Origin of the sequence: Cryobacterium melibiosiphilum (genome assembly GCF_003602235.1) — a bacterium.
GTDB classification, from domain to species: domain Bacteria; phylum Actinomycetota; class Actinomycetes; order Actinomycetales; family Microbacteriaceae; genus Cryobacterium; species Cryobacterium melibiosiphilum.
Genome location: NZ_QZVS01000087.1, coordinates 57,672 through 115,342 on the forward strand (window position 1 = coordinate 57,672; position 57,671 = coordinate 115,342).

49 protein-coding genes (2 of these 49 cut by a window edge) are annotated in these 57,671 nt (G+C 67.7%); 29 read left to right on the forward strand and 20 right to left on the reverse strand.

Going from position 1 to position 57,671, the window contains the following annotated elements; translation table 11 throughout:
- Positions 1 to 450 carry the 3' portion of a glucose-1-phosphate thymidylyltransferase RfbA gene (gene rfbA / locus D6T64_RS13090; RefSeq protein ID WP_119975128.1) on the forward strand. The gene continues 414 nt to the left of window position 1, outside the view, so only the last 450 of its 864 coding nucleotides appear in the window; its start codon lies beyond the left edge, outside the window; it ends in the stop codon at positions 448 to 450.
- A 20-nt stretch (positions 451 to 470) separates the two neighbouring features.
- On the opposite strand, the gene D6T64_RS13095 is transcribed toward rfbA, so the two are convergent.
- Positions 471 to 1,343, reverse strand: coding sequence for a glycosyltransferase family 2 protein (locus D6T64_RS13095; RefSeq protein ID WP_119975129.1), 873 nt, complete (start codon positions 1,341 to 1,343; stop codon positions 471 to 473).
- A 163-nt stretch (positions 1,344 to 1,506) separates the two neighbouring features.
- Here D6T64_RS13095 and D6T64_RS13100 point away from each other — a divergent pair, with 163 nt between their 5' ends.
- From D6T64_RS13100 to D6T64_RS13110, 3 genes are read left to right on the forward strand one after another with little or no spacing between them, the layout of a single operon-like run.
- Positions 1,507 to 2,802, forward strand: coding sequence for a rhamnosyltransferase WsaF family glycosyltransferase (locus tag D6T64_RS13100; protein ID WP_147364557.1), 1,296 nt, complete (start codon positions 1,507 to 1,509; stop codon positions 2,800 to 2,802).
- Positions 2,795 to 3,724, forward strand: coding sequence for an NAD-dependent epimerase/dehydratase family protein (locus tag D6T64_RS13105; protein WP_119975131.1), 930 nt, complete (start codon positions 2,795 to 2,797; stop codon positions 3,722 to 3,724). The genes D6T64_RS13100 and D6T64_RS13105 overlap by 8 nt, the downstream gene beginning before the upstream one ends.
- The gene (locus tag D6T64_RS13110) at positions 3,717 to 4,694 is read left to right on the forward strand and encodes a glycosyltransferase (RefSeq protein WP_119975132.1); all 978 of its coding nucleotides are present in this window, start codon (positions 3,717 to 3,719) and stop codon (positions 4,692 to 4,694) included. Before D6T64_RS13105 ends, D6T64_RS13110 begins: the two co-directional genes overlap by 8 nt.
- Here the strand turns inward: D6T64_RS13110 and D6T64_RS13115 are convergent.
- The 3 genes from D6T64_RS13115 to D6T64_RS13125 are packed head-to-tail and all read right to left on the reverse strand — an operon-like array spanning position 4,659 to position 8,074.
- Positions 4,659 to 5,909, reverse strand: a complete 1,251-nt coding sequence (locus D6T64_RS13115; protein WP_119975133.1) for a polysaccharide pyruvyl transferase family protein — start codon at positions 5,907 to 5,909, stop codon at positions 4,659 to 4,661. The two genes, D6T64_RS13110 and D6T64_RS13115, sit on opposite strands and share 36 nt — an antisense overlap.
- A gap of 8 nt (positions 5,910 to 5,917) precedes the next feature.
- Entirely contained in the window at positions 5,918 to 7,147 is a 1,230-nt protein-coding gene (locus tag D6T64_RS13120; RefSeq protein ID WP_119975134.1) for an ABC transporter ATP-binding protein, read from the reverse strand.
- Between the two features lie 6 nt (positions 7,148 to 7,153).
- A complete protein-coding gene (locus tag D6T64_RS13125) occupies positions 7,154 to 8,074 on the reverse strand; it encodes an ABC transporter permease (protein ID WP_119975135.1) in 921 nt (306 codons plus the stop codon).
- A 224-nt stretch (positions 8,075 to 8,298) separates the two neighbouring features.
- Between D6T64_RS13125 and D6T64_RS13130 the strand changes: the two genes are divergently transcribed.
- Together D6T64_RS13130 and D6T64_RS13135 are read left to right on the forward strand one after the other, a co-directional pair.
- Positions 8,299 to 8,661, forward strand: a complete 363-nt coding sequence (locus D6T64_RS13130; RefSeq protein ID WP_119975136.1) for a hypothetical protein — start codon at positions 8,299 to 8,301, stop codon at positions 8,659 to 8,661.
- The gene (locus D6T64_RS13135) at positions 8,658 to 10,958 is read left to right on the forward strand and encodes a hypothetical protein (RefSeq protein ID WP_119975137.1); all 2,301 of its coding nucleotides are present in this window, start codon (positions 8,658 to 8,660) and stop codon (positions 10,956 to 10,958) included. Before D6T64_RS13130 ends, D6T64_RS13135 begins: the two co-directional genes overlap by 4 nt.
- Before the next feature lie 210 nt (positions 10,959 to 11,168).
- On the opposite strand, the gene D6T64_RS13140 is transcribed toward D6T64_RS13135, so the two are convergent.
- Positions 11,169 to 12,452 (reverse strand): hypothetical protein, encoded by a 1,284-nt coding sequence (locus D6T64_RS13140; protein ID WP_119975138.1) that lies wholly within the window; start codon positions 12,450 to 12,452, stop codon positions 11,169 to 11,171.
- A 327-nt stretch (positions 12,453 to 12,779) separates the two neighbouring features.
- On the opposite strand from D6T64_RS13140, the gene D6T64_RS13145 reads away from it, so the two are divergent.
- From D6T64_RS13145 to D6T64_RS13175, 7 genes are read left to right on the forward strand one after another with little or no spacing between them, the layout of a single operon-like run.
- The gene (locus D6T64_RS13145; protein ID WP_119975139.1) at positions 12,780 to 13,682 is read left to right on the forward strand and encodes a glycosyltransferase; all 903 of its coding nucleotides are present in this window, start codon (positions 12,780 to 12,782) and stop codon (positions 13,680 to 13,682) included.
- A gap of 43 nt (positions 13,683 to 13,725) precedes the next feature.
- Positions 13,726 to 14,415 (forward strand): glycosyltransferase family 2 protein, encoded by a 690-nt coding sequence (locus D6T64_RS13150; RefSeq protein ID WP_233551162.1) that lies wholly within the window; start codon positions 13,726 to 13,728, stop codon positions 14,413 to 14,415.
- Positions 14,416 to 14,439: 24 nt separating this feature from the next.
- On the forward strand, positions 14,440 to 14,823 hold the full coding sequence (locus D6T64_RS13155) for a DUF2304 domain-containing protein (protein WP_119975141.1): 384 nt from the start codon (positions 14,440 to 14,442) through the stop codon (positions 14,821 to 14,823).
- Positions 14,824 to 14,868: 45 nt separating this feature from the next.
- Positions 14,869 to 16,164 (forward strand): hypothetical protein, encoded by a 1,296-nt coding sequence (locus tag D6T64_RS13160; protein WP_119975142.1) that lies wholly within the window; start codon positions 14,869 to 14,871, stop codon positions 16,162 to 16,164.
- A 9-nt stretch (positions 16,165 to 16,173) separates the two neighbouring features.
- Positions 16,174 to 17,145 (forward strand): UDP-glucose 4-epimerase GalE, encoded by a 972-nt coding sequence (gene galE / locus D6T64_RS13165; protein ID WP_119975143.1) that lies wholly within the window; start codon positions 16,174 to 16,176, stop codon positions 17,143 to 17,145.
- Entirely contained in the window at positions 17,142 to 18,815 is a 1,674-nt protein-coding gene (locus D6T64_RS13170) for a DUF2142 domain-containing protein (protein ID WP_119975144.1), read from the forward strand. Before galE (D6T64_RS13165) ends, D6T64_RS13170 begins: the two co-directional genes overlap by 4 nt.
- Positions 18,808 to 19,968, forward strand: a complete 1,161-nt coding sequence (locus tag D6T64_RS13175; protein ID WP_119975145.1) for a glycosyltransferase family 4 protein — start codon at positions 18,808 to 18,810, stop codon at positions 19,966 to 19,968. The genes D6T64_RS13170 and D6T64_RS13175 overlap by 8 nt, the downstream gene beginning before the upstream one ends.
- On the opposite strand, the gene D6T64_RS13180 is transcribed toward D6T64_RS13175, so the two are convergent.
- On the reverse strand, positions 19,944 to 21,050 hold the full coding sequence (locus D6T64_RS13180; protein ID WP_119975146.1) for a glycosyltransferase family 4 protein: 1,107 nt from the start codon (positions 21,048 to 21,050) through the stop codon (positions 19,944 to 19,946). The two genes, D6T64_RS13175 and D6T64_RS13180, sit on opposite strands and share 25 nt — an antisense overlap.
- Positions 21,051 to 21,188: 138 nt before the next feature.
- Between D6T64_RS13180 and D6T64_RS13185 the strand changes: the two genes are divergently transcribed.
- Together D6T64_RS13185 and D6T64_RS13190 are read left to right on the forward strand one after the other, a co-directional pair.
- Positions 21,189 to 22,361: a glycosyltransferase family 2 protein gene (locus D6T64_RS13185; RefSeq protein ID WP_119975147.1), complete on the forward strand. Its 1,173-nt coding sequence runs from the start codon at positions 21,189 to 21,191 to the stop codon at positions 22,359 to 22,361.
- 4 nt (positions 22,362 to 22,365) lie between these two features.
- A complete protein-coding gene (locus D6T64_RS13190; RefSeq protein ID WP_119975148.1) occupies positions 22,366 to 23,370 on the forward strand; it encodes a glycosyltransferase family 2 protein in 1,005 nt (334 codons plus the stop codon).
- On the opposite strand, the gene D6T64_RS13195 is transcribed toward D6T64_RS13190, so the two are convergent.
- Complete coding sequence (locus D6T64_RS13195; protein ID WP_119975149.1) at positions 23,367 to 24,515, reverse strand: hypothetical protein; 1,149 nt, start codon at positions 24,513 to 24,515, stop codon at positions 23,367 to 23,369. The two genes, D6T64_RS13190 and D6T64_RS13195, sit on opposite strands and share 4 nt — an antisense overlap.
- 15 nt (positions 24,516 to 24,530) lie before the next feature.
- The gene (locus D6T64_RS13200) at positions 24,531 to 25,535 is read right to left on the reverse strand and encodes a glycosyltransferase family 2 protein (RefSeq protein ID WP_119975150.1); all 1,005 of its coding nucleotides are present in this window, start codon (positions 25,533 to 25,535) and stop codon (positions 24,531 to 24,533) included.
- A 299-nt stretch (positions 25,536 to 25,834) separates the two neighbouring features.
- On the opposite strand from D6T64_RS13200, the gene D6T64_RS13205 reads away from it, so the two are divergent.
- Positions 25,835 to 26,926 carry a hypothetical protein gene (locus tag D6T64_RS13205; RefSeq protein ID WP_147364559.1) on the forward strand — a complete coding sequence of 364 codons (1,092 nt, stop codon included), beginning with the start codon at positions 25,835 to 25,837 and terminating at the stop codon, positions 26,924 to 26,926.
- 41 nt (positions 26,927 to 26,967) lie between these two features.
- Here D6T64_RS13205 and D6T64_RS13210 read toward each other — a convergent pair whose 3' ends face one another.
- From D6T64_RS13210 to D6T64_RS13230, 5 genes are all read right to left on the reverse strand, one after another.
- Complete coding sequence (locus D6T64_RS13210; protein WP_119975152.1) at positions 26,968 to 28,257, reverse strand: O-antigen ligase family protein; 1,290 nt, start codon at positions 28,255 to 28,257, stop codon at positions 26,968 to 26,970.
- A 24-nt stretch (positions 28,258 to 28,281) separates the two neighbouring features.
- Positions 28,282 to 29,595: an O-antigen ligase family protein gene (locus D6T64_RS13215; RefSeq protein ID WP_119975153.1), complete on the reverse strand. Its 1,314-nt coding sequence runs from the start codon at positions 29,593 to 29,595 to the stop codon at positions 28,282 to 28,284.
- A gap of 249 nt (positions 29,596 to 29,844) precedes the next feature.
- Positions 29,845 to 30,285: an SRPBCC family protein gene (locus D6T64_RS13220; protein ID WP_119975154.1), complete on the reverse strand. Its 441-nt coding sequence runs from the start codon at positions 30,283 to 30,285 to the stop codon at positions 29,845 to 29,847.
- A 105-nt stretch (positions 30,286 to 30,390) separates the two neighbouring features.
- Positions 30,391 to 31,869 carry a phytoene desaturase family protein gene (locus D6T64_RS13225; RefSeq protein WP_119975155.1) on the reverse strand — a complete coding sequence of 493 codons (1,479 nt, stop codon included), beginning with the start codon at positions 31,867 to 31,869 and terminating at the stop codon, positions 30,391 to 30,393.
- Between the two features lie 485 nt (positions 31,870 to 32,354).
- On the reverse strand, positions 32,355 to 33,587 hold the full coding sequence (locus tag D6T64_RS13230; protein WP_119975183.1) for an acyl-CoA dehydrogenase family protein: 1,233 nt from the start codon (positions 33,585 to 33,587) through the stop codon (positions 32,355 to 32,357).
- 151 nt (positions 33,588 to 33,738) lie between these two features.
- On the opposite strand from D6T64_RS13230, the gene manA reads away from it, so the two are divergent.
- From manA to D6T64_RS13265, 7 genes are all read left to right on the forward strand, one after another.
- On the forward strand, positions 33,739 to 35,106 hold the full coding sequence (gene manA, locus D6T64_RS13235; RefSeq protein WP_119975156.1) for a mannose-6-phosphate isomerase, class I: 1,368 nt from the start codon (positions 33,739 to 33,741) through the stop codon (positions 35,104 to 35,106).
- A 398-nt stretch (positions 35,107 to 35,504) separates the two neighbouring features.
- Positions 35,505 to 36,473 (forward strand): UDP-glucose 4-epimerase GalE, encoded by a 969-nt coding sequence (gene galE / locus D6T64_RS13240; protein WP_119975157.1) that lies wholly within the window; start codon positions 35,505 to 35,507, stop codon positions 36,471 to 36,473.
- Positions 36,474 to 36,680: 207 nt separating this feature from the next.
- Positions 36,681 to 37,025, forward strand: a complete 345-nt coding sequence (locus D6T64_RS13245) for a WhiB family transcriptional regulator (protein ID WP_119975158.1) — start codon at positions 36,681 to 36,683, stop codon at positions 37,023 to 37,025.
- Positions 37,026 to 37,145: 120 nt separating this feature from the next.
- On the forward strand, positions 37,146 to 40,340 hold the full coding sequence (locus D6T64_RS23450; protein WP_119975159.1) for a glycosyltransferase family 2 protein: 3,195 nt from the start codon (positions 37,146 to 37,148) through the stop codon (positions 40,338 to 40,340).
- Positions 40,330 to 41,781 (forward strand): DUF5719 family protein, encoded by a 1,452-nt coding sequence (locus tag D6T64_RS13255; protein ID WP_119975160.1) that lies wholly within the window; start codon positions 40,330 to 40,332, stop codon positions 41,779 to 41,781. Before D6T64_RS23450 ends, D6T64_RS13255 begins: the two co-directional genes overlap by 11 nt.
- Positions 41,782 to 41,908: 127 nt before the next feature.
- A complete protein-coding gene (locus tag D6T64_RS13260) occupies positions 41,909 to 42,856 on the forward strand; it encodes an MTAP family purine nucleoside phosphorylase (protein WP_233551164.1) in 948 nt (315 codons plus the stop codon).
- Positions 42,853 to 43,920 (forward strand): NAD-dependent epimerase/dehydratase family protein, encoded by a 1,068-nt coding sequence (locus D6T64_RS13265; RefSeq protein ID WP_119975162.1) that lies wholly within the window; start codon positions 42,853 to 42,855, stop codon positions 43,918 to 43,920. The genes D6T64_RS13260 and D6T64_RS13265 overlap by 4 nt, the downstream gene beginning before the upstream one ends.
- Before the next feature lie 620 nt (positions 43,921 to 44,540).
- Here the strand turns inward: D6T64_RS13265 and D6T64_RS13270 are convergent.
- Positions 44,541 to 45,689: a sensor histidine kinase gene (locus tag D6T64_RS13270; RefSeq protein ID WP_233551165.1), complete on the reverse strand. Its 1,149-nt coding sequence runs from the start codon at positions 45,687 to 45,689 to the stop codon at positions 44,541 to 44,543.
- Positions 45,686 to 46,627: a response regulator transcription factor gene (locus D6T64_RS13275; protein WP_325049799.1), complete on the reverse strand. Its 942-nt coding sequence runs from the start codon at positions 46,625 to 46,627 to the stop codon at positions 45,686 to 45,688. The genes D6T64_RS13270 and D6T64_RS13275 overlap by 4 nt, the downstream gene beginning before the upstream one ends.
- A 109-nt stretch (positions 46,628 to 46,736) precedes the next feature.
- Here D6T64_RS13275 and D6T64_RS13280 point away from each other — a divergent pair, with 109 nt between their 5' ends.
- The 3 genes from D6T64_RS13280 to D6T64_RS13290 are packed head-to-tail and all read left to right on the forward strand — an operon-like array spanning position 46,737 to position 48,843.
- Positions 46,737 to 47,411: a glycosyltransferase family 2 protein gene (locus D6T64_RS13280; RefSeq protein ID WP_119975163.1), complete on the forward strand. Its 675-nt coding sequence runs from the start codon at positions 46,737 to 46,739 to the stop codon at positions 47,409 to 47,411.
- Complete coding sequence (locus D6T64_RS13285; RefSeq protein WP_119975164.1) at positions 47,408 to 48,145, forward strand: TIGR04282 family arsenosugar biosynthesis glycosyltransferase; 738 nt, start codon at positions 47,408 to 47,410, stop codon at positions 48,143 to 48,145. The genes D6T64_RS13280 and D6T64_RS13285 overlap by 4 nt, the downstream gene beginning before the upstream one ends.
- A complete protein-coding gene (locus D6T64_RS13290; RefSeq protein ID WP_119975165.1) occupies positions 48,142 to 48,843 on the forward strand; it encodes a class I SAM-dependent methyltransferase in 702 nt (233 codons plus the stop codon). Before D6T64_RS13285 ends, D6T64_RS13290 begins: the two co-directional genes overlap by 4 nt.
- Here D6T64_RS13290 and D6T64_RS13295 read toward each other — a convergent pair.
- Positions 48,792 to 49,325, reverse strand: a complete 534-nt coding sequence (locus D6T64_RS13295; protein ID WP_119975166.1) for a hypothetical protein — start codon at positions 49,323 to 49,325, stop codon at positions 48,792 to 48,794. The two genes, D6T64_RS13290 and D6T64_RS13295, sit on opposite strands and share 52 nt — an antisense overlap.
- Positions 49,322 to 50,659: a molybdopterin-dependent oxidoreductase gene (locus D6T64_RS13300; RefSeq protein ID WP_119975167.1), complete on the reverse strand. Its 1,338-nt coding sequence runs from the start codon at positions 50,657 to 50,659 to the stop codon at positions 49,322 to 49,324. Before D6T64_RS13300 ends, D6T64_RS13295 begins: the two co-directional genes overlap by 4 nt.
- Positions 50,660 to 51,352: 693 nt before the next feature.
- Here D6T64_RS13300 and D6T64_RS13305 point away from each other — a divergent pair.
- The gene (locus D6T64_RS13305) at positions 51,353 to 52,735 is read left to right on the forward strand and encodes a glycosyltransferase family 87 protein (RefSeq protein WP_119975168.1); all 1,383 of its coding nucleotides are present in this window, start codon (positions 51,353 to 51,355) and stop codon (positions 52,733 to 52,735) included.
- Here D6T64_RS13305 and D6T64_RS22670 read toward each other — a convergent pair.
- The 3 genes from D6T64_RS22670 to D6T64_RS13320 form a co-directional block, all read right to left on the reverse strand.
- A complete protein-coding gene (locus D6T64_RS22670; protein ID WP_233551166.1) occupies positions 52,701 to 54,383 on the reverse strand; it encodes a glycosyltransferase family 39 protein in 1,683 nt (560 codons plus the stop codon). The genes D6T64_RS13305 and D6T64_RS22670 overlap by 35 nt on opposite strands.
- A gap of 281 nt (positions 54,384 to 54,664) precedes the next feature.
- Positions 54,665 to 55,348, reverse strand: a complete 684-nt coding sequence (locus D6T64_RS13315; RefSeq protein WP_119975169.1) for a hypothetical protein — start codon at positions 55,346 to 55,348, stop codon at positions 54,665 to 54,667.
- Between the two features lie 239 nt (positions 55,349 to 55,587).
- On the reverse strand, positions 55,588 to 56,040 hold the full coding sequence (locus tag D6T64_RS13320) for a metallopeptidase family protein (protein WP_119975170.1): 453 nt from the start codon (positions 56,038 to 56,040) through the stop codon (positions 55,588 to 55,590).
- Positions 56,041 to 56,113: 73 nt separating this feature from the next.
- Here D6T64_RS13320 and D6T64_RS13325 point away from each other — a divergent pair, with 73 nt between their 5' ends.
- The gene (locus tag D6T64_RS13325) at positions 56,114 to 56,335 is read left to right on the forward strand and encodes a DUF3499 family protein (protein WP_119975171.1); all 222 of its coding nucleotides are present in this window, start codon (positions 56,114 to 56,116) and stop codon (positions 56,333 to 56,335) included.
- Positions 56,336 to 56,389: 54 nt separating this feature from the next.
- On the forward strand, positions 56,390 to 57,671 hold the 5' portion of the coding sequence (gene manB, locus D6T64_RS13330; RefSeq protein WP_119975172.1) for a phosphohexomutase domain-containing protein. It continues 173 nt past the right edge of the window; 1,282 of the gene's 1,455 nt are visible here — the first part of the coding sequence; its start codon is at positions 56,390 to 56,392; the stop codon falls past the right edge of the window.

Consider the following 57,671-nt stretch of genomic DNA (forward strand, 5'->3'; position numbering starts at 1 on the left):
CCCACGTCTTACGGTGTGGTCGAGTTCGACGAGTCCGGAACGGCGATCTCCATCGAGGAGAAGCCGGCCACGCCCAAGAGCAACTACGCGGTTCCCGGACTGTATTTCTATGACAACGCCGTCGTCGAAATCGCCAAGACCATCGAGCCGAGTGCCCGCGGCGAGCTGGAGATCAGCACCATCAACGAGCGTTACCTCGAGGCCGGAACGCTGCACGTGCAGGTGCTCGACCGCGGTACCGCCTGGCTCGACACCGGCACGTTCGAGTCGATGATGCAGGCCTCCGAATACGTGCGCGTGATCGAAGACCGCCAGGGCTTCAAGGTCGGCTGCATCGAAGAGATCGCCTGGCGAGCCGGCTGGATCACCGACGAGCAGCTGGCTGTCCTGGCCGCGCCGCTGATCAAGAGTGGCTACGGCAAGTATCTGGCCGGCCTCGTCGCCGCATAGGGATGGATGAACGACCGACGCTACCGGCGTCGGTCGTTCATCATGAAGACGCGCGCGCGCACGGACAGTGCCACGCGCAGCGCCCAGCGAATCGGCGCGAGGTGGGCGGCCGAGTACTTCTTTTCGAGAAATCTGAGCGCACTCTCGTGGTGCACCCGAATCATCTTCTCGGATTCAGCACTGGTGGACACCGCGCCGGTGTGGGTCACGGCCGCACGGGGGAAGTAGACGTTGGACCAGCCTGCCTTTCCGAGGCGATAGCCGAGATCAACGTCTTCGAAGTACATGAAGAAGCCTTCATCGAATCCGGAGAGCTGCTCGAAGGCCTCACGCCGCACCAGCAGGCAGGAACCCGACAACCAGCCGACCGATCGACGCACGTCCGCGCCCTCGTGTTCCGCTCGGTAGGCCCGGGTCCACGGGTTGCCGGGCCACAGGTGGGCGAAGAGCGCGTGCCCGATCCCCGTACGCAGGGACGGCAATTTGCGCGCCGACGGATAGGTCGTGCCGTCCACGTTGAGAACCCGCGGGCCGATGGCTCCGATGCGGGGGTCCCCGGCGAGTTCATCAAGCAGAAGGCTGATCGCGCCCGCGCCGACTTCGACGTCGGGGTTCGAGATCAGAATGTATTCGATCGGCGATGGCAGGGTCGCGACGGCAGCGTTGATGGCCCCGCCGTAACCGCGATTGTCGGGGAGCTCCAGCACGCGGGCCCCGCGGGCCGCGGCGATACTCCGGGTTCGGTCAAGGTCGCCCGAACGATTGTCGGCGATGACGATCGAGACAGGGTCGGCCTCGCTGCCGGCCACGGAATCGAGGAAGACCGCCAGTTGAGCGCTGGAATTGTAGGAGACGGTCACGACGACGGTGGACTCGAGTAAGGGGCTAGACATCACAGATAAGCATAGTCACGCGCTCCCGCGCGGAACCCGGACCGAGGGGTGCCGCCGCTCGGTCCCGGAAACCACATTGCTAGACTGGCGATGCTATGCGGACATTTAATCCCGACGTTCAGTCTGATCCCGACGTTCAGTCGGCGCACAAGAAGGAGAACTCGTGAGAGTGCTCGGCAGGAGTGTCCGCGTCCTCCGCGAACACGGTCCCAAGGTCTTTTTCCAACGGGCGGCGCAGGCCGCGCTGCGCCCGATTCGGGTCCATCGAGCAGAAGGTACGCGCGCCTTCGCCGCACGTAGCTTCGCGAAGGCGAGTTCGATCCTGGTGCCGCACACCCCCACGATGCTCGTGGCGAACCGCGATGCGGAACGCCTCGACTGGACCCAGCCGGCACCGTGGCAGTCAGACCCGATCACCGTCGAGAACGGCTCGGTCGATATCGCCTGGATCATGTCGCCCCCCGGACTGGAAAGCGGGGGACACCAGAACCTGTTCCGCTTCATCGACATCGCCGAAAAAGCCGGCCACCGCTGCTCGATCTACCTCTATACGACGAGCACCACGCCGGTCAGCTTCACTGACATTCGCGGCATGCTGCGCACCGCTGCCGCCTACCCCGAGGTCTCTGCGAGCATCGAGATGTACGACCCCGAAAAGGGCGTGAAAACCGGCACGCAGGCCATCTTCGCGACCGGCTGGGAAACGGCGTACCCCGCGTACCTCGACGCTTCCCTGGCCAAGCGGTTCTACTTCGTGCAGGACTACGAGGCCAGCTTCTACCCCCTGGGCACGGAATCATTGCTCGCCGAGAACACATATCACTTCGGCTTCCACGCCATCACGGCCGGCGGATGGCTCGCCCACAAACTCTCCACCGAGTTCGGCATGCAGACCGACCATTTCGATTTTGCCGCGGACAAGACCCACTACAGCGTGACCAACCTGGAACGCCGCAACGAGGTCTTCTTCTACGCCCGGCCGGTCACGCCACGGCGTGCTTTCGAGTTCGGCTTGCTCGTGCTGGCAGAATTCGCTCGCATCAAGCCCGACGTCAAGATCAACTTCGCCGGCTGGGACGTCTCCAACTGGGCGATCCCGTTCAAGCACACGAACCTGGCGAGCCTCGACATCTCAGAGCTGAACGCTGTTTACAACCGCTGTGCCGCAGGTCTCGTGCTTTCACTCTCCAACATGTCTCTGCTCCCTCTGGAGCTGCTCTCCAGCGGGGTGACGCCCATCGTCAACGACGGACCCAACAACCGCATGGTGTCGGACAATCCGTTCATCGAATACGTGCCGGCATCGCCGCTTGCGATCGCCCGCAAGATGGCCGAGGTCTTCGACCACCCCGATGCCGTCGAACGATCCGTCGCCATGTCGGATTCCGTGGCCGCTGTGAACTGGACGGATTCCGGCAAGCAGTTCATCTCAGCCTTTGAGAAGGCCATGCGTGGCTAAAACACTCGTCATCGGGGGGAACGGATTCATCGGCTCACACCTCGTTGACGCCCTCACCGAGGCCGGACACGACGTGGCAGCCTTCGACCGCTTCCGCTCCTCCGAACCGACTTTCAAGACGCCGTCCGCGACGGTCCTGCAGGGAGAATTCCTCAGCCGGTCCGACCTCGAGGCTGCGATCCAGGGCCAGGAATACGTCTTTCACTTCCTGTCGACGACGACTCCGGCCACGGCCGAGAGCGACCCGACCCTCGACATCCGCACCAACGTGGCACAGACGGTCGAGTTGCTGGAGTCCTGCGTCGAGGCCGGGGTGAAGCGGGTGTACTTCGCATCCACCGGCGGGGCCATCTACGGCCCGCAGGACAAGGAGGACTATTCCGAGGTCGACCGTGCGCTTCCGATCTCTCCGTACGGCATCGGCAAGCTGTCGATCGAGCACTACCTGCACTACTTCCGCACGAAACACGGCCTGGAGTCCACCGCCCTGCGCATCTCCAACCCGTACGGTACGCGGCAGAAGGCGAACAAGAAGCAAGGTCTGATCCCGATCGCTCTCCGGCAGATCGCACTGGGTCGGCCGGTGATGCGCATGGGCACCGGCTCGATGGTGCGCGACTACGTCTTCGTCGAAGACCTGGTGCGCATGATCACTCCGATGGTCGGGGTCGAGACGGACTTCGACCTCTATAACCTCGGGAGCGGCGCCGGACACTCGGTCAGCGAGATCATCGAGTCGCTGCGCCGGGTGACGGACATCGACTTTGCCGTCAACGAGGTTCCGGTGCCTCCCACGTTCATCGACCGGGTCGTGCTCAACACAACGCGTTATCGCTCGGAATTCACCACAACTGCGCTCACCGCCCTCGATGACGGGGTCAGAATGACGTACGAAGAGATTCAAGGACAACTCAATGCCTGATCAGCCGCTCGTAACCGTTGCGGTCCTCACCTACAACGGCGAGGTCTATCTCGAACGGATTCTGCAACAAATCCTGGCCCAGCAGCTGGACGGCTCCGTCGAAGTGCTCGTGATCGATTCGGGCTCGACCGATTCGACACTCGACATCGTCAGTCGTTATCCGACCGTGCGCCTCCACGAAATCCCCAACTCGGAGTTCGGCCATGGCAAGACCCGCAACCTGGCCGCCCAGCTGGCGACGGGCGAGTTCATCGCATTTCTCACCCATGACGCCATCCCGGCATCGCACGAGTGGCTCCGTGAGCTGCTCAAGCCTTTTGAAATCGACGACAGCATCGTGGCCGTCATGGGCAAACAGATCCCTCGGCGGGGCTGCTTTCCCCTGTTGAAGTATGAAATCCAGGGTGTCTTCGCCGGGTTCGGGCCGGATTTCGGCACGACAGTCTTTTATAACGACAACTTCGTGCAGAGCGAGGGGGTGCTCAACGCGATCAGCTTCTACTCGGATGTCAACTCGGCCGCCCGGAGAGACTTTCTGGTCAACACCATCCCATACCGGGACGTGCGCTACGCCGAAGATCAGCTCTTCGGCAAGGATCTCATCGAGGCCGGCTACCGCAAGGCCTACGCCGGTCGCGCCGCGGTAGAACACTCCAACGACCTCACCCTCGACGAGTACCGTCGACGCATTTTCGATGAGACCGTGGGACTGCGCCAAATCGGGTTTCCCATCCCCGTCCTGACGACCAAGGGGAGGATCCGGCTGACCCTGCGCGGGATCGTCGGCGATACCCTGCGCATCCTGCGTGACGGCGACTTCACCTGGAAGCGCCGGCTGTACTGGCTCGCGATCAACCCGGTCTACCAGATCGAAAAATGGCGGAGCTATCAGGCGTCGACCGTCGTCGACCCGACGGACGAGGAAGCTGTGCGCTCAGGCTCGCTTGAACACAGCCGAAATCGATCGTAAGTACCGCCGGCCCCGCCGGTACGCCTTGCGCCACGCTGCCGTGCGCACATGCTCGAGGACGGCCCTTGTCGCGTGCAGCTCCTGGGCGGAAACGTCGAGTTCGGCTTCGACGCGTCGCAGCTCGGCGGTCGTTGCGTCGAGCTGCTCCGTCAGGCCGCCGACGTCCCTCTTGAGCGATAGTCTGCGAGTTTCAGAGAATGACAGGGCGAGGTCATGATCTCCGATGACCCGCTGCGCCTGGTCGAGGAGCATCGAGTCCTGTTCGCGCGGAGTGATCGTATCCAGTGACGGGGTGAACACGGCGCTAGACGGAGCTGATCCGAGAATCGCCGAGTACCGGTCGAACGCAGCGTTGATGCTCGTGCGATCCTGCGCAATTCGGTCGCTGAAGTCGAACCGTTCGGTGTTCAAACGTTCGAGCATGGCCACCAGTTCACGGCCGTCGCGTACGAGGTGGTCGCGCAGTCCCCGGTCCTGAAAGTAGTACTCGGCTTTTTGTTGGTGGATCGAGGCGAACGGCACATTCTGGCTGTAGGCGAAGATGGACGCGTGCAGCGAGGACACCACGACCGAGCTCATTTGACCAATCACGGAGTGCAATTGCAGGGGCCGCAGAGTGTCGAGGGTGATGCTGTTGGTGCGGTTGAAGGGCAGCGCCTTCATGAACGACGCGTCGCCGTTGTAGTGGGTGAAGGGTATGAAAACCTTCTTGTGCGGGATCGCGTCGATGAGAGGAACCAAGTCTTCGATCAGTCGCAGCGCGTGGGGCACCACATGGATGCCGACCACGGTTTCGCCCGGCTCAAGGCCGGGGATGTCGAAGTGCTCGCTCTGAAGCAGAGTCGTCGCGCAGGGCACGACTTCGGCTTCGGGAACCCACGCACGCAGAACCTCGACTTCGCGCTCGGACCGGGCCGAAACCATCGCGTACTCACTCAGATAGTCGAGATCGTTGGCCGAGGTCCAGACGCCGGCAGCATTCAGAATATGCTCGCCGCGTTGACGGTAGGTATCGTAAAATCGATCGCCGGTCGCACGGATGAGCTCTCCGCCACCGATGATCAGCGGATGCGGAAACTCGGGTTCAAATGGATTAATGATCTGCGTCGGGAGATTTCGGGCGTGAAAGAGCTGTTCGGCGGCTATTCCGATGGCGATGTCACCCGTATTCGAGCTCAGCGAGTCGTAGAGGAGGTTTCCCGTGGGCACTGTCATGGCGTCTCCTAGGACGAAATCTGCAATGACGGCTGAATCCGCAGAATACCGGCGCCAAACTCATCGTTGGGCATGTCGAAGGCGGCCGCGCTGCCACGGCGGTCAATGGTCTCGCCGGTCGGCAGCCCGAGGCCCAGGCTGACGAGGTATTTGCCCGATCCCAGGCGGATGTCGGGCAGGGTCACCTGCACGACGTGCAGGCCGGGATCCATGGGAAGTACCTGACCCATCGTGAAGGTATTCATGGCGTAGAGACGCAGCCCCAGAGTCGTATCGATGGCGATTCCGATACCCCAGTCCGGCGTGGACTTGTTGATCTGGATCGTGGCTGTGACGATGACGTCCGTCTGGCCCGACCCGACAACCGTGCGCGCCGTGACCTCTCCGACCTCGAGGTCGGGGATTTCCGGGGGAGCCTCCGCGACCGCCTGCAGTTGGGTCACGTGGCTGACCCGGTCGGCCTCGTAACCGTCGCGCAGAATACGGATGCCTTCGGCGGGGTCGCCATCGTGGATGGCGGAACCGGCGTGCATCACGATGACCCGGTCGCACAACCGTCCGACCTGGTCGGACGAGTGGCTGACCAGCACGATCGTGCGCCCCTCCGACTGGAACTGGGCGATCTTGTCCATGCACTTGCGCTGGAAGGGCTCGTCACCGACGGCCAGGACCTCGTCGACGAGGAGCAGATCGGGATCCACGTGCACGGCAACCGAGAACGCAAGCCGCACGTACATTCCGGAACTGTAGAACTTGACCTGCGTGTCGATGAAGTCTTCGATGCCGGAGAACTCGACGATTTCATCGAAGTGAAGATCGGTCTCACTGCGGCTCAGCCCGAGGATGGCCGCATTGAGGTACACGTTCTCTCGACCGGAGAGGTCTGGGTGAAAACCCGCTCCCAGTTCCAGCAGGGCTGCCATACGACCGCGTCGAACGACCGAGCCGCTCGTCGGCTGGATGATCCCCCCGATGACTTTCAACAGGGTGGACTTGCCGGACCCGTTGTGACCGACCAATCCGACCGTGGAACCCGTTGTGATGTCGAGCGAGACGTCGCGCAAAGCCCAGAAGTCTTCGACCTGCTTGCGGGCGCGGCCCATGAACATGACGCGTTCCTTGAGCGACTTGTCTTTGTGAAGGAGAAAACGCTTCGACACGTCCTGCACCCGAACGATGCTGGGGGCAACGCTGGGGGCGGCGCTGCTGGGGAGATCGCTGCTGGGGGAATCGGTCATGGTGTCTTAAAGCTCCTGTGCAAAGTTGCCCTGAAGGCGAGAGAATACGCGCTGCGCCAGCCACAGCAGCACGATGCTGATTCCGAGCGACACCCAGAGGCGCACTGCGATGTCCGGCGGAAAATTCACCGCGGTGGACTCGGTCGTTCCAGCCAGCCAGAGGGCCTTCTGCATGCCCAGCACACTCAGCGTGACCGGGTTGGCCAGGTACAGCTGCTCGAGCCAGGTACCGGCGATGGCGGAGTGAACGAAGCTGAAGGAGTAGACCACCGGTGACGCCCAGAAGAGCACGGTGAGAACGACCTCAACGAGGTGCTGCAGGTCCCGCAGGTACACCGTCACCGCGGCCAGGACCATGCCAATGGCCGTCGCGAAGACCACGACGTTGACCAGGGCAAGCGGGGCCAGGGCCAGGTCCCGGGTCAGGGGGATCTGACCGCCGATGATCACAGCGGCCAGCAGGATGATGAGCTGCAGTCCGTAGTTGAACAGCCCACCGCCCACGGCGCCCAGCGGGAAAATCTCTCGCGGCAGGTAGACCTTTTTGACCAGGCCGGCATTGTTGATGATCGACATCGTGCCGCTCGAGACGATTTCGGTGAAGAGGCCCCAGACAGTGAGTCCGACGAAGACAAAAATTGCGAAGCTGGGGATGTTGCGTGCGATGCCGAGAATCTGGCCGATCGCGAAGTAATAGACGAGAAGCTGGGCCAAGGGCTTGACCAAGCTCCAGACCAGCCCAAGCGAGCTGTCCTTGTAGCGGGCCTTGATCTCCCGTCGCACGAGCAGGTTCAGGAGCTGACGATGCTCCCAAATCTCCGTGATCGACGACCACGTTCCCGTGACGAAATTCGTCGTCTGGCCCACGGGCAAGAGCGGTTCCTGAGCGATCCGCAGGGCGCGTTTCTCGGCACTTACGCTGGACATAGCTGACTTTCGGTTGTGGTCGGGGACTTAGAGGAGTCTAGGTGCAAACACTGGGAGACTTGGGGACCCCGCGAGCGGCGTGAAAGCGTTAGTCTAAGAATCCGTATGCCTGATGATGGGTGCCCCACGCAGTGAAATTTGTCAGACTCACAACTCGCTCTGCCGGGTTGATACTCGCCTCTCTCTTGGTGGCGGGTGCCTTGGTGGCGTGCACGTCGGTTGACATGCCCACGAATCTCCCGGAGAGCGTTCCGTCCGAGAAACCGTCCGTCTCGGCCGAGCCGTCTTCTGTCAGTCAGGCCGTGATCAGTGTCGCGGGGATCGACCCTGATGGTCTCAACGTCTCCGTGTCCGGCTACGTTTCCGGACTGATCGAGACGGGTGAACTGTGTGAATTCCGTTTCACGTCGTCGAATACTGCCCTCGAGTCGAGCACCGACGGAATCGCCAACGCCTCAGACACGTCGTGCGGGCTCGTGCAGATGCCCGTCAGCGGATTCGCATCGGGGTCCTGGCAGGTCACCCTGACCTATACCAATAAAGATTTGTCCGTAACGTCGCAGCCCACTGCTCTGGAGATCCCGTGAATTTCAAGAAACTCGTCGGGATGGTCCTGACCATCCTGCTCGGCTCGGCGCTCCTGGTCGCGGTGACACCTCCAGCGGATGCGCAAGCGGCCAACGCCTCACTGTTCAACCCCGGCAACATCATCAGCGATGCACAGTTCTTTGACGGTCAGGCCATGAATGCCAATGAGGTCCAGTCGTTTCTCTCGGCTCGGGTCTCAACCTGCCGAAGCGGATACACCTGCCTGAAGGACTATCAGCAGGCGACGCCCAACAAAGCCGCTGTGGCCGGCCGATGCGCGGCCTATTCGGGGGCTGGCAGTGAGAGCGCTGCCCAGATCATCGCGCGAGTCGGTGCCGCCTGCGGCATCAGTCAGAAGGCTCTTCTGGTCCTGCTGGAAAAAGAGCAGGGCATCGTTTCGGATACCTGGCCGACCGCGCGTCAGTATCGCAGTGCAACCGGGTACGGATGCCCGGACACGGCGGACTGCGATACAAACTTTTACGGCTTCTTCAATCAGGTCTACGCGGCCGCTCTGCAGTTTCAGTACTACGCCGCGAACCCGACCCGGTGGAACCATGTACCCGGTCGAGTGAACGCGGTGCGTTTCCACCCGAATGCCGCGTGCGGGTCCAGTTCCGTGTTCATCCAGAACCAGGCGACCGCAGGGCTCTACAACTACACGCCCTATCAGCCCAACGCGTCAGCCCTCGGAAACCTCTACGGAAGCGGAGATGCCTGTGGCTCGTACGGCAACAGGAACTTTTGGAGAATCTTCACTGATTGGTTCGGCACTCCGCTCGCAGACACGTCGCTGTTCCGCACCCAGAACAACGCAACCGTCTATCTGACCTCGGGAAAGAACAAGTACGCCGTGCCGGATATGGGCATGCTCAATGCGCTCTACCCGATGGGTACGGTGGGATATGTATCTCAGGCGTATCTCGACAACTTCACGAGTGGACCGACCCTGGGTCGCATCATCCGCTCCAACGCTGGCAAGGTCTATTTCTTCGATGTGGGCGCCAAGCTCCAATTCATGACCTGTGAAGATGTCGCGGCGTACGGCTATCCATGCGGCGATTCCATCGTCCTGACGGACGCCCAGATCAACGCCCTCCGAGACGGCCCAACGATGTCTCGCGTGTTTCTGACCACGACAGGAAAACGATTCCTGATCGAGCAGGGCGTGAAGCGAGAAGTCCTCGACGATCAGTCGCTTGCCACGGTGGCTCACCCGAGCAACTCGGTCACCCTCTTCGAGGGTGCCATTGCCTACTTGGCCTACGGAGCGCCCGTGGTCCGGGATGCCGCTGCGGTGAAGAACCGCGAAACAGGCGCACTGGGTCTGCTGACGGCCGGCAGCGTGGCCCCCCTGTCGACGGAGCTGTACAGCCAATCGACGATCAGGACGACGTTTCCGGCTGGATCATTGGACACGGCGAGTCTCGGAAAATTAGGCGTTTCGTCGGCCGTGACCGGATTCATGAGGGACGCCAACGGGCGCCAGTACATAGCCTCATCGGAGGGCCGCCTGGAAGTACGGGCGCAGGAATATTCCGGTGTGACGTTCACGACGATCCCGTCGACAATCCTCGCGAAGCTTCCCGTCACGGCGAGTCTGGTCGGACCCCACTTCGCGAAAGAGACGAACAGTCCGGGGCTCTACCTGGTCAAGGATGGAAAGAAGCAGCGCCTCTTGTCCTGGGGCCCCTACGAGCACTATGTTCGCGACCAAGGGGTTCCGGACAAGATCTGGACCGTCCCGGACGGAATGTTGGGCTCCCTGCCGACGGGGGACAACCTGGCGGGCGTGGCCTCTGGTGAGCTGGTCAAGTCTTCCTCCAGCCCCCGCGTCTATCTGGTGGACGGGACTCGACTTCTGGGCCTGCCCTCATTCGGCATCTCGGACGGACTCGGGTTCGGAACCGACTACCAGACCGTCAGCGACGACATCATCAACTCCTATGTCAGGAGCGAATGGATCGACAGCGTGGCCGTATCCTGTGGATCCGCTTTCCTCGTGGGAATCGGAGGCTCTGCGGCACCGGTTCTGGACGCGGCGTTGGTGACAGCACTGGGACTTGACCATCGCGCGCTGGCGGCAGCGACATGCGAGGCGATGCCACAGACCGCTGAACCCATGACCTATTTCCTCCGAGATGACAACGGGAAGATCTTCTGGGTGGATTCCGGCACGAAGCGTCCGATTAATTCCTGGGAAGAGCTGGTCCGCCTGGGCGGCGTCGACAACTGGGTGCAAGTGGGAGCAGAGCTGCTCGCAGAGATACCGACGGGCAGCCCCACCGCGGCCTAGAAGTCGAGGCCCGACGCAGCCTCCGCAGAAGAGGCCCACCCGTCCTGGGCGAACTGTCTGAGGTTTCGAGACCGCAGTCTGCCCGGTCTGACCCGGAGCGATCGACCAGATCGCTCCGGGTCCGCGTGCCCGGAGCCGCGAGAACGTGCCGCTGCCGGTCCGGATTCGACCGTGAAGCTGATGAACGCCGCACCCAAGGCGGTCGCCCTGCTAGGCCAGCAAGGGGGCGTTGATCAGGACGTAGGCATACAGCGCGACTGAGTAGCCCAGCAGAATGCCGACCGCCCACCCGTTGCGAATCGTTAGCCCGGCCAGAAGCAGGAACGCCCCGAGGATCGGTGCTCCGTAGCGGGGCGGCAGCGGAAAGTACGCGCCGGTCGTCACATGGATCATGATGGCGAGCATTGGAGCAAAGAAGAGTGCGGCCATCGTCACGGATACCACGATGGGGGTCAGCGTTGATCTCCTGCGCAGTGTCCAGAACGCCCCGAGAACTCCGGCAACACAAATCCAGGCCAGTGGTGCGACGACGAAACCAGGAATCGCGTAGGCAAGATTGGTGGAACCGGACACGTTAACATTGGCGTTGATCGTGCCGGGAAGGAACGTCGCAATCTGTGAGACGAGTTCCTCGGGAGTGAGCGGAATCCCGATCGCCTGGTCGACCGGGGTACCGACTGCTTCCGCTGATCGATAGGCCAGCCAGGCAAGTTGAGCGGCAATCGAGGTGCCGAGTGCGAGCACGGCGAAAAATATCACCCCGAGCGAGGAACGGGTCTGCTGATGGGGCCTGCGAGTTTTCCATCCGGCCCAGCGAGTTTCCTTGAGCTCCGCGAGCCAGAGGATGAGCAGATACAGAGCGGCAAGGCAGACGGCGAGGACGTTGGTCACCTTGAAGAGCACCGCCACCGTCGAGATGAGGGGAAGCCACCAGCCGGACCACTGGCCACGACCGATCTTCACGGCCGCCAAGAGGATGAGGATGCCGAAAGCCAGAGACGGAGCATCGGTGCTCACATAGGTATACGTCCACCAGGCAAACGGCGATGCGATCACGGCGAGGCCGAGGCCGAGTATGACGGGGCGCCGGACGCGCCATTGGCGGAGCAGCACATGCAAAAGTACGGCCGCAAGACCCAGCCAGAGAGCCCCGGTGACCCGCCAGGACGAGAGCTGGCTGATCCCGGTGACAGCGTGGATGGCGTCGCCAACAACACGGGTCATCGCGAAGTACGCGGGCGTGTACGCGTCTGCCGACGAGACACCCTGATACGGAAACTGCGTCAGGTCGGTGAGGCTGCTCCCGCACGCAGGGCCCATCGGTCCGTAGGGCGTGACCCCGTCGCACGACATGATGGCAAGGGCTTCCTCACCGATTTTCTCTCCCTGGTGCACGATGCCCTGGACGGGCAGCTTGAAGAGGTAGTCGACATAGACCCACTCGTCGACGGGGGAGAGAGCCGGACCGTGGTTCGCGGTAACGACGGCGGACATGCCGAACGATGCACCGACGAGGACAATCGGGACCCAGAGCGCGATGAAGAGTCGTTTCCATCTCGACGACGCCGGAGGGACCGGTGTGGGGGTTCGGGTCGGGGAAGGTGTCTCAGTTTGCTCGTCTAACACAGTTCTTTCACTCTCTCGGAAGCGGCCCGGAATCCGTCGAGAATCCGGCAGCCCCCCTGTCTGGAACGACGGGCGGGGCCCGCAGGGTTGCGCACGCCGTCAAGCGGGCCGCGTACCATGGGTACTTCGACCTTAGCCGGATGCACTGATATTTCCCGGTCGGGGGCCCCAAGGAGTTGAACGAGGGATGGTACCGTGACCGCAGTCGGCGAGTCCTTCGAACCAATCAGTGTCGTCATTCCTGTCTACAGCGGTGTCGCGCCGGAACACCTGAAAAGAGCTTTGGGAAGTATGCAGGAGCAGTCGCTCCCTGCTGACGAGATCCTGATCGTCGAGGACGGGCCGCTCGGTGCGGCCCTCGACGCCGTCGTGGTCGCGCTCAGTCGTACCGATGGGCGAATTCGTCGTATACCGCTCGCTCACAATCGGGGAGTGGCGTTTGCCATGCAGGCCGGAATCGAAGCGGCCAGAAACCGCTGGGTGGCCCGCATGGACGCGGACGATATTTCGCTTCCCCACAGATTGGAACTTCAGGCTCGGGCTGCTGCGGCCGGGCACTACGCTGCGATCGGTGCGGCCATGCTGGAATTCGAGGGAGATGAGGGGAACATCGTCGGCCTGCGGGTGATGCCGCTCACGGAAGAACGGATTCGGCGGTACGTCCTCACAAACAGTCCCATAAATAATCCGACCCTCTTTCTCGACCGCGAAGCGGCACTCGCGGTCGGTGGTGTGCGTCACGTCCCCAATATGGAGGATTACGACCTCTTCGCTCGGCTGGCCGCGGGAGGGTACGCGATGCTGAATCTGGCTGAACCAGTGCTTCTGTTTCGGGCGGATCCTGCGATGTTCAAGCGTCGTTCCGCAAAGGGGATGTTCGCTGCCGAGTTGCAAATGCAGCGCAACCTGCGCTCGTACGGGCTCATCGGAACCCCCCGAATGTACATGAATCTTCTCGTCCGAAGCGCTTTCAGGGCACTCCCGCAACGCGTGTTGAAGTTATGTTATGCCGTACTGTTTCGTGTCCGCCTTGGCGAGACCAAGGGCTTAGGCTCGAAACAGGACGGGAAGGGCACAGCCAAGAACGATGAGTTATGAACTAGATGGGTCGACCGAGAGTGAAGCTCCGGCGGGTATCGCCGTGACCGACGCGGACAAGACGATCGCGGCGTCGAGTTGGCTCGTGATCCCCTTATATAACGAAGAAACTGTGGTGGGAGACGTAATTCGCCACGCCAGGCTCACCTTTCCGCACGTCGTCTGCGTAGATGACGGCAGCACGGATGGCTCGGCCGAGGCTGCACGCAAAGCCGGAGCGCACGTTGTTCGGCACCCCATCAACCTCGGTCAGGGCGCTGCGCTGCAAACCGGCCTTCGGTACGCGCTCACAGACACTGCCGCTCAGTATTTCGTGACCTTCGATTCTGACGGCCAGCACCGAGTCGAGGACGCGCTGGACATGGTGAGACGACTAGCGGCAGAGCCGCTCGACATCATCGTGGGTTCGCGATTCCTGGACAACCGAACGAAACCGGGCGCAATTAAACGCGTGGTGCTCAAGGCCGCCGTGATGTTTCAAAACACGACCTCGGGTGTGCGCCTCACTGATGCCCACAACGGGCTTCGTGCTCTGTCGCGCCATGCGGCGAGTTCGATTCGGGTGACACAGAACAGAATGGCGCATGCCTCCGAGATCGTCAACGAAATCGGCCGGCTGAAGCTTCGGTACGACGAGCAACCAGTCCACATCATCTACACGGATTACTCACGGTCGAAGGGGCAATCCGTCTGGAACTCCGTCAACATCATGAGCGACCTCATCTTCAAATGATCGGCTTGCGAGGGACGGAATGCCATGGACGTTAGTCAAATCTTGATCAAAGCGGTGTTGATCACCGTGTTCGCCCTCCTGGGCCTGGTGATACTTCTCCCACGCCGGGGAGCGCGCGGAATGGCAATTCGCCGTCTGACAATGGTCGCGGTCCTGGTGAGTGCGGTGATTGCCATTATTTTCCCGGATCTGACGAACGCGGTCGCTTTTGTTCTCGGTGTCGGGCGTGGAACAGACCTTCTCCTCTACGGCCTCATTGTGGTCTTCCTGGGCTTTGCCGTCACATCGTCCGCTCACAACCGGCGACTCGACCGGCAGATTACCGACCTGGCCCGTCAGATCGCACTGGCCGAAGCAGGCGCGGCCAATGAAGCCCACACCCCGACCGAAGACGTTCATCCCGCATGACGACTTCGGCAGTCGGTTCGACCGGGAGCGTCCGGAGTCATTCCGGTGTCTGACTCTACCCGTGGTGATCGACGGGGAAAGCTCAGCATCGTCCTCATTGCGACCGCGACGGTCGTGGCCGGTGTTTCAGGTTATCTCGTCACTCTGGCGGTCGCCCAGCAAGCAGGTTTGGCCGCTTACTCAGTATTCGCGGTGTTCTGGGCCGTGCTCTATTTCATTGTCGGATGCCTATTCGGGCTTCAGCAGGAAATGACCCGTGCCGTCTCGGCGGGCGCTCGAGCACAATTGGCGCCCGCACGGTCTCGCGTTCCGGTGCCGATGTTCGTTCTGCTCGTTGCGGGCCTGGTCGCCGTCGTGATCGCGGTCAGCTTCCCTCTCTGGGCGATCCCGGCCTTCGGAGAGGACCAGCTCGGCTTGGTCGTTCCTCTTGCCGTCGGCGCCGTCGCGTGTGTGGCGGTTTCCTCGCTCAGCGGGGTGCTGTCCGGCCTTGGCTCCTGGGCCGATCTGGCTCTGATCGTCGGCCTCGATGGTGCCGTGCGTCTGGCTATGATCCTGGCGGTGCTGGCACTGGGAGGAGATCAATCCTGGCTTGCATGGGGAGTCGTCGCGCCGTTCCCCATCACGGTGGGCATTGCGCTGTTCGTTGCCCGCCGACGGCTCGCCGGCGCCCTTTATGTCGACGGTACCTACCGAGGGCTCCTCTGGAACAGCTCGCGAACGATGCTGGCCGCAGCCGCGATGGCCGCCATGGTCACAGGATTCCCCGCGCTTCTCTCGCTTTTTTCGGCTGGAGTCGACCGAGACTACCTTGGCGCGCTGATTCTGGCCATCACGCTCCTCCGAGCACCTCTCCTCGTGCCTCTCACGGCTTTCCAGAGCTACCTTCTGGTGTTCTTCGCCTCTCATGCAACCACGATCGTGCGCGCTCTGGTCTCCTTCCTCGCGGTTGTCGCGCTTGGCACGATAGCCTTCGCCGGACTGACCGCACTCTGGGGCGAGCAGGTTTTCGTCTGGCTTTTCGGTGAGGAAGTGCGTCAAGTCAGCGATCTTCTGGTTCCGTTGGTGTTTGCCTCTGGCATGATTGCGGGACTCTTCGTAACCGGGCCAGCGGTTCTGTCCCGCAACGCGCACGCCGCGTACACAACGGGCTGGGTGGTCTCTGCTGTGGTGGCCGTGGGTGCGGTGCTGCTGCCCTGGCCGATCGGGGATCGCGTGATCGCGGCGCTGGTCTTGGGACCGGCCGTCGGGCTGATCATCCACACCTCATCGGTGGTTCGGGGGGCCTGGGGTACACGGTCTGTCGGTGCCTCGGGTGAATCCGGCCAAACCCTACTCTCGTAGACTCGACCCGTGAGTATTTTGGTTACCGGCGGAGCCGGATATATAGGCGCACACGTTGTCCGGCTTCTGAGACAACGATCCGAGGAGATCGTCGTTGTCGATGACCTCGTCACCGGAGACGCACGCCGACTTGATGGGCTGGCGGTCACCCAACTCGATCTGTCGGATAATTCTTCCGTCGAACCGGTGGCACAGCTGATGCGCGACCACGCAGTGACGGCCGTCATCCACTTCGCCGGACGCAAGCAGGTCGCCGAGTCCGTCTCGAGGCCGGCCTGGTACTTTCAGCAGAACATCGGTTCGCTCGCCAACATCATTTTGGCGATGGAACTGGCCGGGGTGAAGGAACTCGTCTTCTCGTCATCGGCCGCTGTGTACGGCACGACCGAGGGCGCGCGCATCTCCGAGGAAGCCGTCACCTCACCCGTCAACCCGTACGGCGAGTCCAAGCTTGTGGGGGAGCACCTCATCGAAGCCGCGTCCCGCGCCAATGGACTTCGGGCCGCGAGCCTGCGCTACTTCAACGTCGCCGGTGCGGGGTGGCCCGACCTGGGGGACAACGCGGTGCTGAATCTCGTGCCGATGGTCTTCGAAAAGCTCGACGAGGGCCACAGCCCCGTCATTTTCGGGGATGACTACGCCACGGCGGATGGCACCTGCGTGCGTGACTACATCCACGTGCTCGATTTGGCCGAAGCGCACCTTGCGACCCTGGACTCCCTGCGCGGGGCCGAGGCGGGGCATACCGTCTACAACGTGGGCACCGGCCTCGGAACCAGTGTGCGCGACATGGTCAACAAGATCATCGCGGTCTCGGGCTCCTCGGCCGTGCCCGAGGTGCGTGCGCGGCGCCCCGGCGATCCGGCGTGGGTGGTTGCGTCTCCGGAACGAATCGAGAAAGAGCTCGGCTGGACGGCGCAGCGCGGCATTGACGACATCATTGCTTCAGCGTGGTCGGCGCGGAACCTGACCGTTTCGTGACCGCTGCTGCTGCTGCGGTCGTAAAACCACGCGCCACGGGCGGCACGACAGGGCTGGCCCGCACGACCAAGGTCTTCTGGGCTGCCTTCGCATTGATGGCGCTCCTGACGACGATGTGGTCGCTGGCGAGTCCGATTTTCTCGGTGCCCGACGAGAACGCCCACGCCACCAAGGCCATCGCCCAGGTTCGCGGCCAGGTTCTGGGCTACCAGGTCGAGGGTGTCAAACACACGGTCGTCGACCTGCCCCCGGAGTACTCGTACAGCCAGACCATCGTGTGTTATCTCTTCGCGCCGGAGATCCCCGCCAACTGCGGCTTCGAGCTGGGCGGTGACGGCGGGGCCGACTGGTTCCCCACCTGGGTCAGCGCCTACAACCCCCTCTACTACTACGCGGTCGGCTGGCCGTCGCTGATACTGGACGGGTCCGCGGGCATTTACGGCATGCGCATCATCAGCGGACTGCTCTGTGCCGCCTTTGCCGGGCTCGCGTTCCAGGTCGCCATGTCCGTGCGGCGATCCCGATGGATGCCCCTCGGCCTCGCGTTCGTGTTCACGCCGATGATCACCTACTTCTTCGGATCCGTGAACCCGAACGGGCTGGAGATCGCCTCGGCCGCCGCCCTCTGGGTCTCGCTGCTGCGGCTGCTTCAGCACTTCGACGGGCGGGACGCCGGCACGGTGTCCTCCTTGTCGCGGCGGTACCTGTGGTTCGTGGTGTCGATCTCCTCGATCGTGCTCGTGACCGCCCGGTCGCTCGGGCCGCTCTGGCTCGTGCTCGTCGTGCTGTTGTGCTTCCTGGCCTGCGGCTGGCACCCGGTCAAGCGACTCTTCACGACCCCGGCCAGCTACGTCGGGCTGGCGTTCATCGCGGCGGGTGGCATCTTCTCGATCGTCTGGACGCTGAGCGGCGGGAGCCTTTCGGGGCAGGCCGAGGCATCCGATGCCCCGCTCGTGGGCGCGACTTTTCTGCAGGGCTTCGCCCATACCCTGCGCACGACGCCCGACTATCTGCTGCAGGCGATCGGGTTCTTTGGCTGGCTGGACACCCCCCTGCCCGTTCACGTCTACTGGCTGTTTGTCGCCGCTTTCGGCCTGCTGGCGCTGCTCGCCGTCGCCACGGCCGGGCGCCGCAGCCTCGTGACCCTGGCCGGGATCATCGGTGCGGCGATCTTCGTGCCCGCCCTCGTGCAGGGCTACAGCGTGGGTCAGACCGGCATTATCTGGCAGGGCCGCTACGGCCTCTTCCTCTACGTCGGGGTCGCCATCTTCGCCGCCTGGGTGCTGTCCGGCCGGGACGGTCGGCGTGTTGCCTATCTGGCGCCGCGCGTGACGGCCCTCGCGGGCAGCCTGCTGGCCGTGTACGCGGCGTTCGCCTTTTTGCTGGTTCTGAAGCGCTATGTCGTCGGTCGGGGGCACCCGATCAGCCTGATGTTCAGCGACCCGACCTGGCAGCCGCCGCTCGGATGGATCGCCCTGGCGAGCGTCTTCGTGCTGACCACCGCTGCCTTCGCCGTCTGGTGCGTGCGGCTCAGCGTGACACCCGTCGAGGACGACACCACGGGCGTCGTCGATGCCCGCGCGGTGTCGTCGGGCCGCGCAGGGTCGGTGCCCGCAGCCTCGGAGGCTCAGGCGGAGAGACTGGCGCCCCGAGAATTGACCCATGGCTGACCTGCGGGTCGCGATCGCTTACGACTGCCTGTTTCCGGTCAACACCGGCGGCGGCGAGCGGGTGTATCGCCGCCTCGCGGAGCTGCTCGCGGCCCGCGGAGGTGCCGTGGACTATGTGACGCGCGGACAGTGGTCGGGGCTGGCGCCGGCATCCGCTTTTCAAATCGTGCCGGTCTGGACCGGGGACATCTATGACGCCACCGGCAGCCGCACCACGGGCAGCGCGCTGGCGTTCGCGGTCGCGCTGTTCCGGCACTTTCGCGCCCGTCGCGGCGAACACGACCTCGTCGTGGTGAGCGCTCTGCCGGTGCTCAACGTCTTCGCGGTGTCCCTCGCCCTGCTCGGCACGAAAACCTTCATCGTGACGGACTGGCTCGAGGTCTGGGGCTGGCGCACATGGCGCGCATATTCCGGAGCTGCCGTCGGCACGGTCGCGTTCGTTCTGCAGTACCTCGCTATTCGCATCGGCGATCTGCACACCGTCAACAGCGATTTCACCGCCGACCGCGTGCGCCGGTTTCGCCGCTCGGCACGACCGGTCACCCTCGGCCTGGTCGACCTCGTCGGAACCGAGACGGAGGCGACCACCGCGCGCAGCGGGGATCCGTACGTTATATTCGTCGGGCGCCATATTGCCGACAAACGCCTGGTCGACCTGCTGCCCGCGCTCGTCGTCGCCCGGCGCACGCTGCCCCAGCTGCACGCGGTGCTGGTGGGAAGCGGCCCCGAAACGGATGCCGTGACCGCCCGAGTGTCCGAAGTCGGCTTGGGCGAGACGGTCTCGCTGCCGGGACGGGTGAGCGACGAGCGACTGCGGAGCCTGCTCGGTGGCGCCGCGGTGCTCGTGAACCCTTCGCAGCGTGAGGGCTTCGGGCTCGTCGTCGCCGAAGCCGCCGCCTTCGCCACCCCGAGCGTCGTGGTTGCGGGGCCGGACAACGCGTCCGCCGAGCTCGTGATCGACGGTGTCAACGGCTATGTCGCCGCGTCGATCGCGGCTGAGACCCTCGGGGCCGCGATTGTTCGCGCCGTCTCCGACGGGGAAGAGTTGCGGGCTCGCACCCGCGACTGGTTCGCGCGTGAACGGGTCAGCAGCGGGCTGGAGTCATCGTTGAACGTGATTCTTGAGCGCTACCGGTCGGCCAGAGCCCGCTGAAACGAGGCCACCGTCTGCTGGGCGGTGCGTTCCCAGGTGAAGCGGGCTGCGTGTTCCCGCCCGCGCGCGGCAAGACCCCGTTGTCGCTCGGGGGAGGCGAGGAGGGCGCTGATCGCGGCGGCGATGCTCGCCGGGTCTTCGGGGTCAACGAACTCGGCGGCATCCGCGGCGACCTCGTGCAGCACCGGTATGTCGGAGCACAGCACGGGGCAGCCGAGCGCCATGGCTTCCAGGGCCGGCAGGCCGAAGCCCTCGAAGAGCGTCGGAAATACGAAGATCGTCGATTCTTCGTACAGCGCGGTGAGCTCCTCTGCCGTCAACCAGCCGCGCAGGGTCACCCAGCGCGTGAGCCCCAGACGGGCGACCAGGGGAGCGAGCGGGTCGTCGCCGTGGCTGCCGGTGATCACCAGGTGTGGGCGATCGGCGGGCGCAATCAGGGCCAGGGCCTCGAGCAAGGCGCTGAAGTTCTTGTGCGGCATGCGGTTGCCCACGGCCAGGAGCTGGTTGGAGCGCCGGGGGACCGTGGTCGGTGCCGGGCCGGCACCGGGGGCGACGCGAACCTGGCCGGCCAGCGCGGTGACGTCGACACGTCCGACGGGGATGCGCAGAAACTCGCCGATGTCGTGGCGGGAGGCGGCACTGATGGTGACGATTCGCCGGGCGTGCCGAGCCGCCAGCCGGATGAGGGCGCGCAGAACGACGGAGTAGGCGCCCGGCACGTACTCCGGGTGCCGGAACGGCAGCAGGTCGTGCACGGTGAGCACGACCGGCACCCGCGACCAGACCGGGCCGAGATTCGCCGGGCAGTGGATGAGGTCGGCGCCCAGTTTCCTGGCAACCCGCGCGACCTGGGCCAGTTCGCCCCAGGCCCACGCCACCCGGTTGTCCCCGCTGATGCCCGAGTCGATGACTCGGCCCGGAAACCAGGCGGTGTCGCCGGCGGCGAGCTCAGACGTGACCAGCGCGATGAACGTGGTGTCGGGGTCATCGCTCGGCAGGCGGGAATACACCTCGCGAACATACGATTCCATCCCGCCACGCTTGCCGGTGAAGAAGAGGAGGTCGACGAGGATGAGTGTCACCGCCCCAGACTACGTGCAGACCCGCCCCGGGCCATCCGCTCCCTCCGGTGTTCGCGCCGGTGTTCGCGGGGAATGGAGGCGGAATAGAAAATGTACGATGGGGAGGCACGGCGAACCCGGATAGGACCCACCACACGTATGCCCAACACCACAGCGATCGTTGAACTCACGATTCTCATGCCGTGTCTGAACGAAGCCGAAACGCTCGCGGTCTGCATCGAGAAGGCGCTCGGCTACTTCGAGCGCAGCGGGGTCGTGGGCGAGGTTCTCATCGCCGACAACGGCAGCACCGACGGGTCGCAGCAGATCGCCGAGTCGCTCGGCGCGCGGGTCGTCGACATCGACGAAAAGGGCTACGGCAGCGCGCTCAACGGCGGCATCGAGCACGCCCTCGGCACCTACGTCATCATGGGCGACGCCGACGACAGCTACGACTTCAGCGACCTCGACGGCTTCGTTGAACGGCTGCGCGCCGGCGACGAACTGGTCATGGGCAACCGATTCCGCGGCGGCATCGAGCCCGGCGCCATGCCCCCGCTGCACAAATACCTCGGCAACCCGGTGCTGTCCTGGATCGGGCGGATGCTCTTTCGCTCACCGATCAAGGACTTCCACTGCGGCCTGCGCGGCTTCAATCGCCAGTCGATCCTCGACCTGCACCTGCAGACCACCGGCATGGAATTCGCCAGCGAGATGGTCGTGAAATCGACCCTCGGCGGCTCCCGCGTCAGCGAGGTCCCGACCACCCTGAGCAAGGATGGCCGCAGCCGTCCGCCGCACCTGCGCAGCTGGCACGACGGATGGCGCCACCTGCGTTTTCTCATGATCTTCAGCCCGCGCTGGCTTTTTCTGATCCCCGGCACCGCGGCGTTTGCCATCGGCATTGCCGGCGTAGTGCTGTTGGGGTTCGGCCCGCTGGTGATCGGCCGCATCGGCTTCACCTATTCGAGCCAGCTCTACCTCGCCGCGCTGGCCGTGGTCGGCTACCAATCCGTGCTGTTTGCCATCCTCACCAAGATTTATGCCCAACACGAGGGATTCCGAATCCCCCGCAGTCGCAGCTTTGAGCGCCTGGAGAAGCGGATCAGCTTGGAAAGCAGCGCCCTCGTCGGGCTGGGCTTATTTCTGCTGGGACTCGCGATCGCGGTCGTGCAGCTGGTCGGCTGGGCAACCCAGGGGTTCGGCGCACTCGATGTGGAAGGCACCCTGCGGGTGGCCATTCCCGCCGCCCTGCTGATGATGCTCGGATCCCAGACCATCATGGGGGGACTTTTCCTCGGCGTGCTGTCGGTCGGTACGAAGCGACGCTGACCCCGTGACCGGTTCACAATCCGTAGCGCTGTCGGTGGCGCTGTGCACCCACAACGGTGCCCGGTACCTCGAGGAGCAGCTGCTCAGCATCCTGAACCAGTCGGTACCACCGCAGCAGATCGTGGTCTCCGACGACGCCTCGACCGACGACACGCTCGCCGTACTCAATCGCGCCATGGCCGCCTGGCAGCAGGCGCATTCCGACGTCGTCGTGGAATTGCTGGTGCTGTGCAACGAACGCGCGCTCGGGGTGACGGCCAATTTCGAGCAGGCCCTCGCCGCCTGCACCGGTGTCCTGATCGCCCTGAGCGATCAGGACGACGTCTGGCTGCCGGGCCGGCTCGAGCGGATGCTGGCCGAGTTCGCCCGGCGACCGACCCTGCAGCTCGTGAACGCCGATGCCCGGCTCGTCGATGCCGAGGGCGCACCGCTCGGGCTGACCCTGCTCGACACCCTTGGAATCTCGGCCGCCGACCGGGCCGCCGTGCACTCCGGCCGGGCCATCGACGCTCTGCTGCGCCGCAACATCGTCACCGGCGCCACCCTGATGGTGAGCCGCGTCCTCGTGGAGGCGGCGCGGCCGTTTCCCGCCGCGTGGGTGCACGACGAGTGGCTCGCGATCGTCGCCGCGCTGACCGGGCCGATGGACCTGCTCGAGGAACCGCTCACCGATTACCGGCAGCACGGCGCGAACCAGATCGGCGTCACGACCCTCGACGCCTCCGGCAAGATCGGGCGGCTGCGGGCGCCGCGCACGGCCCGCAACGCCCGGCTGCTGGCGCGGGCTGCGGTGCTCGAGGAACGCGCAGGGCTTCTCACGCCGACGCCGTCGGCCGAGACCCTGCGCCTGATCGCGGCCAAGCTCGAGCACGAGCGGATGCGCAGCACGCTGCCGGCCGCGCGTGTCTCGCGGCTACTGCCCGTTGTACGGTCTGCACTGCTCGGGCGGTACGCGCGCTTCGGGCTCGGCGCCCAGGACGTGCTGCGCGACCTCGTGCAGCCGGTCTAGATGTTGGTTGTCGTCTCGGCTCGCACGACCCGGCGCCGCGCGACCTCGTAGACGACACCGGACAGCAGTTCCGCGATGAGCAATGCGGCGAAGATGGCCACGATGTTGAGGGTGAGCAGGCCCAGGCAAGCCAGGGCGAGGGCTATGACGGATGCGCCGGCTCGGAGGAGCGTGACCAACCGGGCCCGGCCCATCCGTCGCAGGGCGGTGAACGGCAGCGTCGGAGCCAGGGAGGCAGCGCGCCAGGCGCACGCCACGAGCAGCGGCACCACGGTCGCCGCGACGGTCCAAGCTGAGCCGAAGAGCAGCGAAAAGAATCCGGCGAACTCGAACACGAAGAGCGCGCCGGTCGCCACGATCAGCGCCGCGACCGAAACAACGATGTCGAGCCGCGAGTGCTCTTTGAGCAGGCGCAGACGCAGAAAGTTCAGAGGGATGGCGAGCAGCCCGGTGACGGTGGAGATCGCCGTGAAGAGCACCGCGCCGGCCGGGCCGAGCACCGTCAGGATCAGGGTGTTGATCAGCGGAAAGACAATTCCGGTGATGCCGACGTCCGCGACGACCCAGGCCCGGGCCGAGGGTTCCGGGGCACTTGCGCGGTGGGCCACGCGAAGCGACCGCATACTCGTGGCCACGAAGATTCCGGCCACGAGGGGCACCAGCGCCCAGGAGGCGTCGGCGAAACCGGCGAGCACGCCGCCCAGGGCTCCGCACGCGACGGCGACGGACGCCCAGATCTCGCGTGTGTCGAGACGCTCGGCGATCGAGACCCCGCGACCGACCTCGAGGGAGGCGAGCAGGATCGGCAAGCCGAGGCACAGGACGAGCGCGCTCGTGTGGTTCAGGGCGACGAGCAGCGCGGCCAGCAGGGAGAGCGCCGCCAACCAGCGGGGAAACGTGACCCGGCGTGCGGTGCTGGTCGAGCTGAGGCGTGACTCCACGATGGCGGCGAAGGCCAGCTGGCCGGCAAAGGTGCCGATCATGATCGCGACGGCGATTACCCCGCTTTCGGCGAGGGTGAACACGTTCGCCGAGATCGACAGGGTGGCGGCGGGCACGACGGCGAGGGACACGCCGCCGACCAGCGAAACGGCGGAGACGGCCGCGCTGGCCAGATGCGCGCGGGAGGGACGGGTGAGTGCCATGGCGGGTCGGGAGTCCTAGCGCGCCGCGTAGTCGCCGACGCGCATGCGGAGCGAGGTGACGAAGCCGATAGTGGCGTCGAGGCCGGGCACGGTGGCCGGCCGGACCTCGGCGTGACGGCCGGCCCGCCAGCCGGCGAGTCGGCCCCGGGTGGACGCGAGGTCGCGGGAGAGCAGTAGGTCGCCGACACAGACGATCAGTTCGGTGGCCAGCGCACGCGGCCCGGTGCGCGTTGTCAACACGCCGTAGGCGCGCAGCAGGTAACCGCGACCGAAACCGGCGCGCTCGCGCTGCTTGGCCGATCCTCGGCCGGAGGTTGCGCCGCCGAGGTGCACCCCGCGTGAGGCGAGCACGGCGGTCGTCGCCCAGCCGGCCGCGCTCAGGCGCAGGGCAAGGTCGAGTTCTTCGCCGTACATGAAGATGCCCTCGTCGAGCAGTCCCACCTCGGTGAGGGCGGTGCGGCGGAAGGCGGCGACGGCGCCGTACGGGCCGAGCAGGGCCGGGGCATCCGCTGACAGCTGTGATTCGGCGGCGCCGTGGAAGCGCAGGAAACCGGCCAGGGTCGGGTCGGCGCAGAGGCCGACGGCGTCGATGGTTCCGTTGGGCTGAAACAGCAGCGGGGCGGCGCTGCCCAGCTTCGGGTTGGCGGTGAAGGCCTCTGCGAGCCGTTCGAGCATGTCGGGGTCGGCCTGCACATCGTTGTTGACGAGCATGACGAGGTCGCCGGTGCCGGCCTGGATTCCGCTGTTGCAGGCGGCGGCGAAACCACGATTGGTTTTGTGTTCGACCAGGGTGACGTGGGGGTACTCGGCGCGGAGTCGTTCCGCCGTGTCGTCGGGCCCGGCGTCGTCGACGATGATGAGGGTGTGGGCGATGCCCTGCCGCTGCAGGTGCTCGATGCAGTCCCGGGTCATGGCCCAATTGCCGTACACCGGCACCACAACATCGATGGAGAGAGCGACAGGCCGCCTGGGTTCGGGTTCGTTCACGTCGCGTTCGTTCACTTCGGGTTGATCGGCCACGGGTTCATGCCTCCCTCATGGCCAACACGGACGTGCCACGAGTGTTCGAAGTTCTTGCCAACGGCACATGTTGCCGGGCGCCGGAGGACTGGCCTCCCCTCCAGTATCCCAGAGTCCCGCCGAACGAGCGCCTCGTTCGCACGTGCCTCGAGCTGCAGCCGGCGCACCCTGCTCTGGGGGCTCCGTCTCAGTAGACCGCCGGCCGCCCGGATGGATAGGGTGAAGCCGCTGATCAGGGGCTGAGCCGGTGCACGAGCCGGGGCGCATCCGGTGGCCGGCGACGACCCGGGGAGCGCCCAATGACGACCACTGCTGTCACCAGACGAGACCGTGCGCGGCGAATCACCATCGCGGGCGCCTGCATGGTCGCGGAGCTCATGTTGGCGGGGTGCGCATCCGCCGCCCCGGCCGTGAAGCCCGTACCGAATACCACCGCGGCTGTGCCCCCGGAGACGACCCTGACCGCCCCGGCCCAGGTGTTCGGGGGCGATTGCGCAGCCGCCCTGTCGAGCGCCGACGTCAGTGCGGCGCTCGGGGAGGCGGCCGAGTATCATCAGGCTCCGGACTCGGTGCACTACGAGTTTTCCATCGACCAGGTCGGGGGCGTTCCCTGCGGCTGGGACTCCATCGAGCCTGACGGCACCGCCGAACTCGTGACCGTGCTGCTGCCGGCCGATCTGCTCCCAGCGGATGCCGACCTCGCGCCGACCTGCGACGACTCCGAAGCGGGCACACCAGAGTCGCCCGGGTACGGATCGTGCCGGTTCGACCTCGTGAGCTCGGGATTCTGGTTGAGCGGCATCGTTCAAACCGGTGCGGCATCGTCGAACGACGACTCCCGCGCGGCAATCACTGCGCTCGGCGTGAGCTTTGCGGCCCGTACGGCCTCGGCAGCCGTGTTCACGCCGACTCCGGCCGTGGCCGGCAGGTGGCCGTCGGCCGACCAGGCGGACTGCGACGCGCTGACCCGCAGCGAACCGGTGGCCGCCATACTGGCGGGCAGCAGCATCGAGGGAATCCCGGGCGCGCCCGGCGGCACCGGCCGCGGTGTCTTCGCGGGCCTGTTTCGGGCCGCCGAGGTGGCCGAGGCGGCCGCCTGCTTCTGGACCGGGGAGACCGCCGACGGCGAGTTCGTGGACTTCGGCGCCTACTCCCTGCCGGGCGGGGCCTGGGTGCAGACCGTGCTCGAGCAGATTCCCGATGCGGAATATGTAGCCTACGACGGCCTCGACAGCGTGCTCATCGTGCCCACCGACTACGGCACGACACTTCATGTGTTCGACGGCACTAATTGGCTCGCGGTGCACCCGGCGGAGGAGTCCGACGCCTCGCTCGAGACGCTCGGACCGCTGATGGTCGCGTTCGTCGCGGAACTGAACGCCGCCCGCTGACCTCGCCCAGCCCACGGTATCCGCTTCGAAAAGCGGTCGGGTCAGACCTTGTCGGGTTTGCGGGCGAGGGCGCTGCGCCAGCTCAGGCCCTGCGCGGCGCGCACGGAGCAGACCAGCAGCAGAAACCAGCCGTATTCGACGAGCGCGGTGCTCTCGGCCAACGATGTGACGATCAGCACGACGAGCACGAGCGCCGGCCAGACGTAGACGAGCGAGCGCTTGTTCGACGCGAGGATCCAGGAGCGCACGAACGCGAGCCCGACGAGCGCGACGAAGGCGAGGGCGCCGACCAGCCCGACCTGGAAGTACACGTCGAGGTAGGCGTTCAGACCCGAGGAGTAGTCGCGGCCGGTGGTGAACTCGAGCCAGCCGTAGGGGGTGGAGCTTGGCCACACACCGGCCCAGCCCCAGCCTTCGAGTGGATGCAGCGGCATCAGCCGCACCATCTCGTCCCAGAGCGAGAGGCGCACGTTGAGTTCCGCGCCGGCGTTCAGCAGGCCGAAGACCTGCTCGCGGGTCGCCCAGAGCGTCACGACGGTGACGAGGGTCGCTGCGGCCAGGCCGAGCTGCAGCATCCATCGGTTGGCGGCCGGGGCGCGGCGCAGCGCGTAGAGGGCCACCGCGGCCACGGCGATGCAGAGCGCAACGATGAGGATCACGGGGGAGCGGGTGAGCACGAGGCAGATGCCGGCCAGCCAGACCGAGCCGATGCCGAGCGCGCGCGGCACGGAACGGGACTTCCACTCGACGATGAAGGTGATGACCGCGATCAGGGCGATCAGCCCGAGGGCGTTACGGGTGCCGAAGACGCCCTGGATCGGCCCGAGGTAGGCGATATTGCCCTGAATGCCGAGAAAGACGATGGGCAGGTCGATCAGCAGCGACAGCACTTCGAGGGCGATGGATGCCCCGAGCAGCACCCGCAGTACGTCACCGATCGCGCGCACGATCTGGATCGAATCCCGCACGAGGGCGACGTAGATCGCGAGGAACCCGAACGTCACCTGATAGCTCACGCCGCGCAGGGTGGCGAGGGTGTACTCGCTCCAGACCAGCGAGAGCACACACCAGCCGACGAAGACGAGGATCGAGATCGGCAGCACCCCGTGCCACTCGAGGGTGTCCCGCCGCGCCCAGAGCGACAGGGCCGCGAAGCCGAGCAGGCCGATGAGCATGCCGATCAGGCCGGGCCAGCCCATGGTGCTGCGCAGCGCGTGGGTCGAAAAAGTGACACCGATGATGACCAGGGTCAGCGAGGCCGTGAACCGGGGCGCGCCGAAAAACCGGGTCAGCGCTTCGGTCAGGGCGGCTGGGTTGGAAGGGGTGCTCATGGAACTACCAAACTACCAAGCCGGTCAGGGCATTCTGCTCGGAGAACCCTGGTGTCGCTTGGTCATCACGGCCAGCACGATCAGCAGCACCCAGCCGTACTCGACCAGCAGGCGGCTCTCGGCCATGCTCTGCGCGAGCAGCGCGGCGAGCAGCAACAGCGGCAGCAGAGCGGATGCCGCATACGGCGTCGTGTCCGCAATGCCCAGCCGCGGGCGGTCGACCGCGAGAAACCAGGCGCGCCACAGGGTCGAGAGGGCGAGCAGCGCGAGGATGACCACGCCCACGATGCCGAGCTGCAGCCACACGTCGAGCCAGGCGTTGTGTGCCTGCAGGTAGACCACGCCCTTGCGTTCGGCCAGCCCGGCGAAGGGTTCGACGAACGGGTTCCAGTAGCTGACCCAGCCCCAGCCGAAGATCGGCCGTTCGCTCGCGAGGTCGGTCACGCTGTTCCAAATGTCGAAGCGGCCGGTGAGGTCTTCGCTCTTGCCGAGCAGGCCGAGCAGCTGTGAGCTGAAGACGAGGAGCCCGGTGCCGGCGAGCACGATCGCGGCCGCGGCCGTGGCGTAGATGGGGCGGCGGTGCTGCGGATGCGCGTGCCGGGTCCACAGCGCGAAGGCCAGCACCACAACGACGAACGCCGTGGACAGGGTGACCGTGGCCGAACGGGTGAGCACGAGCATCCCGATCGCGAAGACCAGCCAGGCCACGGCCCAGCCGCGCTTGACGGTCTTGGCGGCGAGCTGCACACCGAACACGATCACCGCGAGCAGGGCCACGAAGCCGAGCAGGTTGCGGCTGGCGACGATGCCCTCGATCGGGCCGCCGTCGAAGAGCAGGGCGCGGGACCAGTAGAAGGCCTGCGGGATCTTCTCGTCGCCGTAGTCGGAGTAGTCGACGAAGAACGGCAGGATCGGGCCGCGGATGACGGCGGCCACGAAGAGCTCGAAGAGGATCGAGAGGCCGAGCACCCAGCGCAGCGCCGCCGCGAGGGTGCGCAGCAGCTCGGCCCAGGTGAGGGTAAGGGCGAGGAACACGGCGGCGAGGGTGGTGATCCACTGCAGGGTCACGCCGAGCGCGGCGGCGGCGGGGTAGAACGACCAGGCGATCGACAGGGTCGCCAGGGCCATGAAGGCCACGAGGGTTTTCGGGAAGCGCCGCCAGTTGAGGGCGGACTTCTGGGTGACGAGCAGGGTGATGCTGCCGGCGACGACGAGGGCGGCGATCAGGCCGAAACCCCACCAGCCGCCGAGGCTGCGCCAGAATTGCCCGGCGAGAACGCTGAAGAGCACGAACGTCGAAAACATGCGGACGACGAAGCGACTCTGGACGGCGGGCATGGTTCCTAGGTTACCGGCGCGGGGGCCGCGGCCGCGCTGCCCGCGCGCGGTGGCATCCACTCACTGCGCGTGGCTGCCATGAGTGGGCGCAAAACGCCCCATAGTTTGCGCGAGTGGGCGCATACCGCCCCCTGGATCGACTTCATGGGGCCATTCGCGCCCACTCGCGTGTCCGGCGCTCACCCCAGGGGGCGATATGCGCCCACTCGCGTGGCAGGGATGCCCGGGGCTCGCGACCAGAGGCGCGGCTCACGCGCCGCCCTCGGCGAGGAAGCCGAGCCGCCGCAGGGTCTCGGTGTTGCGCACCTGGAGGGCAGCGTCGGCGATCGGCCGGGGCATGAAGCGGGCGGGGCCGGCGACGGCGGTCTCGGTGAGGCGCACGAGGCATCCGTTGCCGCCCGCGCGGTCGCGCACGTCGAGGGCGACATGCGCCTCGCCGATCGGCCAACCTCTGGCCGTGAACAGGGCGTGGCGCGGGGGATCCCATTCGAGCACCGACGTGGTGTCGTCGAGCAGCGCCGGCCAGACTCCGACAGAGTGATGGATGGCGCTGCCCGGCGCCGGCCATGCGGCGTCGACGGCCCGCATGCGGCTCGCGCCGACGACCCAGGCAGGGTATAGCCAGCCGTCGGCGAGCACCTCGAAGACACGCTCGGGCGGGCAGGCGAAGAATTGCTGGTTGACGGCCATGGTGGGGCTCCGTATCGGGGATGGGGCGGGTCTGAGCTGGCGGGTCTGGGCGGGTCAGATCAGATCAGGGTATCGGCGAGGTGTTTGGGCGTCGGGCAGTGCCGGTCAGGAGAGCCGAGGCATTCGCTGCGGCGACAGGTCGGGCGGCTGGTGAATGCCGTAGTCGTGCGCGAGGGCGCTGAGCGCGGCGCGAAATCCGGGCAGGCCGTGCACGCCCGGGCCCGGCGGCGTAGAGGAGGAGCACAGGTACACCCCCGGCAGCGGGGTGCGCCAGGGGTCTGGCGAGAGCACCGGGCGACGGATGAGTTGGCTCACCGTGATCTCGCCGGCCGCGAGATCCCCGCCGACCAGGTTCGGGTTGTGCGCCTGCAGCTCGGCGGAGGTGCGGCTGCTCGATGCGAGGATCGTGTCCCGAAACCCCGGGGCATAGCGTTCGATCTGCCGGGTCACGGCCTCGGTCTGGTCGCGGGTGCTGCCGCTGGGCACGTGTGTATACGCCCACAGGGTGTGCCGGCCCTCCGGCGCCCGGGTCGGGTCGAACAGGCTCGGCTGGGAGACGAGCACGTACGGAAAATCGGAGTGCCGGCCGTGGGCGACCGCGTTCTCGGCCCGCACGAGCTCGGCGCGGGTGCCGCCGAGGTGCAAGGTGGCCGTCTCAGCGAGGTGTGGGCTGGCCCACGGCACCGGCGCACTCAGGGCGAAGTCGACCTTCGCCGCCGCGTTGCCGTAGCGGAAAGCGGCGAGGGAGCGGGCGTATCCGTTCGGCAGGGCGTCGCCGGCGAGGTCCACCAAGGCCCGGGGGGTCACGTCGAGCAGCACGATGCGGGCCTTCGGCAGGTCGCGCAGGTGCTCGATGTGGGTGTTCGTGACGATCTCGCCACCGTGCGCGAGCAGGTCGTCGGCGAGAGCCTGGATGATCGCGCCGCTGCCGCCGACCGGGATCGGCCAGCCGCCGGCATGCCCGTGCACCGCGAGGGTGAGGCCGGCCCCGGCGGTGGCGAGGCTCGGCAGCGGGCGGATCGAGTGTGCGATCACGCCGGTGAGCAGGGCGGGCGCCAAGTCGCCGCGAAAGCGGAGGTTCCAGAAGGGGGAGCCCTGCTCGAGGGCGCGCAGGCCGAAGCGGGCCACGGTGAGCGGATGCCGCGGCACGCGCAGCAGGGTGTCCCCGGTGAATTCGGCCACGGCATCCGCTTCACGCACGAGCGGGGCGAAGAAGCGGCGCCAGGCGGGACCGTCACGCCCGAGGTCGTCGACGGTGCGGTCGAGGTCGCGCCAGGCGAGGGCCGCGGCGCCGTTCTCGAGCGGATGTCCGTAGCTCAGTGGCGGCACCACCAGGCTGATGCGGTCGGTCAGACCGAAGCGGCGGAAGAACTCGCTCGCGAGGGCCATCGGGTGCACGGCGGATCCCACGTCGTGGTGGAACCCGGGCAGGGTCAGTTCGGCCGTGGCCGCGCCGCCGCCGATCTGCGGGGCCTGCTCGTAGACCCGCACGCTGAGGCCGGCGCGGGCGAGGGTAACGGCGGCGGCGAGTCCGTTCGGGCCGGAGCCGACGACGATCGCGTCAGGGGTCTCGGGGGATGCCATGCGCTGAACCTACCCCGTCGCCGCACTCGTGGAACGCTTCGACGCGGGACACCCCGCCGCATGGGGCGTTCTGTGACACTTCGTGGGCGAGGTGTCAGAGATGGCCCCTTGGTTTTTGTGAGGTGTCAGAGATGGCCCCATGGTTTTCGTGAGGTGTCAGAGATGGCCCCATGAAGTCGATTCATGGGGCTATCTCTGACACTTCGCGACCTAGTTTTCGCCTCAAGGGGCGTTCTGTGACACCTCGTAGGCGAAGTGTCACAGATGGCCCCATGGCTGGCGGCAGGAATCGCGGGAAGCATGAGTGGCGGCATCCCCTGTCGGCAGTGAAGGTGGCCAAGGGGCCATTGTTGGCTTTTCGTCAGCGAGATGCCCACATTCGCCCCATGAAGCCCCTGGCACCGATCGCGACACCGTGAGAACCGAGAAACGCCCTGGATCTATCCTCTGGGCGCTCGTGGCTACAGAGCGGATGCAGCCCCGCGCTACACGAAGGCGGCCTGCCCGGTGATCGTGCGGCCGACGATGAGGGTGTTCATCTCCTGGGTGCCCTCGTACGAATAGATCGCCTCGGCGTCGGCGAAGTGGCGGGCCACGTTGTACTCGAGGGTCACGCCGTTGCCGCCGAACAGTTCGCGGCACCAGGCCACCGTCTCGCGCATGCGGCTCGTCGTGTACGCCTTGGTGAGCGCGGAGTGTTCGTCGCGCTGGGTGCCCTCGTCGAGCAGCTGCGACACCCGCACCACCATGCCGAGGCTCGCGGTGATGTTGCCGAGGCTCTTCACGAGCAGGTCCTGCACCAGCTGGTGGCCGCCGATCGGCTTGCCGAACTGCACGCGCGACTTCGCGTAGGCGACCGCGGCGTCGTAGGCGCCGATCGCGTTGCCGACCGCGGCCCACGACACCTCGGCGCGGGTCAGGCGCAGCACGCGGGCGGTGTCCTTGAACGAGTTGGCGCCCGCGAGGCGCATCCGCTCGGGAACGACCACGTTCTCGAGCACGATGTCGGCGTTCTGCACGGCGCGCAGGCTGATCTTGCCCTCGATCTTCGTGGTCGTGAAGCCGGGAGTGCCGCGCGGCACGAGAAAGCCCTTGACACAGTTGTCGGCGGTGTCCTTGGCCCAGATGATCGTGATGTCGCTGAAGGTGGCGTTGCCGATCCAGCGCTTGGCACCGTTGAGGGTCCAGGAGTCGCCGGTGCGGGTCGCCGTGGTGCGCAGGCCCTGCGCGGCGTCTGATCCCGAGAGCGGTTCGGTCAGCCCGAACGCGCCGATGACCTCGCCCGAGGCGAGGCGCGGCAGCCACTCGGCGCGCTGCTCGGCCGATCCGCAGGCGCTGATCGTGCCGGCGGCGAGGCCGTTCTGCACGCCGACGAACGTGGCGACGGATGCATCCACTCGCGCCATCTCGAGCGCCACGAAACCGCGGAACACGGCTGAATTCGCAAAGGGGCGGGTCTCTTCCCAGCCGAAGGAGTAAGCCCCGAGGGCGGCGAGCGGCTTCACGACCTGCATCGGAAACTCGGCGCGGTCCCAGCATCCGTTCGCGATCGGCCGCACCTCGGCCTCGAGGTAGGCACGCAGCGCCACGAGGGCGGCCTTTTCGGGCTCGGTCAGCAGGTTCTCGTAGCCGAAAAAATCGCTCGCGAGGGGCTCGAAGGCAGCGAGCGGCTGCGGGTCGAGAGAGTCGTCGATGATGAGCTCGGGGTCGAGGGTCATGGTGTGCTCCATTGCAACGGGGACGCGGCGGGCGTCAGGCCGGGCGCCGGGGCCGGCGCCGGGTGACTCGAGCGCCAGCCTAGGTGAGCGGGCTGGGTGCGGCCGAAGCGGTTGGTAGTTTGGTCTAAACCGAGTGGGACTGGAGCACGACATGTTTGTGGGCATCACCAATACGCCGCGAAATTACGCCTGGGGCTCGCAGACGGCGATCGCGACCCTGCTCGGCCGAGAGCCCTCCGGCACGCCCGAAGCGGAGTTGTGGCTGGGCGCGCACGGCGGCTCGCCCGCGGTGATCATCGACCCCGCTCCGGTGAACGGTGCCGCAACCCTGCTCGAGTGGATCGCCGCCGACCCGGAGACGGCGCTCGGCGCGGCGCCCGCCGGGTCGTTCGCGGCCGCGCCGACGGATGCCGCGACCGGCCCCCGCGAGCCGGCCGAGGCATCCGCTGCCCCGCACCTGCCCTTTCTGCTCAAGATCCTCGCGGCGGCCGCGCCGCTCTCACTGCAGGCGCACCCCACGCCCGAACGTGCCCGAGCCGGCTTTGCCCTCGAGAATGCGGCCGGGATTGCCGTTGACGCCGGCGACCGCAACTACCGCGACCCGTTTCACAAGCCCGAGCTGATCTTTGCCCTGAGTGAGAACTTCGAGGCGCTCTGCGGATTCCGCGGGCTCGCCGATATCCATCGCATCATCGAGGAGCTGCGCGCGCTCGACGTCGCCACCGACGACCCCCAGCCCGCGGCGCTCGACCTGCTCGAGCAGCACCTGACCGGGGCAGACCCGCTGCAAGACACCGTGGACTGGCTGCTGCGCGACGGCCGTGGTGGCGATTCGGGCGAGGTCGCCTGGCTCGTCGAACGGGTCGTGGCGCTCGCCGACCATGCCGCGTTCCTCGCCGACGGGGGAGCGGTCATCTCCTTCGCCCGGGAGCTGGCGACCGTGCGTGAGCTCGCCGCGGCCTACCCGGGAGACCCCGGAATCGTGATCGCGCTGCTGCTGAACCGGGTCACGCTGCGGCGCGGGGAGGCGCTGTACTTGCCGGCCGGCAATATCCATGCCTACCTGTCGGGCCTCGGCGTGGAGATCATGGCGGCCAGCGACAACGTGCTGCGCGGCGGTCTGACTCCCAAGCACATCGACATCGACGAGCTGCTCGCGGTGCTCGACTTCGCGCCGAGCCCGGTGCCGCACCTCGCGCCGATCGAACTGGCGCCCGGGGTGAACGTCTACCGGCCGGGCGTGCCCGAGTTCGAACTGGTGCACATCCAGGCGGATGCCCCGGTGCCCGTTGCCACCGGGTCCGGCGCGGGCGGTGCGCTGACCGCTTCGGTGCCGATGCGTCAGGTCGCCCTGCACGGTCCCGCGATCGCGATCTGCACGGCCGGAGGATTTCTCGTGGCCGGGGCGGGAGCATCCGTCACCCTGAAACGCGGCGAGAGCGTCTACCTGACCCCCGACGAGGGCACCGTCACCTTCGCCGGCGCCGGCGAGGTCTTTCTGGCGACCACCGGCGCCTGACGCTCGCGCAGGCGCGCGGCTGCCTCGCGCCGCGTTGCGCGGGTAGTGCACTTGCCGCGCGGAGGGCCCGCTCGCCCGTGCGCCCGAAAGCTGCACGTGCGCCGAAACCTGGCACCGCGTCGTGCGACATAAAGCTGCACGTGCGTCCACAAGCTGCGGGCCCCGGCGCCCATGCGCCCCAAAACTGCTCGTGCGCGTGGCCTGCCAGGCGCACGAGCAGTTTTTGGGCGCAGCAACGTCGAACGCCCTGAGAAACACCCTCGCCGACTCGCCGACTCGCCAGCTCGCCAACCGCGAACCGGCGAGCGGCGTCGGGCAGCGGATGCTCAGCTCGTGTCACACCCGAACGGTAGGCTCCTAGGGCGGCCCGTGGGGACCGCGGAGAGTGCGAGGGCATCATGGCTTGGCTGGTCACCGGCGGCGCGGGATACATCGGATCGCACGTCGTTCGCGCCTTCCTCGCGGAGGGCATCGACGTGGTCGTCATCGACGACCTCTCCAGCGGACACGAGGAGTTCGTGCCGGCCAGCGTGCCGTTCGTGCGCGGCTCAATCCTCGATGGCGGGCTGCTGCTCGACACCTTCGCCAACCACCGCATCACCGGGGTGGTTCATGTCGCGGGCTTCAAGTACGCCGGCGTGTCGGTGCAGCGCCCGCTGCACACCTACGAACAGAACGTGACCGCCACGGCCACGCTGCTGGCCGCGATGGACTCCGCGAATGTGCGCCGCATCGTGTTCTCCTCGAGCGCCGCGGTCTACGGCACCCCGCACACCGACCTCGTCACCGAGACGACCGGGAAGAGCCCCGAGTCGCCGTACGGCGAGTCCAAGCTCATCGGGGAATGGCTGCTGCGCGACATGGCGGTCGCGACCGGCCTGGCGCACACCAGCCTGCGTTACTTCAACGTCGTCGGCTCCGGATCGGCCGACCTGCGCGACACCAGCCCGCACAACCTGTTCCCTCTGGTCTTCGACGCCCTGCTGGCCGGGCGCATCCCGCGCATCAACGGCAACGACTACAACACGCCCGACGGCACCTGCGTGCGTGACTACATCCACGTCGCCGACCTCGCCGTCTCGCACGTCGCCGCCGCGCGGCGCCTCGACGCCGGAGAGCCGATCGAAGCCGTCTACAACCTCGGCAGCGGCGATGGCGTCTCGGTCGGCGAGATCATGTCGACCGTTGCCGCGGTGACCGGCATCGACTTTCTGCCCGAGATCGGGCCGCGCCGCGCCGGCGACCCCGACCGGATCGTGGCATCGGGCGAGCTTGCTGCCCGGGACCTCGACTGGCAGATGCGCCACAGCCTCGACGACATGGTGCGCTCGGCCTGGGAAGCCGGGCAGGCGGCGCTGCCGGCCTGACCGTGCCGCTGACCGTGCGCCCCTGACCCCATCTCCTGACCGATCGCCCCCCAAAAGGGCCGTCTTTCCCAGTTGGGCGCGTCGCAACTCTCCATCCTCCATTGAGGGTTTACGATTCTCGGCTTGACTCCATCGAATTACACCGGTGTAATTAGGTGTGCGCACACCGGTGCGCCGCAATCGGCGGGGGACAGGGTGGGAGACGACATGCACGATTCGGAGTCGCAATCCGCAGTTCCCGACGACTGGTTCGTCGATCCCGTACAACTCGGAGTTCCCGGCGTGCGGCGCTCAGCCCCGCACGACGACTCTGACGTACATCCCCAGCTCGACGCAACCCTGGCCTGGCAGACCGATTCGCTCTGCGCGCAGACCGACCCCGAGGCGTTCTTCCCCGAAAAGGGCGGTTCTACGCGCGACGCCAAGAAAATCTGCACGTCGTGCGAGGTGCGCGCCCAGTGCCTCGACTACGCGCTCGCCAACGACGAACGCTTCGGCATCTGGGGCGGCCTCTCCGAACGCGAACGCCGCAAGCTCCGCAAACGCGCCTAGCCCGCGGGCTGGCCAGCCCCGCCGCAGTCGTGCGTTGTCACCCCGATGGGGGACGAATATCGGGCGCGCCCCCCGCGCCTCCCGGCCATGACCGCCGCAGCGTTCTAGGCTAGGAACGATATGCAACCGAGAGTCACGGCCATCCTCGTCGCCCGCAACGGGGCGACACACCTTGAGCGAACTCTCGAGGCCCTGCGTTCCCAGACCCGTCGGCCCGACATCGTCATCATGGTCGACTGCGGCTCGACGGATGCCACGGGTCGCCTCATGGCCGAATACGGCCCGACCCAGCTGATCACCGCCGGCGCCGAGTTGAACTTCGGCCAGGCCATCGCCACCGCCGTGCGGGTCACCGCCGCGCCCGAAAACGACCACGAGATGCTCTGGCTGCTCGCCCAGGACAGCGCCCCCGAACCGGGCGCCCTCGACGCGCTGCTCGGAGAACTGGAGATCGCGGCATCCGTCGCCGTCGCCGGGCCGAAGGTGCTCGACTGGGGAGCCGGCGAGTACATCCACGACTTCGGCGAATCCGTCACGCCGCTCGGCGCGACCGTGACCCTCGTCGAGAGCGAACTCGACCAGGGCCAGCACGACGGCATGAGCGACGTGCTCGCCGTCAGCGCCGGCGGCATGCTCGTGCGGCACACTGTCTGGCTGCAGCTCGGCGGCTTCGACCCTGCGCTGCCGACAGTGGATGACTCCCTCGACTTCTGCATTCGGGTGCGCCTGGCCGGCTACCGGGTCTCGGTGGTCGCCGCCGCCCGCGTCACCTCCGCCGGAGCCGGAATCGCCGGCCCCAACCAGTCCTCTCGCGGCAAGCTGCGCCGCCGCCGGCTGCGCGCCGAACGCTCCGCGCAGCTGCACCGCCGGCTCGTCTACTCTCCGGCCTGGGCCCTGCTGTTCCACTGGCTGTCCCTGCTGCCGCTCGCGCTGCTGCGCTCGATCGGCCAGCTGCTGCGCAAGGAGCCCGGCGCGATCATCGGCGAATTCTCGGCCGCGTTCGGCGCCGCCCTGCACGGGCTGCGGGTGCGCAGCTCGCGCAAACGCTTCGCGGCGACCCGCGTGCTCGGCTGGGCCTCGATCGCGACCCTGCGGGTGCCGTCGGTCGAGGTGCGTCGGCGCCACGCCCTGCAAAAAGAGGCCAGCCTGTTCGTGGCCCGCGGCGACCGGCCCGAGATCCGCTTCTTCTCCGGCGGCGGCGCCTGGTCGGTGCTGACCGCACTGGTCGTGGGCCTGGCCATCTTCGCGCCGCTGCTCGGCGCCTCCACGCTCACCGGCGGCGGCCTGCAGCCCCTGTCCGGAACCGTGGCCGATCTCTGGGCGAACGTCGGCTACGGCTGGCGCGACATCGGCATCGGCTTCGTCGGTGCCGCCGACCCCTTCGCCGCCGTGCTCGCCGTGCTCGGATCGCTCGCGTTCTGGAACCCCTCGACCGCCCTCGTGCTGCTCTACCTGCTGGCCCTGCCGTTGGCCTCCCTCGGTGCCTGGCTCGCCGCCGCCCGGCTCACCGAGCGCGGCGCCCTGCGGGCCGTCGCCGCTATTCTCTGGATCTTCGCCCCCACCTTCCTCAGCGCCCTCGCCGAGGGCCGGCCCGCCGCGATCCTCGTGCACCTGCTGCTGCCCTGGCTGTTCTTCGCCGGCTTCGCGGCCGGCCGCTCCTGGTCGGCATCCGCTTCGGCCGCGCTCTTGTTCGCGGCGATCATCGCCTGCGCGCCCTCGCTCGCTCCCGCGCTGCTGCTGATCTGGCTCGTCGCCACGATCACGAGCGGGCGCAGCGCGATGCGCTACATCGGCATTCCGCTGCCGCTGATCGCCCTGGCCCTGCCACTCGTGATCGACCAGGGCCTGCGCGGAACCTGGCTCGCCCTGCTCGCCGACCCCGGCGTGCCCGTCGCGAGCGGCGAGGTGAACGGCTGGCAGCTGCTGCTCGGCTTCCCCGCCGGCGACCTCGGCGGCTGGACCCCGATGCTGGCCGCCCTCGGCGTGCCCGGCGCCGAATACGTGATCGGCGCCCTGCTCGGCCCGGTGGCGATTCTCGCCGTGCTCGCCCTGTTCCTGCCCGGATCGCGCGCGGCGACCCTCGCGCTGGTGACCGCGGTGCTCGGGTTCGGCACCGCCTTCGGTGCCACCCACCTGTTCGTGTCCGCGGCCGGCGCGAACACCGTCAGCATCTGGGCCGGGTCCGGCCTCAGCCTGTACTGGATCGGCCTGATCGGCGGATCGATCCTCGCAGTGCGCGGCCTCCGCCGGTTCGCTTTTGCTCCCGCGGTCACCGCTGCGGTGCTGACCGTGATCGTCGCGGCGCCGCTCGCGGCGGCGATCCCGCTCGGGACATCCGTCGTCGCCGAGGGCATTGACCGCACCCAGCCGGCGTTCGTGTCGGCCGAGGCTCGCCTCGACCCCCGCGTCGGCACCCTGCAGCTCACCCCGCAGCCCGACGGCGGCGTGCTCGTCACCGTGCTGCGCGGCGACGGCGAGACCCTCGACAACCAGTCCACGCTCGAAAGCACCGACCGCACGTTCAGCGCCCAGCAGCAGGACCTCGCCGACCTCGCCGGCAACCTCGTCTCCCGCAGCGGCTTCGACGCCGGCGCGGCGCTGAGCGAACTCGGCGTGCGGTTCGTCGTGCTGCAACCGGCGGGCAGCGCGGCCGGAGTCGCCGCCGTCGACGGCGCGGTCGAGGCGTCGACCACGGAAGCCGCCGGAGACGAGGTGCCCGCTGACGTCGCCGCGACCAGCAGCGACGCGGCGACCCTGGCCGCCCTCGCCACCGAGCTGCGCACCCAGGCCGCCCTCGACGCCAACGCGGCACTCGCCCCCGTCGGCGATACCGCCTTCGGTCGTCTGTGGCAGCACGAAACGACGGATGCCGCCACCGCCGCGGCCATTCCGGCCCACGCCGGCGGCGCCTACGGCTACCTCATGCTGCTCATCACGATCATCGTGATCGGCGCGACCGTGCTGCTGTCGATCCCGACCGGCGCCGGCCGGGAGGCCGTGCGCCAGGCGAACCGTGACGCCATCCGCCGCGCGAGCCGCACGAGCGTGAAGCAGAAGAAACGCTTCGGCCGCATGAAGGCCCGGCGCGCCGCCACCCGGGTGCCCGCTCCCGTTCCCGACGCCAGCAGCCAGCCGCCCGAGGAAGCACCCGGCCCCGAGCCCGACGCCGACTTCGACGCCGATTCCGACACGGATGTCGCGGCTTCCGACTTCGATCCGGGTCCCGTCACGAGCAAGACCGACGAACCCGCCGGCACGCCCGGAACCACCACTACCACCACGCCCACCCCCGAGGAGCCAGACAATGCCCGATAAGCACGAGGTGACACGCGGCATTGCGCGCATCGGCGGCCGTGTGGTGGCCGGACTGGTCGTCCTGGCCGTCGCCGCGGGCGTCGTCACGGCCGCCATCGCGCTGCCGTGGCCGACGCTCGAGGTGCCGCCGGCATCCGCCATCGTGGCACCGACACCGAGCGAACAACAGCGGGTCTGCCCCGGTCCGGTGCTCGCCCTGGCCGAGGATTCCAGCCAGGCCCAGGCCGCGACCTCCGTCGGCCGTGCCTCGTCGATCTTCGACGCCTGGTCAGAGACGTCCGGAAGCGTCGACGTGACCCGGAGCGAGATCGACGCCGTTGACAACCTGTCCTCCGATACGACCGAGGTCCCCGAGGAATACACCGTGCCCGCCCCCGACGGCGCGACCGTCGCGCCGCTCGTGGCCGGCAGCCAAAGCCAGATCCTCGCCACCGAAACGCTCACCGGCCTCGCCGTTGCGGCCTGCACCGAAGCGGCCAGCGACACCTGGCTGGTGGGCGGCTCGACCGATGTGGGCCGCAGCAGCCTCGTGCTGCTGAGCAACCCGACCACCGTGCTAGCCACCGTGACCCTCACCGTTTACGGCGAGACCGGTGTCGTCGACGCGCCGGGCGCATCCGGAATTCTCGTGCAGCCGGGCGAACAGCGGATCATCTCGCTCGCCGGGCTCGCGCCCAACCTGATCTCCCCGATCGTGAACGTGCAGGCGACCGGCGGGCAGGTCGCCGCGACGTTGCAGCAGAGCAGCATCCGTGGCATCGAGCCCGGCGGAGTCGACCTGATCGGCGCCACCGGCGTGCCCGCGCTCGAGCAGACCATCGCCGGACTCAACGTGACGATCGCCGCGGCGGCCGAACAGTCAGCCGATCCCGACGCGATCCCGTCAGTGCGGCTGATGGCCGTCGGCGACACGCCGGCGACCGTGCAGGTCGGGGTGACCAGCGCTGCCGGCACCGCGGCGGGCAGCTCGACCCAGGTCGAACTCGAGCCGGGCATCGCCACCCAGGTGCCGTTCCCCGACCTGGCCGTGGGCAGCTACTCGGTGCAGGTCACCTCCGACGAGCCCGTCGTCGCCGCCGCGCGCACCTCCACGGTTGGCACCGCCGGGCGCGACTTCGCCTGGTATCCGTCGTCGAGTGAAATCGAGGGGGACTTTCTGGTCAGTGTCGCCGCCGGGCCCTCACCGACCCTGCACCTCGTCAATATGGCGGCGACGGATGTCGACATGGTCGCCACCCCGAACACCGGCGAGACCCTGCGCATCACCGTGGCCGCGGGCGCCCGCGCCGACCTCGCGGTGGCACCCTCGGTGAACTACGTCGTGACCGGCGGCGAGAGCACGGTCGCGTCGGTCGGCTATGTCGGCGATGGCCAGCTTGCCTCGTTCACGCTGAACCCGGCCGGCCCCCTCGCCGAGGCGATCCGGGTCTACCTGCACTGACCGGCCCGGCCTGCCTATTCTTGACCCAGGCGCAGACGTGAAAACGGATGCGCTCATCCGCACATCAGAACCTCCGCACGCCACCCGCCCCTGTGACATTTGTTTTCGTGAACCCTTGGAGCCCGCCGTGACCCCCAGCGACCTCGCCCAGATTGCCGTCATCGGCGGATCCGGCCTCTACCAGCTCTTCGCCCCCGACGAGTCGACCGTGCATGAGATCGCCACGCCTTACGGCTCGGCGAGCGTCACGATCGGACAGCGCGCCGGACGCCGCGTGGCGTTTCTGCCCCGGCACGGCACCGGGCACTCGGTCGCGCCGCACCTCATCAACTACCGCGCCAACATCTGGGCGCTCGCGAGCCTCGGCGTGAAGGCGATCATCTCCTCCGCGGCGGTCGGCGGCGTCAACCCGGAGTACCCGCCGGGCATGCTCGTGGTCACCGACCAGTTCATCGACCGCACGAGCGGCCGCCCCGACACCTTCTACGATCGGGGTTCGGTGCAGCACCTCTCCGCGGCCGACCCGTTCGACCCGATGCTGCGCCGCGTCGCCGTCGAGGCCCTCGAGGCGCTCGGCGAACTGTTCGCCCCGACCGGCACCGTTGTCATCATCCAGGGCCCGCGCTTCTCGACCCGCGCCGAATCGCTCTGGTTTCGCGCGGCCGGCGCCGACATCGTGAACATGACCCAGTACCCCGAGGTCGTGCTGGCCTCCGAACTGAACATGGGCACCGTGAACCTCTCGTTCGTCACCGACGCCGATGCCGGCTTGAGCCCGCTCGAGCCGGATCCTGGTGCGGAGACCGCTGCCGCTCCCGCTGATTCGGCGACGGATGCCGTCACCGCCGACCTCGTCTTCCGTCGCCTCCGCGAGGCCCAACCTCGCATCCTCGCCGCGATCGACGGCATCCTGCGCGCCCTGCCACAATCCTTCGCTCCCCGCCCGCTCATTGCCCCGGAGCAGGTGCGCGCCGTGCTGGAGCGCGAGGTGCAGCACCACCCCGGGTTCGAGCTGCCGCCGCTCAACCCGCCCACGAGTCAGGCGCACGGAGACACCGCGAGCGTGCAGCGATGAGCGTTCTTCCCCCGCACCTGCTCGTGACCGGCGGGGCCGGGTTCATCGGCGGTGCGATCGTCGCGGCCGCCCTCGACCGCGGTTACCGCGTGCGCGTGCTCGACTCCCTGCGCGCCGACGTGCACGGCGGGCCGCCCACGCTCGACCCCCGGGTCGAGCTGCGGGTCGGCGATGTCACCGATCCGGCCGCCTGCGCGGCCGCGCTCGAGGGCATCGACGTGGTCTGCCACCAGGCCGCGAAGGTCGGCCTCGGAGTCGACTTCGCCGACGCCCCCGACTACGTGCACAGCAACGAGGTCGGGACCGCGGTGCTGCTCGCCGAAATGGCGACCCGGGGCATCCGTCGACTCGTGCTGGCGTCCTCGATGGTCGTGTACGGAGAGGGCAGCTACCACGGCCCGACCGGGTTCACCCGGCCCGCGCCGCGGCGCGTAGCCGACCTCGACGCCGGTCGGTTCGATCCGCTCGACCCGGCCACCGGCGCGTCGCTGACGCCCGTGCTCGTTTCCGAAAGCGACCCCGTCGACCCGCGCAACGTGTATGCGAGCAGCAAACTCGGCCAGGAATATCTCGCGACGGCGTGGGCCCGGTCGACCGGCGGGCGGGTCGCCGCCCTGCGGTACCACAATGTGTACGGCCCCGGGATGCCGCAGAACACGCCGTACGCGGGCGTCGCGTCGCTGTTCCGGTCGGCGCTCGAGCGCGGGGAGACCCCGCGGGTGTTCGAGGATGGCGCGCAGCGGCGGGACTTCGTGCACGTGCGGGATGTCGCATCCGCCAACCTCGCCGCCCTCGACTGGACCGCACCCGACGCGAGCGAGTTTCGGGCCTTCAACGTGGGCAGCGGCGTGGTGCACACGATCGGTGAGATGGCGGCCGAACTCAGCCGCGCGGCCGGCGGACCGACGCCGATCGTGACGGGGGAGTATCGCCTTGGCGACGTGCGCCACATCACGGCCTCCTCGGAGCGCCTGCGCACCGAAATGGGCTGGACGGCGACGGTGTCATTCGAAGAGGGGATGCGCGAGTTCGCGACGGCGCCGCTGCGCGCGCCCGTGCAGTAGGCCGAGGTCTCGGGCCGTGAGGCGGGGGCAGGGAGCAGGGAGCAGTGAGCAGTGAACAGAAACCAGGGGGCAGCGAGGCGGGAGTAAGGGCAAAGGGCGCCACAACCATGCGCGGCTCCCAGGGCAGCTGGCCTGGGCTTGCGCGTCGCCGTGCGTGAGATGTCGGAGGTGGCCTCGTGGACGCGGGCGGATTCAAGGGGCGTTCTGTGACACCTCGTGAGCGAAGTGTCACAGATGGCCCCTTGGGTTTCGTGAGGTGTCAGAGATGGCCCCATCAAGTCGATTGATGGGGCGTTCTGTGACACTTGGTGGTGGATTTTTGGGGTGAAGGGGCGTTCTGTGACACCTCGTGAGCGAAGTGTCACAGATGGCCCCTTGGGTTTCGTGAGGTGTCAGAGATGGCCCCATCAAGTCGATTGATGGGGCGTTCTGTGACACTTCGTGGTGGATTTTTGGGGTGAAGGGGCGTTCTGTGACACTTCGTGCGGCGTGCGGCGTGCGGCGTGCGGCGTGCGGCGTGCGGCGTGCGGCGTGCGGCGTGCGGCGTGCGGCGGATGGGCATGGGCGGGCAAGGTGCGAGGGCAGCGGATGCGGCGCCACTACCTGTGAAAAGCGGTCGCCTACGCGGGGTGGGCGGGCAGGAACACATCGAAGCGACATCCGCCGTCTCGATTGGAGACGACCACCTCGCCCCGGTGGGCCTCCACGATGCCCTCCACGATCGCGAGGCCCAGGCCGGCGCCGCCGGTGCGGCCGGGCCGGCCGGGGTGGTCCGGGGGAGTGCGCGGGGAGCTGGCCCGCCAGCCGGCCTCGAAGACGCGGCCGAGGTCCTCGTCGGGGATGCCGCCGGCGGTGTCCTGCACGCTGATGACCGCCCGCCCGTCGGAGTGCTCGGTCGCCGACACCACGATCGGGCTGCCGGCCGCGGACTGCTGGATCGCGTTCATGACCAGGTTGCCCACGACCCGGGCCAGCTCGCGCGGGTCGGCGAGCACGGTGAGACCCTGCTCACCCTCGAACGAGAGGCCGAGGGACTTCGCCGCGGCGACCGGCGCGAGATCGGCCACGGTGTCGCTGATCAGGTCGTAAAGCGAGACCGGCTCGAGGGTCAGCTGCAGGGTGCCGGCGTGAATGCGCGAGAGCGCGAACAGGTCGTCGACCATGCCCGTGAGCCGGTCGACCTGCCCGCGAATCTGCGCGTAGTAGCGATCGGGGTCCTCGACCATGCCGTCTTCGAGGGCCTCGGCCATGGCACGGATGCCGGCGAGCGGCGTGCGCAGGTCGTGCGAGATCCAGGCCACCAGCTCCCGGCGCGAGCCTTCGACCTGGTCCTCCCGGGCCCGGAGGGCGGCGAGCCGCTCTCCGGTCGCGGCCAGTTCTCCGGCGAGGTCGGCGAACTCCTGGCTGGTGTGCCGGTCGGGCGAGGCCACCGGTTCGCCGCGCCCGATGCTGGCCGCCGCCGCCCGCAGGTAGCGGTTGTCCCGCGCGAGGGATCGCCCCAGCACCGCCGCCATGCTGATCGAGACCAGCCCGGTCACGGCGGCGATCCAGTAGAACACGGTCAGGTCGTGGGTGGACAGGTACATCAGCGAGGCCGCCGCCGCCATGCCGCTCACGAGGGACGTGACCGTCGCGGCGGCGACGACCACGAGCTGCAGCACGAGTGACGACCGAGAGAGCATCCGCAGCACCAGCAGCCCGACGGCCCCGATCACGGTCGCGCAGGCCAGCGCGATGCCCGCCACCGCGAGCAGGGCTGACAGGGTCACGGGGTGCCGGCCGCAGGTGATCCGGGCAATGCCGCGTTGCGGGGCGCGGCCGCGGGGGCCTCCGCGCCCGGGACCCCGGCGCCGGACAGTGCCGCAGACGGAACAGCGCCCGGAACAGCACCGGAAACAGCACCGGAAACAGCTCCGGGAACAGCTCCGGACGCAGGGCCGGCGGCCACGACCGGGCGTGGGGCGGCATCCGTCGCGCCGAGGGCCACCGGATCGAACCGGTACCCGACGCCCCACACCGTGTTCAAGACCCGCGGATGCGCCGGGTCGGCCTCGATCTTCTCGCGCAGGCGCCGCACGTGCACCGTCACCGTGGACAGGTCGCCGAACTCCCAGCCCCAGACCGAGCGCATCAGGTCTTCCCGGCTGAGCACCTTCGACGGCCGCCAGACGAGGTAGGCCAACAGGTCGAACTCGCGGCTGGTCAAGACCAGCGGCACGCCGCGCAGGCGAATCTCGTGCGCGCCGAGGTCGAGGGAGAACTCACCCACCTCGATCACCCCTTCGGGCAGCGACTCCGGCACGCTGCGCCGCAGCACCGACTGCACCCGCAGCACGAGCTCGCGCGGTGAGAACGGTTTCACGAGATAGTCGTCGGCGCCGGCTTCGAGGCCCTGGATGCGGTCCTCCTCCTCGCCGAGTGCGGTCAGCATGATCACCGGAATCGCCCAGTTGGTGCGCACGCGCCGGCAGACCTCGATGCCGTCGAGGTGGGGCAGCATCCGGTCGAGCACCACGAGGTCGGGTCGCAGCTGCTCGGCCAGGTGCAGCCCGCTGAGGCCGTCGAGGGCCTCATCGACGGTGAAGCCGGCCGCGCGCAGGTAGCGGCAGACGACCTCGGAGACCGTCGGGTCGTCGTCGATGACGAGAATCCGCCGGTCGGAGAGCGCATCGGCGCGCATGCTGGCAAAAAATTGTGAGGGGGCCACGGTGTACACCCTAGATGGCCCGGCCTGACAACGCACCGGGCCCCAGACTTCCGTTTTCCGTAACGTTTCATGCCCGGTTCTCCCAGCCAGCCCAACTTAGTGTCGATCTATGACTCAGAATCAGCCGACAGTCGACGTGGTGCTTCCGTGCCTCGATGAGGCCGGCGCACTGCCCTGGGTGCTGGCGCGCCTGCCTGCGGGGTATCGCGCGATCGTGGTCGACAACGGGTCGACGGATGGCTCCGCCGACATCGCCCGCAGCCTCGGGGCCACCGTGATCCACGAAAACAGACGCGGATTCGGCGCCGCCGCCCACGCCGGCCTGCTCGCCGCGACGGCTCCGATCGTCGCGTTCTGCGACGCGGATGCCTCGATGAACCCCGAAGACCTGCCCCGCGTCGTCGACCCGGTCGCGGCGGACACCGCCGATCTGGTGCTCGGCCGCCGCCGCCCGACGGTCGCCGGATCGTGGCCCGTGCACGCCCGAATAGCAAATACCAGCCTTTCTTGGCGACTGCGCCGAATAACAGGTGTGACCATCCATGACCTCGGCCCGATGCGGGCCGCTTCCCGCGAGAAGCTCCTCTCCCTGAATCTCCAGGACCGCCGTAGCGGCTACCCCCTCGAGATGTTTTTGCGCGCGTCCGAGGCGGGGTGGCGCATCCAGGAAGTGGATGTCCCCTACTCCCCGCGCGTCGGCCGCAGCAAGGTCACCGGTACCGTGCGCGGCACCCTGACCGCGGTCGGCGACATGAGCCGCCTGCTGCGCGAGGTGCGCAAATGAGCATCGTGGTGGTGATCGCGAAGGAGTGCCTTCCCGGTCGTGTCAAGACCCGCCTGCACCCCGCTTTGAGCTACGAGGCCGCGGCCGAGCTCGCCTCGGCGAGCCTCGACGACACCCTCGAGACCGTGAACTCTCTCGATGGCGGCCCGGCCCGCCGCATCCTCGCCTTCGACGGCGAGACCCCGCCTGACGCGGCGGCCGGCTGGGAGATCCTGCCTCAGGTCGCCGGCGACCTCGACGAACGCCTCGCCGCGATCTTCGACAGCTGCGACGAGCCCACCCTGCTCGTCGGCATGGACACCCCGCAGATCTCCGCCGCGCTGCTCGCCCCGGTCTTCGCCGACTGGGCCGCCGCGGCCCGCCCCGGCCCGGGCCTGCGATCCGCGACGATGGATGCCTGGTTCGGCCCCGCCGTCGACGGCGGCTTCTGGGCGCTCGGGCTGAACAAGCCCACGGGCGCGTTGATTCGCGGCGTCGCCATGTCGCGGGACGACACCGGAGCGACCCAGCTCGCTCGCCTTCAGGATGCAGGCCTGCGCGTGCGCCTGCTCGAGACCCTCGTTGATGTCGACACGATCGAAGCCGCGACCGACGTGGCCGCCCTCGCCCCCGACGGCCGCTTCGCGGCGACCCTCCACGAGCTCACGGCGGCCGTCCCGCCCGCCCCGGCCGCGGCATCCGTCGCCGGCCCCCGACCGACCGCCCCCGCTCGCGCCCCGAAGGGAACCCGATGACTCTCACCGACACCGACACCCGCACCACGGGCCGCCTCGCGCCCTCCACCTTCGGCGCCGGCGGCGCCGAGCCCTACGCCGCCGCGCTGCAGAGCGAGGCGAACGTGCTCTACCTGCACAGCGTGCACTCCGAACGCAACGGTATGGCCCCGATGGACGCCGGCCGTTGGAGCGCCGACGCTGACGCGACCGACCACTCCCTGCTCGACGGCGCGACCGGTCCGGTGCTCGACATCGGCTGCGGCCCCGGCCGCATGGTGCGTGCCGCGATGGACCGCGGGCTCTCCGCCGTCGGCGTCGACGTCTCGCCGACGGCGGTGCGCATCGCGCTCGCCGCGGGCCTGACCGTGCTGAACCGCTCGGTGTTCGACCAGATCCCGCTCGAGGGCACCTGGGGCACCCTGCTGCTCGTCGACGGCAACATCGGCATCGGCGGCGACCCTGAGGCCCTGCTGCGGCGCTGCGCCGCCCTGCTCGCCCGCCACGGCGAGCTGATCATCGAGGTCAGCGGTGATCCCGGCCACGAGCTGTCCTACGAGGGCACGATCGAAGACTCGATGGGCCGCCGCAGCAGCTCGTTTCCGTGGGCCGAGATCGGCGTCGACGCCCTACGCGTGCGCGCCGCGGCGGTCGGCCTGACCGTGACTCAGTCCTGGCTGCTCGACGGCCGGTCGTTCGCCCGCCTCGCCCGCAGGTAGAGCAAGGCCGACAGCCCGGTGCCGAGAAGCACCAGCACGAGCCAGAAGATCCCCAGGTTCAGCCCGTAGTTCAGGGGCAGGATGCTGGGGTTCTTCGGCGTGAAGTTCTGCGCCACCAGGATCGGCACCACGATCAGCGACACCATCGACCCGACCACGAGGGTGCCCTGCACGACGGCGATCACCGTGCCGGGCACTGTCTGGCCCGCGCGGCGCAGCAGCAACCCGGCGCCGAACAGGATCGGCGCGAGAATCGCGTCGTGCAGGATGATCGCGGCCGCGATCCAGATCGCCAACCCCGTGATGCGCGGCAGCCGCACGGTGTCGAGCATCACGTAGGCACCCCAGGCGAGCAGCGCCACACCCACGGTCAGCAGGGTGATCCGGGCGAAGCGGATGCCCCGCCCGGCCCCCGTGGGAACCGCCGGCCCCGCGCCAACCGCTGTCTGGGCCGTGCTCGGCTGTCCGGTCGTCACGCTCATGTCTCGATCGCCTCGATTCGGCTCAGCCATTTGGTTTGCAGCACCCCGGGCCGGCCGGGCGCGATCATGCGAGCCGGATAGCCGTGTTCGAGGTCGAGGGTTTCCCCGTTGAGTTCGAGGGCGACGAGGGTCAGCGGATCCTGCACGTATTCGCGGCCCATGTCGGTCATTCGAAAACTGCCGCGCTCTTCGAGGCTCGTCAGCCGGAACGAGGTCGACGCGGATGCCCCGACCGCCGTCGCGAGGTCGACCATGCGCACCCCGCGCCACACGGCCATCTGGCTCCAGCCTTCGACGCAGGCGATCGGCAGGGTGACCTCGGTCTGCGGCATCGCCTCGAGCTCGGCGCGGGTGAACGTCAGCTCGGATCCGGCGGCGATGACGGTGAGCACCCAGCCGGCGTTCATCGCGGAGTCGGCGACCTTCGCCTGCTCCGAGGTGCGGTTGACCGGAACGCCCTGCTGGCCCACGCCCTTCTTGCGCGGGCCGAACACGTTCACCGCGTCGAGCGGCGCGAAGGTCTGCCCGGCGGTCAGGCCCCCGATCGCGACGGCGCTCACCCCGATCGTCGCGAGAAAGCCGCGCCGGCTGACCCGCTTCGGCAGAGCCGGAGTCGCGTCGATGTAGTCGATGATGCGTCCGGTGATTCCGCCGGGACGGGTGGTGCCCCAGAGTCGCACTTCTTCGGGGTTGTCGGCCCGGTGGGGCGAGACGGCGTCGACCAGGCGGTCGTCGGGCGTGAGGGTGTGCTCGCGCTGACTGCTGCCGCCGGTGCCGCCCGCCCCGCCGCCAGACGTGTCGTCGTGCGCTGCGGCATCCGCTTTCTTACGCCAGTTGGCGACGATGATCGGCAGCTTCACTCCGATGTGAATGGCGAGCAGCCCGATCAGCACCCAGCCGAGCGCGAAGTGCACCTGGCGAAACGGGAACGGCCACGGATACCACTGGTAGGTGTTGACCAGGCCGATCGTGATCTGCACGAGCGACGCGCCCACGAACAGGGCGATCGACGCGCGTTCGAGCACGTTCACGACGGACTTCACCGGCGGCCACGCGAACAGCGCCGGAAAGATCACGTAGAGCTTGGCCAGCAGCAGCGGAAAGCAGAGGATGCCGGTGACGATGTGGGTGCCCTGGGTGAACTGGTAGAGAAATTCGGGGCGGGTGGCGAAGCGCATCCACGGCAGCGGATCCTGCAGAAAATGGCTGTACAGCCCGGTGCCGAAGCAGATCAAAAACGCCGCTCCCAGCAGCCGCCCGATCACCGTGGCCATGCGGGGAGTGCGCACCGGCGATGCCAGTGCGCGTTGGGCCTCGTACATCAGTCGCCGCATAGTCAATTCCACCACTTTCGACGCGGATGCACCCCCTCTTTTCGCCGCCGAAACCTTACGTCCCCGAGAACTCTCGCCCTGGGCCCCGCTCGGCCCCGCCGCCGCCCTGCCGCGCGGGCGGGCGCAACCCAGGGTGCAACATCCGCTGCCTGCGCCCACCTACTGGCGACGCCTACGCGTGAAGCATCACAGATGGCCCCATGGAGACGGAAGCGCAGCTTGGCGACGGGGCCATCTGTGACACTTCGCGATATCCACCGATAGTCACGACCAGCCATGGGGCGATCTGTGACACTTCGCGCGCGAGGTGTCAGAGATGGCCCCTTGAGGGGGTTGTGCCTGTCGCGAGGTGTCAGAGATAGCCCCTTGAATCGATTTCATGGGACGTTCTTTGCCACTTCGTGTGCGCCATGGGGCGATCTGTGACACTTCGTGCGCGAGGTGTCACAGATGGCCCCTTGAGCGGGTGTGGGGGCTGGGCGGGTGCTCCACGGGGTGGCGCATGGGGCGTTTGTTGGCATCTCGCCAGCGAAAAACCAACAATGGCCCCTTGGCGGATGCCGCGCCACGGAGCCGACCGGCCGGCGCGCCCAGCGAGACACCTGAGCCCCAATTCCTTACGTCCCGGTGACCCCGCCGCGCCCGCACCGCCGAAAGCCGGCCACCGGCATCCGCCTAAGGCAGGATGGACGGGTGCGCACCGTCCTGATCTCCGTCATTCTCGTAGTCAGTGCGGCGCTGACCGGATTCCTGGTCGTGGCCTATGACCTGTTCACGCCCGGCGGCCCCCATCGCATTCCGCTGCTGATCGGCACCACCACCCTCTGGGCGCTCTTCGCGCTCGCCGTGTTCCTGCTGCGCCGCGTGCAGGGCCGCGCCATCGTCGTGCTGATCCTCGCCGGGTCGACCCTGATCGGCGCCGCCGCCATGGCGGGCGCCCCGAATACCAGCACCGACTCTGCCCGCTACGCCTGGGACGGCATCGTGCAGAACGCCGGAATCTCGCCCTACGCCTACACCCCCGACGACGACCGCCTCGACGAGCTGCGGCCCGACTGGCTCTTTCCGGCGCCGGTGACGGATGCCGCGGGCGACCCCGAGTGCATCGGCGAACGCCTCGAAACGGTCGAGAAGAAACAGTCCGGCGACGTGTTCTGCTCCACGCTGAACCGCACCACTGTGCCCACCATCTACCCGCCGGCCGCCGAGCTCTTCTTCGCCGGCGTGCGTGCCATCACCGGTCCAGCGCCCGGCTACTGGGTGCTGCAGCTCGCCGGCCTGCTGCTGAGCCTCGGCACCACCGTGATGCTGCTGTTCGGTATGCGGCGCCACGGCATCAACCCGCGCTGGGCCGCCCTCTGGGCCTGGTGCCCGCTCGTCGCGACCGAGGCCGTCACCAACTCCCACGTCGACATGCTTGGTGTGATCTTCGTGCTCGCCGCGGTGTTCCTCGCCGCGTCCGGCCGCCACTGGCTCGGCGGCATCGCCCTGGGCGCGGCGATCGCGACCAAGCTCATCCCGGTGCTCGCCGCCCCGGCGATGCTGCGCGACCGTGGCTGGAAGATCATCGTCGCCTCCATCGCCACCTTCGCGCTGCTCTACGTGCCCTACGTGCTCGCGACCGGCATCGGCGTGCTCGGCTACCTGCCCGGCTACCTCAGCGAGGAGGGCTACGAAGACGGCAGCCGCTTCGCGCTGATCAGCCTCGTCGCCCCGGGCGGCGCGGGCGTGATCGTGGCCGGCACCCTGTTGGTGGTGATCGGGGTGCTCGTGATCCTCAAAACCGACCCGGCGCATCCGTGGCTCGGCCAGCTCGTGATGATCGGCAGCGCGCTGCTGATCGTCAGCCCCCGCTACCCTTGGTACGCGCTGCTGCTGCTGCCCTTCATCGCGCTCACCGGCCGCTGGGAATGGCTCGCGGTTCCCTTCGCACTCACGCTACGGCTGCTGATCCCGGAGGACCTCGTCACCCAGATCGCCACCGGCGTCGCGGTGCTGCTGATCGTCGGCGTCGCGGTGTACCGCCGCCGCGGGGCCCGCGCTACTTCTCGAAGCGCAGAACGTTCACTCCCGTGAGGTTCCACTCGGTGTCCAGGCCGTAACCCAGCACGGCGAGTTTCGCCGTCACGCTCGGCCGCCAATCCTGCTTGTTGCTCGTCACCAGCCAGACCGTGTCCATCCCGGCGAACCGGTCGGTCACCTCGTCGATGGGATACCGCGTCTCCCACAACTGCCCCGTCTCGGCCGCGGGCGTGCGCAGCTTCACGTCGACCAGCCCGGCGAAGGCATCCGGGTAGGAGTACGCGATCACCCGCGTCGTCGCCGACGGATGCTGCCGCACCGGCCCGTAAATGATCGCCTCACCCGCGCCGGCCGGCTCGAGGGCACGTTCGGCCGCGATCAGGTCGGCGACCTCGTTCCACGACGAATTCTGCTTCGCCTCGGGCAGGCGCTGCGCGACGTAGCCGGGAGCGGTCAGCGCGACACAGGCGAGCACCGCCGTCACGCGCAGCCAGCGCCGCGGCAGCGCGCACACCGCGACGGCCATCAGGATTGCGGCGGCCGGCGCGGAAAAGGCCAGGTAGCGCGGGGAGAACACGGGCGTCATCACGAGCGAGAGCACGATCAGCGCGAGCGTCGGCACCACGAGCCACGGCACGACGAGCGCGAGCAGCGACGGCATGCCCGGCGCGGACGCCGTCGTGCGGGACGCGGCTCCGCGGCTCCGCCAGGCCCGAATCCCCAGCACGGCGAGGCCGCCGAGAATCAGCACCCAGCCGAACGCCGCGAACGTCGGATTGAACAGGAACCACTGCACGACCACGATGTCGTCGAACGTCGTCGCACCGATTTCCTTGATCCAGCCGACCTGGCTGGCCTGGCCGACGACCTCGTCAACGAAGGGCAGCAGCACCAGTCCGGCGACGATGGATGCCGCGGCCCACCCGCGCAGGGCCGCCCACCCGCCGCGAACCCGGCCCGCGTCAATCCGGCCCGCAGCACGCCGGGCGGCGATCAGGGTGCTGACGGCGGTCACGCCGTGGGCGACGACCACGAGGCAAACGTAGAGGAACAGGGTGGTCGCGACGATCGCGAGCATGGCATAGAGCAGCCACCAGCGCCCCCGAACCCACACACGTCGCGCTGAGACCGGCCCCGGGGCCGCACCGGCGGCCTCGGCCGAACGCCGCGACGCGGCCAGAAAAACGAGGGTGAGCAGCAGGGCGAACACGGTGGAGAGGGCGAACGAGCGGCCCTCCTCGCCCATCCAGGTGATGCGGGGGAGGAGGCAGAACAGCAGGCCGGCGAGCACGGCGGTGCCGCGCGGGGCGAATCGGCGCACGAACAGCACGAGCAGCCCGGCCGCGACCCCGGTCGCGAGCGCGCTTGGCAGCCGCAGGGTGAAGGGGGTGTACCCCACGAGGTCAAACCAGACATGCATCAGGGCGTAGAAGAGGCCGTGCACGGCGTCGACCGAGGTGAGCATCTCAGCCAGCTGTGACCAGCTGCGCGTCGCGCCGGTCACGGTTGCGGCTTCGTCGTACCAGAGTGACGGGACCCAGGAGAAGGCGACGGCGAGGGTGAAACCCACGAGTCCGATCAGCAACGCGTCGCGGGTGCCGGGCCGCATTCGCGACCGACCGCCAGCCTGGCCGAGATTCGGCGCTGGCGCTGGCCGCGCCGGGGCGGGCACAGTCGGCGTGGGTGCTGTGGAAGGGGTCATCGGGTCTGGCCTCTGTTAAGGTCGGGCAACGAATGAGGCGGTCGGCCGGGAGGGTGCGCGCGGATTGTCTGTGCGCACGGCCAGGGAGCACACCGATCATGGGGTGCGTGTCGAGGATAGGGGATTGGCCTGTGGTCTGGAAGGGCGGGCATCCGCTTTACGCACGGCGCAGGCATCGATCGACGTAGAAAGGCCCGTCGCGTTGTGCGCGACGGGCCTTTCGGATGCTGCTAGCTGTGCAGAGTGCTGTGCAGACGGAGCCTGTGCAGGACTAGCGGGTGTTACTCGGTGGCGACGGTGATCTTCGCGATGCCGACGAGCAGCTGGTCAGCAACGGCGTCGGTGGCGAACGTGTCGTTCAGCAGGCCGGCGGCGACGGAGGAGATGTGAACCGTGGTTCCTTCGAGGATGGCGTTGGTGCCGTCCATCTCGAGGGGCTTCAGGGTTCCGCCGTAGAGGTTGAAGAGAAGGGCCTGCTCGGCGGCAACTTCGCCGTTGACCGTGACGTCACCGAAGAGCTCCGAAGTGCCCGGGTCGATGGTGAAGTTGGTCAGCTCAACCGTGGTCTCACCGGCGGTGAGGGAGAAGCCGGAGCCTTCGTGCTCGAGGGTGCCCTGAACGAACGGACGGTAGTCTTCCTCGGGGTCGTAGTAGTCCACGTTTCCGCCGGTGATCGGGAAGATCAGGCTGCCGTCGACCAGGGTCGCGGTGCCGACGGTGCCGGGGGTGAGGCCGAGGCTGGTGAGGGCGGCGGCGAAGTCGGCGTCGAGCAGCACAGCGGTGTCAACACCGTTGTCGAGCGACGGGATCGACGCGAGGGGGACCGGGCTGGACTCGGCCGACGAGGAGGATTCCGGAGCCGACGAGGAGCCGGTGGAAGCAGGGGTGGTGGAGCAGGCAGCGAGGCCGGCGATGAGCATTCCGGCGGAAGCGAAGCCCAGTGCGGTCTTGGTGAATTTGCGCATGATGTGATCCTTTGTCTCGGTTGTCCCGTTGGTGTGTTGGGGTATGACAGGTGTTCGGTTCCATGCGGAGAATGGTTTGGAAATCGGTCGGTCTGTTACCGTTCTGTTATCAAATTCAGCAAACGTTCAGGGAAAAACCCCGGAATCACGCGGATGTTCGCGGGCCGAATACTTTCGGCCACACCAAACCTGCCCCTCGAGCAGGGGCGATCGTGCGGGCGGCGAGACGGGTTCGCGGGCTAGAAGTGGCGAAACCGGTCGGGCGCGATGTCCCACGGGTCTTTGCCGAGCAGCTCGGCGATGCCGCGAAAGACGCAACTCTCGATCATCATGCGCTGGTGCATCTCGTCGTTCAGGTGCAGGCGTGACAGACGCTGGATCGGCAGCCGGTAGAAGACGACACGACGTTCCGCAGCGGATACGTGCCAGCGTTCAATGCTCACGTCGGTGCCGGCAGGCACGGTGGCAGGCCCGGCCGCGGTGAGGAACCTGACGTCGGCGAGTTCCTCGGGCCAGACGCCGCGCAGGTACTCGACGGTCGAGGCGACCGTCATATCGAACAGGTCGATCCGGGTGCGCAGCGGCGGCAAATAGGGCCCGGTAGCCGAGCTGCGGATGCCGCGGCCGTGACGGTCCCGCCCACGCCCACGCACCGTCGGTTCCGGAGAGGAGGATCGACGAGATCGAGGCATGGGCCAATCTTAGTTCGCGGGTGCGCCGTGCCGGGAAGCTCGCTGCGGCCTCACCCGAGTACGCTGCAAGCAAATGGATTTCCGACCGTGTTCCCGAGTGGCCTGTCAGGCTCCCGCCGTCGCCACCCTGACCTTCGACTATGCCGACGCACTCGCCGTGCTCGGCCCGCTCGCCGTGACGAAGAGCCCGCACAGTTTCGACCTCTGCGCCCGGCATGCCCAGCTCACCACCGTTCCGGCGGGCTGGAGCCTGATGCGGCACGCCGCCCTCGGCGGCGACCAGCCGCAGCTCTGACTCGCGGCCCCCGTTCGGGACGGTCGGTCAGACCCGTGGGGTAGATTCCCCGGTATGAGTTCGTCGCAAGAAGCCCTCGCCCACCTGTCCCTCGTTGTCGGATCCTACGATGTGCGCGGTCTCGTCGGAGCGGAGCTGACCGCCCCGCTGGTGCGCGCCCTCGGCGCCGCCTTCGCCGACGAGGTGGCCACACCGGGCGGGCAGGCGGCCGAGATCGCCATCGGCCAGGACATGCGGGAGTCCTCGGCCGAGTTCGCTGAGGCGTTCGCCGACGGGGCCGAGGCGCGTGGGGCATCCATCGTCATGCTCGGCCTGTGCTCGACCGACGAAACCTACTTCGTGTCGGGCCGCGACGTGGTGCCCGCCGTCATGATCACCGCGAGCCACAACCCCGCCGAGTACAACGGGCTCAAGTTCTCGCGCGCGGGTGCCGTCTCGATGAGCGCGGACACCGGCCTGAGCGCGGTGCGCGATCGGGCCGCCGGCTACCTCGCCGACGGGATCGAGCCCGTCGCCAGCCCCGGCAGCCGCCGGCACGCGGATGTCCTCCCCGCCTACGCGGCGCACCTGCGGTCCCTGGTCGACCTCACTCCCCTCAGCCCGCTGCGCGTCGTCGTCGACGCCGGCAACGGCATGGCCGGACTGACGGTGCCGGCCGTGCTCGGCGACGCGGCGGGGCTGGCCGCGCTGCCGATCGAGGTCATCCCGCTGTATTTCGAACTCGACGGCACCTTTCCGCACCGCGCGCCCAACCCGATGCCGGCCGGCAGCCTGCTCGACCTGCAGCAGGCCGTCATCGCCCACGGCGCCGACCTCGGCCTGGCGTTCGACGGCGACGCCGACCGCTGCTTCGTGATCGACGAGGCCGGCGAGGTCGTGGACCCGTCCGCGGTCGCCGCGATCGTCGCCCGCCGCCTGATCGCCCGGGACCGCGCGGCCGACCCCGCCGCCGAAATCGTCGTGCTGCTGAACCTCGTCACCTCGCGGCGGCTGGTCGAGACGATCGAAGCGGCCGGCGCCGTTCCGGTGGTCACCAAGGTCGGCCACTCCCTGATCAAGGAGGACATGCGCGAGACCGGCGCCGTCTTCGGCGGGGAGCACTCCGGCCACTACTACTTTCGGGACTTCTTCGGCGCCGACAACGGCCTACTCGCCGCGCTGCACGTGCTTGCCGAACTGGGCCTGGCCGAACGGGGCGGGCAGCCGCTCGCCCTGTCGGCGCTCGCCGCGGAGGTCGCCCCGTACGCCATGTCGGGGGAGATCAACCTCGAGGTTGACGACGTGCCCGGAGCCTACGCGAGCATCGTCGAGGCCTACAGCGGCGACGCGGACTTCG

Coding starts and splice junctions, on each gene's coding strand:
- D6T64_RS13095 (WP_119975129.1), bottom strand. CDS start 1,343: ATGTCTAGCCCCTTACTCGAGTCCACCGTCGTCGTGACCGTCTCCTAC.
- D6T64_RS13110 (WP_119975132.1), top strand. CDS start 3,717: ATGCCTGATCAGCCGCTCGTAACCGTTGCGGTCCTCACCTACAACGGC.
- D6T64_RS13115 (WP_119975133.1), bottom strand. CDS start 5,909: ATGACAGTGCCCACGGGAAACCTCCTCTACGACTCGCTGAGCTCGAAT.
- D6T64_RS13120 (WP_119975134.1), bottom strand. CDS start 7,147: ATGACCGATTCCCCCAGCAGCGATCTCCCCAGCAGCGCCGCCCCCAGC.
- D6T64_RS13125 (WP_119975135.1), bottom strand. CDS start 8,074: ATGTCCAGCGTAAGTGCCGAGAAACGCGCCCTGCGGATCGCTCAGGAA.
- D6T64_RS13130 (WP_119975136.1), top strand. CDS start 8,299: ATGCCCACGAATCTCCCGGAGAGCGTTCCGTCCGAGAAACCGTCCGTC.
- D6T64_RS13140 (WP_119975138.1), bottom strand. CDS start 12,452: ATGTCCGCCGTCGTTACCGCGAACCACGGTCCGGCTCTCTCCCCCGTC.
- D6T64_RS13155 (WP_119975141.1), top strand. CDS start 14,440: ATGGACGTTAGTCAAATCTTGATCAAAGCGGTGTTGATCACCGTGTTC.
- D6T64_RS13175 (WP_119975145.1), top strand. CDS start 18,808: ATGGCTGACCTGCGGGTCGCGATCGCTTACGACTGCCTGTTTCCGGTC.
- D6T64_RS13185 (WP_119975147.1), top strand. CDS start 21,189: ATGCCCAACACCACAGCGATCGTTGAACTCACGATTCTCATGCCGTGT.
- D6T64_RS13195 (WP_119975149.1), bottom strand. CDS start 24,515: ATGGCACTCACCCGTCCCTCCCGCGCGCATCTGGCCAGCGCGGCCGTC.
- D6T64_RS13205 (WP_147364559.1), top strand. CDS start 25,835: ATGACGACCACTGCTGTCACCAGACGAGACCGTGCGCGGCGAATCACC.
- D6T64_RS13210 (WP_119975152.1), bottom strand. CDS start 28,257: ATGAGCACCCCTTCCAACCCAGCCGCCCTGACCGAAGCGCTGACCCGG.
- D6T64_RS13215 (WP_119975153.1), bottom strand. CDS start 29,595: ATGCCCGCCGTCCAGAGTCGCTTCGTCGTCCGCATGTTTTCGACGTTC.
- D6T64_RS13220 (WP_119975154.1), bottom strand. CDS start 30,285: ATGGCCGTCAACCAGCAATTCTTCGCCTGCCCGCCCGAGCGTGTCTTC.
- D6T64_RS13225 (WP_119975155.1), bottom strand. CDS start 31,869: ATGGCATCCCCCGAGACCCCTGACGCGATCGTCGTCGGCTCCGGCCCG.
- D6T64_RS13230 (WP_119975183.1), bottom strand. CDS start 33,587: ATGACCCTCGACCCCGAGCTCATCATCGACGACTCTCTCGACCCGCAG.
- manA (WP_119975156.1), top strand. CDS start 33,739: ATGTTTGTGGGCATCACCAATACGCCGCGAAATTACGCCTGGGGCTCG.
- galE (WP_119975157.1), top strand. CDS start 35,505: ATGGCTTGGCTGGTCACCGGCGGCGCGGGATACATCGGATCGCACGTC.
- D6T64_RS13245 (WP_119975158.1), top strand. CDS start 36,681: ATGCACGATTCGGAGTCGCAATCCGCAGTTCCCGACGACTGGTTCGTC.
- D6T64_RS23450 (WP_119975159.1), top strand. CDS start 37,146: ATGCAACCGAGAGTCACGGCCATCCTCGTCGCCCGCAACGGGGCGACA.
- D6T64_RS13255 (WP_119975160.1), top strand. CDS start 40,330: ATGCCCGATAAGCACGAGGTGACACGCGGCATTGCGCGCATCGGCGGC.
- D6T64_RS13265 (WP_119975162.1), top strand. CDS start 42,853: ATGAGCGTTCTTCCCCCGCACCTGCTCGTGACCGGCGGGGCCGGGTTC.
- D6T64_RS13280 (WP_119975163.1), top strand. CDS start 46,737: ATGACTCAGAATCAGCCGACAGTCGACGTGGTGCTTCCGTGCCTCGAT.
- D6T64_RS13285 (WP_119975164.1), top strand. CDS start 47,408: ATGAGCATCGTGGTGGTGATCGCGAAGGAGTGCCTTCCCGGTCGTGTC.
- D6T64_RS13290 (WP_119975165.1), top strand. CDS start 48,142: ATGACTCTCACCGACACCGACACCCGCACCACGGGCCGCCTCGCGCCC.
- D6T64_RS13295 (WP_119975166.1), bottom strand. CDS start 49,325: ATGAGCGTGACGACCGGACAGCCGAGCACGGCCCAGACAGCGGTTGGC.
- D6T64_RS13300 (WP_119975167.1), bottom strand. CDS start 50,659: ATGCGGCGACTGATGTACGAGGCCCAACGCGCACTGGCATCGCCGGTG.
- D6T64_RS22670 (WP_233551166.1), bottom strand. CDS start 54,383: ATGACCCCTTCCACAGCACCCACGCCGACTGTGCCCGCCCCGGCGCGG.
- D6T64_RS13315 (WP_119975169.1), bottom strand. CDS start 55,348: ATGCGCAAATTCACCAAGACCGCACTGGGCTTCGCTTCCGCCGGAATG.
- D6T64_RS13320 (WP_119975170.1), bottom strand. CDS start 56,040: ATGCCTCGATCTCGTCGATCCTCCTCTCCGGAACCGACGGTGCGTGGG.
- D6T64_RS13325 (WP_119975171.1), top strand. CDS start 56,114: ATGGATTTCCGACCGTGTTCCCGAGTGGCCTGTCAGGCTCCCGCCGTC.